The sequence below is a fragment of the Fodinicurvata sediminis DSM 21159 genome, assembly GCF_000420625.1.
GTDB lineage: Bacteria > Pseudomonadota > Alphaproteobacteria > Kiloniellales > DSM-21159 > Fodinicurvata > Fodinicurvata sediminis.
The window spans coordinates 57,672-115,143 of record NZ_ATVH01000011.1 but is presented as its reverse complement, the minus strand read 5'-3'; the positions used below and the strand labels follow the sequence as shown (position 1 = coordinate 115,143).

Sequence of the window (57,472 nt, the reverse complement as noted above, 5' to 3'; positions counted from 1 at the left end):
AAAGACCTTCTGCTGACCCTTTGGAATCCCTGCGCCATCAAGGAGGCGAGCCATTCGCTTGCTCGCTGTGGCCGCTGGATCCTTGATCTGCTTATGCAGATGTGGAAACAGCCAGTTCGACTTCTTCCGCCGCTTCACCATGTCGATGAATCCCGCATCAACGAGAGTCTGATGTATCGGGATCCGCCGCACGGATTGTGCCGTCTTGAGCTGCCGTTCTTCTTCGGAATCATGCACTGTAATCAGCGTCGACAGATACAGATAATAGCTGCCACCCTCTTCTGAGAGCTTGAGATCGCGCGGTTGGAGATATGCCAATTCTCCGATCCGAGCGCCAGTGAAGACACCTAAGATCATCATCCACATATCGTCCCGCCGCTTCGCGTGATCGACTGTGTATGACAGGATTTGCACGATCTCAGCCGGAGTCAGGGCCGAGCGTTTTGGCGACTGCCGAGCCGATTTTGGCGGCCTGACAGATAGTCCGTCGAACACTGGCGGCAAGCGATGTTGCGGCAGCATATACTTGAATGCCGTGATCACTGGATTCTTATACGAACGACCTATCGTAGAAGTGGAAATCGTCTGATACGGCCTCTTCATTGACGCATTCTTCTTCGATGTTTCCGCAATGCTCAAGCCGCGAAAAGAACGAATCTTCTGATAATTGGCCGGAAGATGCGCTAATGCTTTCACATATTCACGCAAATCCGCAACATAATAATCATCAAGGGGGCGGTCGCCGCAGATTTCTAGAAAAGCACTCAAAGCTTTTGGAGCGTCGTAGCGAATATACTTGCTGTTATTAAGCTGCACACGTTGATATGCATAATACTCTTCAAGCGCTTCAGAAAGGAGCGGCACAGACTCTTTCTCTTCCTGCCCTCTGCCGCCAGAAGGCGCAGGAATCTCGGCAATTTCATCTTTCATGCGGTCTACAAGACCTGCATGCATCGCCTTGATATTCTCCTGTGTTTCATATAGCGCCCGCTCCGCTGCGCCGGGCTGACGCAGATCACTGAGTTCTTGCTGAATATGAAACGGAATCCGATAAGGTCGGCGTCGGAGCATCTCGCTATAATGCTGATAGAAACGGTCTTCCGACTTTGCAGCGATCTCACCGCTCATTTCCATAACATCTTGATATTCCGGAGAATCTTTAGACACATCGACGCCGGAGCGCTCGAGAATTCCGCGCAGTTCTTTGCGTAAATATGACCGCATCTCAGCCCGAATCTCTTCACGTAGCTGCTCAACCTCGGTTTTATCCATGTCCCCTCTTCTACCCATCAGCTCATCACAAAGCTCGTCGAAAACGGCAGAAAGCCGTCTCGCAAGCTTTTTTGCATGCGACGCATTAACGGCGGGTAAAGCTAGCCGAAGCGGTGATTTGCCGAGAATTATTTGAAGAGGGAGCGGAATCCGACGCTGAAATAACCAGCTGCCGGATTCCGTCCGAGTTACGTGCATTTAGCCCTCTACGCTAAGGTGTACATTTAGGTGTACAGTAGCCGCTTGAGAGCTAAAAAGTGCAGTGATATCAAGCACTTATTGGAATGGTGTCCCCAACGGGACTCGAACCCGTGTCTTCAGCGTGAAAGGCTGATGTCCTAGACCGCTAGACGATGGGGACGCCGTGGACGGTTGGTGAGATAACTTTACAGGCAGGCAAAAGCAACCCCCTGCGGAGCGTTTTCATTATTTTTCACTCCTGCTCTTTTCCTTTTCCTGCTCCAGTTACTCATTTGTGCTGGGAGAATTGCACACGAGGACCGGACTCATCGGATTCATCCATGGAAAGCGGTGCCCCTTCGAGTTCACGCAGAATCTTCTGCCGAATCGCATCCCCGAATTCTTCGAATCCAGGAGACGAGATGAGGAAGGCGCCTGCCCCCCCAATGACGTGCTGCTGGTAATAGATATCAAGCGCTGGCTCCTCATTGAGGATCGCCAATCCATTTATCGTGATGCGCTGCTCAAGTAGGGAGGCGCGCCCACGCGCAACCGGTATCCCTTTATTGGACTCACCATCCCCTGAGACATCGATCACTTGTCGCCGGCCTGCATACGGCGCTGCCTTCACCATGGCATGTGCAAATGCAAACATGTTGCCGATGGCTGTGCTGCCCCGTCGAACGTAACGTGGAGTCTGGTCCAACTGGTCGGCAAAGGCCACGGAATCCTCAGCCCCAACGAGCAGCTGCCAGTCCTGGGCGATAACCTGTTCGTCCTCGCCGGCCCAGTGTACCATCGCAACAGCGACACCAAGATCACCGACCCCGCGAATCGCGTTCTGCACTTCCTTGCTGCGGAAGGCCTCGGCGTAACCCCGCATCTGCAAATCGAATTCCCTGGCATCGATACTGGACGAAGAATCCACGGCCAGCAGAAGCTGCAGGTCGACCTGTTGCGTCGCATTCAACTCCTCAGCTGCCATCAAGGGCGCGAGAAGCAGAAAAGCGAGAAGCCAGAAAAGGTGTGGCCATGTTTTCATGTCGTGGACTCGAAGGGTGACCCGAAACCTCGGGGAACAAATCCGCTAGAACGCAATCCGTGCTGCATCCTCAATATGCAGTTGCAGGGCCTCAGGCCCTGCCCAGCTGTCTCGACGCAGTTTACCCGCAAGATGAATCGGGAAGTCCTTCGCCGACTGCAACAGATCGCCAAGCGGACGCCCCACGGAACGGAAAGCAATTCCCTTCAACCTTTCCCCTGTTTCGGTACGGGCAAAAACACGCAGATGATCAACTCCGACAACATCTGAGCGTAAAATCTGCACATTTGGTACGGCAAATCTGGGTTCCGGATTTCCTGTGCCGTATGGAGCCAACCGCTCGAGGGATTGATAGAAAGCATAGTGCCCGGCCTGGTACTGCAAAGTGCCATCCAGGCGAAGCGTTGGCTGATATGCCAAACCTGAAAGAGTCTGGCTGACACGTTCGCTCATGAAATTCTGCAATGCTTGCAACTGATCTTGCGCAACCGTCAAGCCAGCCGCCATTGCATGACCGCCGCCATTGATCAGAAGCCCTTTCTGCCTGGCAGCCAACACCACGGACCCCAGATCGACGCCGGGAACCGAGCGCCCCGAGCCCTTGCCGACACCTTCATCATCGATCGATATGACGATGGAAGGACGATCAAACCGCTCTTTCAGCCGGCTGGCGACGATCCCGATAACGCCGGGATGCCAACCCTGCCCCACAGCGATCACTAGATCTCCAGGCCCGTCCTGCCCTTCCACCTGCTGAATTGCCTGTTCAAGAACTTCGGCCTCAATTTCGCGGCGTTCATTGTTGTACTCATCCAGGCGCTGTGCCAGCTCACGAGCCGTTCCTGTATCGAGAGACGTCAGAAGTTCAGTCCCCAACGCAGCCTCTCCAACGCGCCCCCCCGCATTGACGCGCGGCCCGAGGATGAATCCCAGATGATAGGCACTGGGCATTTCATCCACACGAGAGACATCCGAAAGCGCCTGCAGACCGTGATTTCTTCGTTGCGCCAGGACCTTGAGTCCCTGTGTGACGAAAGCCCTGTTCAGACCAATCAGAGGAACAACATCACAGACAGTCCCAAGAGCAACAAGATCCAGAAGTTGCATCAGATTTGGTTCACGAACCCCCTGGTCTGCATACCAGTTGCGCTCTCTCAAAGCCCTGTTCAGGGCAACCAGCAACAGAAAAGTCACCCCTACAGCTGCCAGATGCCCCAGTCCACTCTCGTCATCCAGGCGATTCGGATTCACCACGGCCTGAGCGGGGGGCAATCTGGTTTCAGCCACGTGATGATCAACAACGATCACATCGAGTCCCTGCTCCGACGCCGTCTGCAAGGCATCATGAGCCGATATACCGCAGTCAACCGTTACCAGAAGCTCTATGCCCTTGCTGGCCAAGGCATGCATGGCAGCCGGATTCGGACCATACCCCTCGCGAATCCGATCGGGAATATAAACCTCTAGAGGAACCCCAATGGCCTGGAGGAACAGCTTCAGCAAGGAGCTCGAAGTTGCGCCATCGACATCATAATCGCCGAAAACCGCAAGTGGACGTTGCTTCTCAATGGCCAAAGCGAGGACATCGACCGCCTTGTCCATATCCTTCAGGCAGAGTGGATCCGGAATCAATTCCTTGAGTGTGGGCGATAGAAAGCTTTCTGCCTGATCCATATCGACACCACGCGAGGAGAGTATCCGTCCGATGGTGTCAGGCAACCCCAGCCGCTGGCTTAAAGCCAATGACAGACGCTCGTCGCAGGTTCGTAGAAGCCAGCGCTTTCCGGTACAGGAACGCTCCACGCCCAGTAAGCATTCACTTTCCGTTTCCTGCAACGTCGCCTCGTTTAGTGTCAGAGTCCAGCCATTGTCTCGTACCAGGTCTTGCGGGTGAAATTGTGACGCGTTTCAACAAAACGGATGGTTCCACTCTTGGAACGCATGACCAAGGAGTGCGTAATCGCGCCACCGGGTTGGCGGCGCACACCGCGTAGCATGGACCCATCGGTAACACCTGTCGCCGCAAACATGACTTCCCCGCCAGCAAGATCATCAAGGTTGTACTTGCGATCCATGTCGGTAATGCCCCAGCGTTTTGCGCGCGCGCGCTCGTCGTCATTGCGGAACGTCAGGCGTCCCTGAAACTGTCCGCCGATACAACGCAGGGCCGCTGCGGCCAGAACCCCCTCCGGAGCACCTCCGCTGCCCATATAGGCATCCACACCGCTTTCGGCCTGGCTGGTGGCTATTACGCCGGAGACATCGCCATCTCCGATCAGCATGATTCGCGCCCCCGCTTCGCGGACTTTCGCAATCAGTTCGCTGTGGCGAGGCCGGTCAAGAATGCAAACCACAAGGTCGTCCACATCCATCTGCTTGGCCTTGGCCAGTTCCTTCAGGTTCTCGGCCGGCGTGGCATCCAGGTCCACCAGGTCCTCCGGCAGGCCTCCGCCAACGGCAATCTTGTCCATATAGACGTCCGGCGCATTCAGAAAGCCGCCCTCTTCCGCCATGGCAACAACCGTCAGGGCGTTGGGCCCTCCCTTGGCCGTTATTGTCGTGCCCTCGAGCGGATCCAAGGCAATATCGACTCGTGGCCCGCCTGCCCCCACCTTTTCACCAATATAGAGCATGGGAGCTTCGTCGCGTTCGCCCTCACCAATCACCACCGTTCCATCGATGGTCATGGAATTCAGACCGGCCCGCATGGCGTTCACCGCTTGCATGTCGGCTGCTTTTTCATCTCCACGCCCCATCAGCTTCGATGCGGCCAGAGCGGCCAACTCCGTGACCCGAACGACCTCGAGGGCGAGATTTCGGTCCATTACGCTCTTGCTATCCGTCTCAGACATTTTCCATTCCCCCGGGGCTCAACTATTCTCTGATGTCATCAGCTGTTTTCGATGCGGATGAAACGCGGTTCCTGAAGGCAGCTGTCCAACTCTTCAATGCGGCGCAAGGTACGCAGAACCTGTGCCTCCCCTGTCTCGTGCGTAACGATAACAAGGGGGACGGCCTCTCCGGGAGCACGCCCGCGCTGAAGGAGCGCCTCGACAGATATTTCCTCGTCACGCAGGGCCGTTGCAACATCCGCAATGACCCCCGGTTTATCGACCACCAGAAGGCGCAGGAAATAGGCGCCGAAATGCGCCTCACTCTCCAATGGTTCTGCCCGCTCCAGCCTGTCGGCCGCAACCGCGAAGGGCGGCAGTTTCAGCCCGCGTGCAATGTCCATCAGATCTGCCACAACGGCAGACGCGGTCGGGCTTTCGCCAGCTCCAGCTCCCTCGATCATGATTGGGCCGGAAAAATCGCCCTCTGCCAACACGGCATTGTAGACCCCGTCAACGCGTGACAGGGGATTGTCCAAGGGAACCATGCAGGGATGAACCCGCTGCTCGATCTGACCATTCTTGCGGCGCGCCATTCCCAGAAGCTTTATGCGATAACCAAGTTCTTCGGCATAGGCAATGTCCATGGAGGAAATGTTGCGGATACCCTCCATCAGGATCGAATCGAAATCCACCTCAGTGCCGAAAGCCAATGCCGTCAGCAAGGCCAGTTTGTGGGCCGCGTCAACACCGTCAATGTCAAAGCTAGGATCAGCCTCGGCATAGCCCAATTTCTGAGCCTCCGCGAGCACTTCCCCGAATTCGCGCCCCGTGTCGCGCATGGTGCTGAGAATGTAGTTGCAGGTTCCATTCAGGATACCGTGGATCCGCACGAACTGATTTGCGGCCAAGCCTTCCCGCAGGACCTTGATCGCGGGTATACCCCCGGCAACTGCTGCTTCATAAGAAAGCACCACGCCCTTGCTTTCAGCCAGCCGAGCCAACTCGGTTCCATGATGCGCCATCATGGCCTTGTTCGCCGTCACGACCGATTTTCCCTGGTCCAGTGCCGTTTTCACAAGATCGAGAGCCACGCCATCAGAACCGCCAATGAGTTCGACGATGATATCCAGTTCCGCATCGGCCGCCATGGCCAGCGAATCCTCGTACCAGCGCACGCCTTCAAGGTTCAGACCGCGCTCCTTACGCCGGTCACGTGCGGATACAGCCGAAACGACCAAGGGGCGGCCCGTGCGTTCCGCAAGAAGCGATCCGTTCTCTTCGATAAGCCGGACCACGCCGCTGCCGACAGTCCCCAAACCTGCAATACCGAGTTTCAGTGATGTTGTCACAATACCAACTTTCGCGCTCTAAATTCATAAATCGTCTGATACTGACGCAATGTACCAAGGGTGACTCCCGACCGTCGGCAGGGATCACATACAAGACACCGTTTACGCCAGAAGGAGATGGTCCGCCCTTTTCTCAATACAGAAGGAAAATCTCCACCCTTCTGTTGCCGGCTTCACCGGTCGGCATGAATTCCGCATAAACGCGCCCGCTCACACCCAGCGCCTCCATCCGTATACGCCCCTGTTCCAGGCCTGCCTGCCGCAAGGCATCAACCACAGCTTCAGCTCGCTGTCGGGACATGGCCTGGTTAACGCGTTCAAAACGCTCCTGATCCATGGTCGGAGTATGTGCCGAGGCATGGCCAACCACCTGGACACTTGCGCCCCGACGTTCTGCAACACGCGCAATCTCGGAAATGATTCCCCTGTCGCGACTGTCCAAGGCATTCGAACCATGCCGGAAGTAGATCACGCCGGCCAGTTCCCTATTCCCGGCAGAATAGGAAGGGTTGTAAGTCCCGCTGTCAGAGACAACATCCTGGTTGATCGTGATCTGGGCCAACTGCAGACCGGTGAACAAAGCCCCTTCATTTTCTGTCGCAATAGCCAGGTAGCTCTGCGCCGTTTCATCCAGCAGTGATGTACGGTCGTCACCATCAGTACGTTCACCGCTGGGGGCATCCAGTTCCTCGGCCGGCTCTTGCTGCTGTTGGGTGGTGCGACTGTGGTCGTCCTGCAGGCTGCGCCGCAGACGTTCACGCTCCTCCGCGGGTGTTGGCGAGGGACGTTGCATGGGAACTGTCGACAGGTTTGGCGTACTGCCGCCTTCAAGTTCCTGTTCATCGACTTGAACCCTTTCCGGCATGGGCTCTTCCCCGAAGAACTCGTTGTAAGTGGGTTCAAGACTGTTGCAGGCTACAAGAAGTGGCAGGCTTGCAAACAAGGGCAGCTTTTTGAAGAAAGTCCCGGCCAGGATAGTCGGCATCCTGACTGAAAGGCCCTGCGTCAGGGAATCTGCATTGTCTCGACGCATGTCAGCTCCTGTTCTTTGCGGGCGCCTGCAAAACCTTAGGAATTTGTTACCCTGATGAACAGGTAAGAGCAAGGTGAGTCGCAAAAATCATTCCTGGCCTTGGCGCCTACTCGTACACATTTATGGCTCAGGTAATCCGGTAACGATCAAGGAGGCCACAGCATGACCGAACAGACGGAGGATCAGGTCAAGCTACCCGATCCGATAGAGATGAACAAAAACATGGCAGAGATTGCCGAGCGCAGCAGCAAACTGGTGAACGATTTCCTGCAGCGTCAGGCTGAACAGACACCAAACTCTCAGATCGATCCGCTAAACATTGGCCAAGCCTTCTTCGACATGACAGCACGCATGATGTCGGATCCTGGCAAGCTTGCCGAAGCGCAGATGGAACTCTGGCAGCAGTATATGCAGCTTTGGCATGTCACGGCCCAGAGAATGATGGGTCAGGAAAGCGAGCCGATTGTGACCCCCGAGCGGGGAGACAGGCGTTTCAAGGATGAAGCATGGGAGGACAACCAGCTCTTCGATTTCATCAAGCAGTCCTATCTGCTCACCGCGCGCTGGATCCAGGATCAGGTCCGTGAGGTCGAGGGACTCGATGACAAGACAGTCCAGAAAGTCGATTTCTACACAAAGCAGTTTGTCGACGCCCTGGCTCCAAGCAACTTCCTGATGACAAATCCCCAGGTGCTGCGCGCCACACTGGAAAGCGGCGGCGAGAATCTTGTGAACGGACTGCAGAACCTGCTGGACGACCTGGAACGCGGCAAAGGCCAGCTGAAGATCAGCATGACCGACCACGATGCCTTCGAAGTGGGCGACAACATAGCCATCACGCCAGGGAAAGTCGTCTACCAGAACGAATTGATGCAGCTGATCCAATACGAGCCGACGACCGAGACTGTCCACAAGGTGCCGCTCCTGATCATCCCACCCTGGATCAACAAGTACTATATCCTAGACCTGCGCGAGAAGAATTCCTTCGTGAAGTGGGCCACGGAACAAGGTCTGACCGTATTCGTTATCTCATGGGTCAATCCTGACGAGAAGCTGGCGCAGAAGAGCTTCGAGGACTACATGAGCCAAGGCTTCTTCGAAGCGTATGATGCAGTTACCCAGGCAACTGGCGAACAGGATGTGAATGTCATCGGCTATTGCTTGGGAGGAACCATGCTCGCGTCCGCCCTTGCCTATCTTTATGCAAAGAAGCCTCAGGATCCCGGACCCGACCCAGCGCATATCAAGTCGGCTACTTTCTTCACGGCCATGACCGACTTTTCGGAAGCCGGTGAATTGGGTGTATTCATAGACGAAACCCAAATCAGTGCGCTGGAAGAGAAGATGGAAAAGCAGGGCTACCTGGAAGGCTCTGCCATGGCGACCACCTTCAACATGTTGCGCGCCAATGACCTGATATGGTCGTTCGTCGTGAACAACTACCTGCTTGGCAAGGATCCCTTCCCCTTCGACCTCTTGTACTGGAACAGCGACTCAACGCGCATGCCGGCAGCCATGCATTCCTTCTACCTGCGACGCATGTACCAGGAGAATAAGCTGATCGAGCCGGGGGGCATTACATTGAAGGGGGTACCCATCGACCTGCGCAAGATCGAGACACCCAGTTTCATGCTGTCTGCGAAAGAGGACCACATTGCCCCTTGGAAAGGCACCTATGCCCTGACCCAGTATGCCAAGGGATCGGTCAAATTCGTTCTGGCCGCTTCAGGACACATTGCTGGTGTCATAAATCCGCCGTCTTCCGGAAAGTACTGTTACTGGACCAACAGCCGCAATCCCAAGGACCCGGACACCTGGCTGAAGAATGCCGAGGAGCATCCGGGGTCCTGGTGGCCGGAATGGTACAGGTGGATAGCACGCAAGAGTGGCCCGAAGAAAACGCCTGCGCGGAAACCAGGCGACGGAAAGCTGAAGCCCATTGAGGAGGCACCAGGATCCTATGTTCGCGTCAAGGCACATTAACTGCTGGCCATACTGGCGTCCCCTGGGCACCAGTATGGCTTTTACTCTGGCCACTTTCCTGCCTTTCGTGGCCTTTGCAAATGACCCGATCGCTTTCGATGAAATGGTCCAAACGGGCGGATGGCTCTGCGAAGAAGCCCCGGCCGAGGAATGCATAGATCATGGCTGGAATTATGCGGACCGGAACGGTGATGATCAGCTGGACAGGATAGAACTGAAGGACCTGCGTTCTGACATGAATGCCTGGGCGGAATGGAAGGCGGATGGCTTGTCGGGGAAAGACAGGACAAAGTTGTCCATCGCGCGCTCCATTGCCAATTCCCTGGATCTGGATGACCTGATCCAGAGTTATGACGAGGATGACAGTGGCACGATCACGCGCAACGAACTTCTGGCTGACATACAGGTGGACCAGCGCCCATTGCCCGACATTCTGAAAGACAAGCAGGCAACGGACTGGCAAGCCATAGGAGAAAGGCTCGGACCCTTTGGCTCCCTTGTGGGCAGTCTGGGCGCACCGTGATGCCTGAACTTGCTTAGATAATGAACTGATCGCTCAGTGCTGTGGTCAGATCATCCGCAAAGGAATTGCCCTTGCGTATGATCGGGACTGTCGGCGGCAGGTACTTCAGACTTTCGTGATCTCGATCATACGAAGTGATCAAGGCCATTCCGGTGTTGCGAGTCTGCGGCATTGCCTTCAGGCCAGCGGCCAGGTCCACACCTGTAAGATCCGCCAGAACGGCCGAAAGGATCACGAGGTCGGGCTGGGTTCTGACGATCATCTCCAGGGCCTGGAAAGGTGTCGATACGGCTGTGACGCGATAACCGCATTCAGCAATTTCGCGCTCGATCATGCGCCGCACAACCCCGCGATCCATGACGAGCAGAACCTCGATCTCGCAAACGGCAATGTTTTCGGCATCAAAGCCACGCCGCGGTGGCAGGCGGCGAACAAGATGCGCCGCACTTTCCCCTCCAATGCCCTGGTTTTCCAAAAGTTCCGTGAGGACGTCCAGATAGATCTCGATATCGTTGAGATGCCGTTCGTAGGGCTCGTCCACGGCTTCCAGGTAATCTTCCAGACGATGCGCAGCAATGCTCAGCAGCGAAAGGTTCAGGCTACCCGCTCTGCCCTTCAGGTCGAGTGATAGACGGTGAGCACGTTCAAGAACGGATCGCAGAGATCCCTCACCGCCATTCACCTTGCCAATTTCGCGGACGATGGCCGTGATTTCGTCCAGCCCGTCCGCCAGAAACTCACTCTTGTGAGCAGCCAATCCATCGGCTGCGATCGTTCTTGCCGTACGTTCCTTGACCTCTGTCATACCTGACACCCGGTTGGATCTTCCTATTCGACCGATTATAGGGCGTCAGGTCTTTGCAATCGGTTAACGAGTGCATGAAATCAGGTGCGATAACTCGCGGCAAGTTTGGCGTACTGATCGGCCGAATAGCCGAAATACTCCAGTTCCTCCTTACGCAATTGGCGCTGGAGTTTGGCAGGTGTCCCAGCCCACAACTCGTTGGCCGGAACGCGCTTGCCTGGCGTCACGACGGCACCGGCGGCAACCATGGCGTGGCTTTCCACCACGGCATCATCCATGACAACTGAACGCATGCCAATGAAGCAGTCACTCTCCAGCTTGCAGGCATGGATCAGGGCCATGTGGCCAATGGTGATATTGTCCCCGATATGCGTTGGCATGCCGCCGCCGGTTTGCCGGTAATCGCCATCCGGATCATGGTTGCAGTGAACGATCGTGCCGTCCTGCACGTTCGTATTGCGCCCCACACGAATGGCATTGACGTCACCCCGCAGGACGCAGCCATACCAAATGGACGAACCAGGACCGATTTCGACATCTCCAATGATAACCGCGGTCTCTGCAACGAAAGCATCGGGGTCTATACGGGGACTCATGCCCCTATAAGGGATGATGGTTGCCATTGATCACTCCATCCTTTTCACAAGCAATAAAATCAGGTCAGGGGAACAGTGGCTGCTGCTCCAGGCCCATGCTCTCCGGCAAACCAAACATCAGGTTCATGTTCTGGATCGCCTGCCCGCTGGAACCCTTCACCAGATTGTCGATCGTGGCAATGACAATGGCACGTCCCGGAATGCGGTCGGCAAATACACCGATCAAGCAGAAGTTCGATCCCCGCACATGGCGCGTTGCTGGCACGGCGCCTTCCGGAAGGACACGAACGAAGGGTTCGTCACGATACTGTTCGTCCAGCGCGGCCCGTAGGTCGGAAACCTTTATCCCCTCTTCCAGCTTCACATAACAGGTGACCAGTTCCCCCCGGTTCATCGGAACCAGATGTGGCGTGAAGTTCACGTTCACGGCAGTTCCGAATGCCGCCCCCACCTCCTGTTCGATTTCGGGAGAATGGCGATGCCTGGAGACGCTGTAGGGATGCAATCCCTCCGCCACTTCACAAAACAGGGTGGCTTCCTTGACCGCGCGACCGGCCCCGGTCGCTCCGGACTTGGCATCGACGATCAGGTCTTCGGAACGTATTGCACGCCTTTGCGCCAAAGGCACAAGGGCCAGCAGCACGGCCGTCGGGTAGCAACCGGGGCACGCGACCAGCCGGGCACGATGGATGTCTTCCCGGTTCAACTCACTCAAGCCATAGACGGCAGAATCCTGGAGATGCGGTGCACGGTGTTCGTGTCCATACCATTCGGCATAGGTCTCGGGATTTCTCAGACGGAAATCGGCGGACAGGTCGACGACCTTCACCTTATCAGGAAGCGTGGCAATGATGTCCTGTGTCGTGCCATGCGGCAAGCCGCAGAAGACCACGTCCAGGTTGCTCCAGTCGGCATCCTCCCACTTGACCAGGTCTGGTAGGTCCAGGCCTCCAAGGTGGGGGTAGACTTCGGCCATGGGCTTCCCGGCGTGGGAATTGGCGGTCATCAGGTCAATGGAGACGCCCGTATGCGTAGACAGCAGGCGAACCAGATCGGCACCTGTGTACCCACTGGCGCCCAGGATGCCGGCACGAACAATATCCCTCATGATATTATGGTCCTGCTCTTATCTGTGAATGAAAAAGAGCGGCCACTTGGGGCCGCCCTTTCGTGTTCCGCTTGTTTCCGGCAACAGCCGGAACGGGACGGCCTCAGCGCTTGGAGAACTGGAAGCTGCGGCGTGCCTTGGCACGGCCGTACTTTTTGCGCTCGACCTCACGACTGTCACGGGTCAGGAAGCCACCCTGCTTCAGTATGCCACGCAGCCCGGGTTCGTAGTAGGTCAGGGCCCGGGAAATACCGTGGCGCACAGCACCTGCTTGACCGGAAAGGCCACCACCAACAACTGTGCAGACCACATCGAACTGCCCCAAGCGATCCGTCACCTGGAAAGGCTGATTCAGGAGCATGCGCAGGACCGGACGTGCGAAATAAGTTTCCACGGGGCGCTTGTTGACCGTGATCTTGCCGGTGCCCGGCTTGATCCATACACGGGCAATCGCATTCTTGCGTCGGCCAGTAGCATAGGAACGGCCCTGAGCATCAATCTTCGGCTCGGCCTGAACCTCTTCCACGGCTGCAGGAGCGCCTTCGCTCAATTGATCCAGTGAGGTCAAGGTCTGGGTTTCTTCAGCCATGGGATCAGACCCTCTTGTTCTTGGAATTCATCGCCGCAATGTCGAGCACTTCTGGCTGCTGGGCCTCGTGGGGATGCTCGGTTCCGGCATAGACACGCAGCTTGCGAAGCTGCTCGCGACCGAGCGGTCCACTTGGAACCATGCGCTCAACCGCCTTGTAGATCACGCGCTCCGGAAAGCGCCCTTCCAGGGTCTCTCCCATGGTGCGATCCTTAATCCCGCCCGGATGGCCGGTATGCCAATAGAAGCGGCGGTCGCTGTATTTCCTGCCGGTAAGTTTTACCTTCTCGGCATTGATGACGATAACATGGTCGCCGGTGTCGACGTGTGGTGTGTAGATCGCCTTGTGCTTGCCGCGAAGAATATTGGCCACACGGCTTGCAAGCCGCCCCAGGACAATGTCTTCAGCGTCGATCACAAACCACTTCTTTTCGACCTCGGCCGGTTTGGCAGAGTAGGTCTTCATGGCAGCCTTCGTTGATGGACTGGATGGATAATCATGCAACAGGCCGCGCCTGTCTTGCGAATGCGGCTTCTAAGTGCACTTCCGGGCTTTGTCAATTCCAAAAACGCCACAAAAACATGAAGGTTACAATAGTGGTATTATAATACCTCAAAACTTGACCCACCAACCTCTGCTGGGTTGCGGCAGTGGCCGGTGGGTCAAGCAAAAGTGTCCAGGAGCTATTCGGCTGCCTGGTTGCGTGCCGCATTCAGCATATCAACCAGTTGACGCCCGAGAGGCTCGGCAGACGGCGGGTTCTGACCCGTCAGGAGATTGCCATCCTTCACCACAATCGGCTTGAAATCGTCTGCGCCCCTGAAATTGGCCCCCTGTTCACGCAACCGGCTTTCCAGAAGGAAGGGCACAACCTCGTCCAGTTCAACGGCACGTTCTTCTGAGTCAGTGAAGCAGTTTACTTCACGCCCCTTTACCAAGGCCGCACCATCCGAAAGCCTAGCTGCCAACAGGCCGGCCGCACCATGGCATATAGAGGCGATCACACGCCCCTGCTCGAAACCTTCTGCCAGAAGGTGCCCCAAGGTCTTGTTATCGGGTAGATCCCACATCGTTCCATGACCACCGGGCAGGTAGATGGCCGCATAATCGTATGCCTTCACACTCCCGATGGCCTTGGTGTCATCAATCTTCTTCATGGCTTCCTGGTCATCCAGAAAGCGTTCGACAGAGGCGGCATTCTGCCCCCTCTCCTTCTGGCTACCTGGATCAATCGGAGCCTTGCCAGCCTGAATCGATGCGATCTCGACCTGGTAACCCGCATCCTGCAGCAGGTAGTAGGGCGTCGAGAGTTCCTCGAAATGAAAGCCGGTGGGCTTGCCTGTACCCCCCAGCTTGTCATTCGATGTGACGACAAAAAGTACCTTCGTGCTTTCACTCATCTTGCGCTCCATTCTCGTTCCATGGATCTGACCGTCAGGGCCGATCTTGACTGCTGTTTTCTTCATGAACAGAGATGGGTCTTAACAGCGAAGGGACCAACAGCTGCAGACAGGAAGGCATAAAAGCATCACAAGCAGATGCCGGACGAGCTTGAGCGCAGGACAGCCAAAATTGGCGGCATTCACCGCTGGGGCGGAATCGAGTAGGTGGCCGTGCAGTGCGCGACGATCTCATCCTGACCAAGCGCCTCACTGGTCAGGATCACTTCGCCATAAGCAAGGCGTTTGCCGCACTTCAACAGCCGGCAGTCGGCAAGGATATCCCCGACCTCGGGTTTACGCAGAAAATTGATGTTGAGGTTCGTCGTCACGGCCAATTCCACTCGCCCGATCGCGCCAAGCACAGCAATATACATGGCATAATCGGCCAGAGTCATCATGGAAGGCCCACTGATCGTTCCTCCAGGCCTCAGAAGATCCTCGGATCCGGGAAGGCGCAAACGCGCATGGCCTTCCCCCACTTCCTCGACTTTCAGGCCCAGTTGGGTAACCCAGCTTAAACCAGCAGAGATCTCGTCGACCTCTTCCAGAGTAATCTTGCTCTGACTCATGGATGCTCCTGACCTGTGTGGATTGAAAACAAGCATTACAGCTTGCACCGACTCCTCAAAACAAAGCAGATTTGAGAAGGATCTTCAAAAGCCACTTAGAGCATGATCTTTTTGGGAGGGGTTCCTGGGTAAGCGGCTTTATTTTCGCCATCTGGCCATCATGAGCGCATTGGTGTTGGCATCCTGCGCCGGACCACAACGTGAGCCAGCGCGCGACATGCCACCTGTAAGCACCGAACGCTTCAACGGTGTGACCATTGCGGAACTTGCACAGAACGATCAGGTTTGCAGGGCAGCCTTTTCCCTCAGCCACCTTGAGGGAAAGCTGTTGGATCACAGCCCGCTTGAAGGTGGTTGCGGCATTTCCAATGGCGTCCAAGTCGAACGCACTTCAGTCAGCCTGAATCGGAAATTCCAGTCCAGCTGCAAGCTGGCAGCCACATTCTCTGTTTTCGAGGAAAAGGTCCTTCAACCGGCTGCCGAGCGGCATTTCGGGCAAACGGTGGCAGGGATCAGCCATTGGGGAACCTATGCCTGCCGCAACCGCAACAATCGTCAAGCGGGCTCACGCAGCGAACATGCCCAGGCCAATGCCATAGACATAGCAGGCTTCAAGCTACAGGACGGTCAATCGATTACTGTCCGGGATGACTGGAATGCAGGCGGCAGCAAGGAGGCCTTCCTTCGCGAAGTCCACCAGGGTGCATGTCAATTGTTCCAGGGCGTCATCGGTCCTGACGGGGACCGCCATCATCACGATCACTTCCACTTTGACATGGGCCGCTGGAGATTCTGTCGATAGGAGGTCGACCAGGTTTTATGGTCTCGTCACTCCCTCAGCCAATCGGCGATAGCCTGAATCTGCGCTGCCTGCATGAGAGACGGCGCATGGCCACACTGCGGAATGGTCATCGAGGTCACACTTGGTCCTCTTGTTTGCATCTTGGTGAGCGTGTCCGGTGTCAACAGGGTGGATTCAGCCCCTCGCAGGACAAATGTTGGACAGGCAATACGCTCCCATAGATCCCAGAGATCGATGTCCTGCGCGACCGATTGCGCGAAAGGCTCAGCGATGGCGGGATCGTAGTGCAGATAGAACTGTCCGTCTGAACCTTGCCGGGTCGAGACTTCTGCAAGATGTCGCCACTGTTCATCACTCAGGGTTCCAAAGCCAGCATGCACCCGGCGCAAATGCTGTTCGACAGACACCAGGTCCGGCCATGGACCGACATGTCCCAGATACTCTGCGATGCCCCCCAGTGCTTGTGAGGAGATGAATGGACCGATGTCGTTGAGGACCAGGCGGCGGATGGGCGTACCTGGCTGCGCGGCAAGCAGCATGCCCAGCAAGCCCCCCATGGAAGTGCCAATCCAGTCGACTTCTGAATGGTCCAGGCGCGCCAGAAGGGCCACCATATCTGAAAGGTATTGCGCCATATCGTAGTTGGAGGGGTCGGATAGCCAATCACTTCTGCCCCGACCAACCACATCCGGACAGACAGTGGACCAGCCCTCCTTAAGGAAGGCATCGGCGAGCAAGTCGAAATCCCGCCCCGTTCGTGTCAACCCATGGGCGCAAACAACCATGCGCCCGTTGGTCGTGGACTGCCTTTGATAATAGGCCATGCGATGAAAACCCTGGGAGGATAGGCCTTGTACCCAGCGCGTGATACATTTACTTTCATTTACCATTCAGTATTTTACCGCGCCTTCCTAAGAAGTGACTTCACGTCTGAAGCTAGAGCAATTCGCCCGTCCTTCATGTAGGCTTCATGGTTCTTGTCCAGTTCCTCCGGGCGGTATCCATAGTTGACCATAATACCCAAGGATTGCTTCAAACCGCGGGCAGAGCTGTCCCCCAACCAATTGATCCGCTCCAACCGGGCACCATTCCGCAGGTGGAAGCGCGCCACAGGATCAATCGGCTGTCCATCCTCTCTCTTTTCCTGGAAATAGCAGGCAGCCAGAGTCAGCAATGGCTCCTTAAAACGTTCCGAGTCTTCTGACTCCAATAAGACTTCAGGCTTGCGGACCAGTTCTTGCAATGCCGTAGCCGCGGTTTTTCTGTTGCCGCTTTCGCGCAGTGCCTTGCGGTGATCGGCAGACAGGAATGACTCAAGTCGCTCATCCGTCAGGGCATTGACCCAGCGCAAAAAGCCCGGAACCGGAGACAGGGTAGCATAACGACGCACTTGGGGGATTTCGGTTTTGAGTCTCTGGACAACCAATTTGATCAGGTATTCACCGAAAGCAATACCCTGTAACCCTTTCTGTGTATTGGAGATTGAATAGAAGATTGCCGTATCTGCCTTGGCCGTATCGAAGGCTGGCGCCGACTCATCAAGTAAATGCTGGATGCTGCCGGCAAAGCCATCTCCCAGAGCAACCTCTACAAATGCCAAGGGCTCTTCCGGCATTCTCGGATGGAAAAGGGCATAGCATCGCCTATCCGAATCCAGTCGGTTGCGCAGGTCATCCCATGAACGAATCTCGTGCACCGCTTCGTAGGCAATCAACTTTTCAAGCAGGGCTGCACTGGATTTCCAGGTAATGCGTTCCAGGTCCAGAAAACCCGGATCGAACCAGGATGACAACAGGTCTTTCAAATGCGCACTCAACGCCTCTGTCGCTGGATCCTGCTCGTTCAGGTTCAGCAAGTCCGCTCTGAGATCAACCAGAAACTTGACGCCGTTTGGAAGGCTGCTGAAGAGTTTGAGAATTCTTATGCTATCGGGTGTAAGAGCACTTATCAGTTCGCGCTCGGCTGCATAGTGATTCTTGCTGCCTTCAGGGTTGGCTTGAAGTTTTTCTAGCGCTCCCTGAACCGCATCCTGATTGGGGCCAAAATCCTGGGCCAATGTTTTCAGAAAGGTTCCACGACCATCCGCACCCTGATGAAGATACAGACGCCCCAACTCAGCGGCTTGGGCACGCGCCGAAACCTCACCGCCCCGCGCCTCGAGACATGCCATGAAGTGCTTCTTGAGTAGGTTGAGATCGGACTTTCCACCCTTCGCAAGATCAAGGCTCACCCCCTTGGTTCCGGAAAAGGCGATCTCTTTCCAGTTGCGCGACAGACGCTCCCAGGCCCGCTCGAAAAACGACGTGCTGTTTCCGGGTCTGGCCATAAGCTCAACTCCCTATTGCATGTCAGACATTGCCCCAACAGACTGATATGTAATCCGTCAAAACAGGCTGCTAAAGCCCTGTCTTGACTGTATAGCAAACAACTTCGTCCTGTGCGCCAGCCATGGGACCTGACGGGGAGGAATATCCATGAAATGGTCACGCAGCGTTTCGGTTGTGGGCTGCCATGCAGAGGGCGAAGTCGGCCGTGTCATTACCGGCGGAGTACTGCCCCCGCCAGGCAACACACTCTTTGAGCAGAAAACCTACCTCGAAGAGCAGGGTGACGAACTCAGACGCTTTTTAATCCAGGAGCCGCGCGGTGGCGTATTCGTTCACTGCAACTTGCTGGTTCCTCCACGCAGTCCCGGAACGCAGGCTGGATTCATCATCATGGAGCCAACGGACTATCCCCCCATGTCGGGGTCGAATTCCATCTGCGTTGCAACGGTCTTGCTGGAAACAGGCATGGTGGCGATGAAGGAACCCGTGACACACCTGAAGCTTGACACGCCCGGTGGCATTATCGCGGTCGAGGCGGAATGCACGGATGGGAAATGCAAAAGCGTACAAACCACCAACATTCCCAGCTTTGTGGTCAAGCTCGATGCCAGTTGTGAAGTACCGGGCTTGGGATCGATCAAGCTCGATATTGCCTATGGTGGTGCCTTCTTTGCTATTGTAGATGCTGCCAGCCTGGGTCTGGAACTCACCCGCGAGAATGCCAGGAAACTGGTCGAGGTTGGCGAGGCCATAAAAGCGGCAGCAATCGCTCAACACCCGGTAATTCACCCGGACAATCCCTCAATACGAAACATCAGTTTCGTTCAGTTCACGGACCCCCTAACTCGCAATGCCGATGGAACCTGCGAAGGCCGAAATACGGTGGTCATTTCACCGGGTAAGCTGGACCGCTCGCCCTGCGGCACTGGAACGTCTGCGTGGCTGGCCGCACTTTCGGCGCGCGGGGAAATTCGCGCGGGCGAGAGTTTCATATCGCGTTCCATCCTGGATACAAGGTTCCTCTGCCGTATTGAGGCCATCAGCAAGCTTGAAGATGGGACGGTTTGCGTTGTGCCGAGCCTGAAAGGACGTGCCTGGATAACGGGCCTGCATCACTATGGTCTCGACCCGGATGATCCCTTTCCTGAAGGCTATGCGTTAACAGACACCTGGTATCGAACACCCTGATCCCAAATCCTGGACCCTCTTCATGATTCGATTGCTTCGCTGGCTGCTGTATCTCATTTGCGGATTGGCGACGGCCGTCGTGCTGGTGGTAACTCTGAGCGCTGCCTGGATGTACGCCTCACTCCCGAACACAAAGGGGGATGTGGAAACAGCTGGACTTTCCGCCCCGGTGGATATCCTGCGCGATTCGAATGGGTTGGTCACAATCCAGGCTCAAAACCTGGAAGATGGCGCCTACGGTCTGGGTTATGTCCATGCTCAGGAACGCCTCACCCAGATGGAACTGATGAGGCGGATCGGCAGAGGTCAACTGTCCGAGGTCATTGGCAAGGCCGGAGTGGCAAGTGATCGCCTGATGCGCACACTCGGTTTCGGCCGTCAGTCCGACAGGGCAATCACGTACCTGGAGCAGGATACCCTTTCACTGCTGCAGGCTTATGCCGATGGCGTAAACGCCTTTCTCCAGCAGGGCTCGTCCCCTCTTCCACTGGAAATGGCATTGCTGGGTATCGAACCAGAGCCCTGGGAACCATCGGATTCGGTTCTCTGGGGAAAGATGATGGCAATCCAGCTTTCCGGGAACTGGCGCCAGGAATTGCGCAATGCGCGGCTTGATTCAGTGCTTACGCCCGACCAGATGCGCACACTCTTCCCGGACCTGCCATCCGACAGTCCCTCGACACTTGATACCGTAAATCGCACGCAGAAAAACCCTCTCGCCCTGCTTCTCGAAGCGCTTCCGGAAGAAATCCAGGCCTATAGAGGCGCCAGCAATGTATGGGCCCTTTCCGGTGAACGGACAGACACAGGCTATCCTTTCCTGGCAAATGATCCGCATCTCAGTTTGCAGGCGCCTGGAACCTGGTTTCTGGCCCGGATTGAAACTCAAGATGAAACCTTGGCCGGAGCTACGGCGCCGGGCGTTCCGCTGGTCGTGATTGGGCACAATGGGCAGGCCGCCTGGGGCATTACCACGACACACAGCGACACCCAGGACCTGATTCTGGAAACACTGGATACAGAAGATCAGGACAGCTACCAAACCCCGAATGGTTCGCGCTCGTTCGATATGCGGCAGGAAACCCTTCCCGTGCGCTTCGGCGAGGATATTGAACTGCAAATACGTGAGGGCCGCTTTGGCCCGGTGGTTTCCGATGTCTCCACCGGAACGACAATCCCCGGCGTTGATCAGGAAACCGTGGCGACCCTGGCCTGGCCCGTATTGCGCGCGAAAGATACGACCGCCGATTCGCTCGTGCGTCTCAACCGTGCGACATCCTGGTCTGATTTCGAAGCGGCCATGCGCCGCTTCGTGGGCCCACAGCAGAACATCTTCTATGCCGACCGTTCGGGAACTATCGGCTTCTACACACCCGGACTCGTACCCATCCGGAATGATTATGACGGCAGCCGCCCCGTACATGGGAAAGATCGTGAGGAGATCTGGACAGACTTTATCCCCTTCGAAGAACTCCCCCACGCGCGCGATCCGCGTTCCGGACAACTGCTCAACGCAAACAACCGGATTGCCGGACCCGATTATTCCCATCATCTGGGCACGGAGTGGCCCGAACCCTATCGAGCCATGCGAATTTCCGACGAGCTCTCTCGCCAATCTCAACACGGCCTTCAGGGGATGGCCGAACTCCAGAACGACAGTCACTCACTGATGGCCCTGGAGCTCATCCCGCTGATGCTGGACTTCGAGAGCGACAACGTGCTCCAGGAAAGCGCCAAGGAGCTGCTGTCCTCTTGGAACGGCAAGATGTCCAGGGATGCCTCGGCCCCCCTGGTGTTCCAGGCTTGGCTGAAGACTTTGCAGGAGCGCTTGTTCGAGGATTCTCTATCTCCGCATTTCCAGGAAATGCGCGGCTGGAATCCACGTGCGGTCAAGACCGTCCTCAAGGAGGAGCGCGATTGGTGTCGTTCTCTGGAGACTTCCTGCAAGACAATCCTGCAAGAAAGTCTGGCAACTGCATTGGCGCTTCTGAAAATCGACAAACCTGGCGATTTCAAGGAAAAAACCTGGGGAAATTACCACCGCACGCAGATGGATCATCCACTCTATGGACGTCTGCCCCTCCTGGGCCGATTATTCAGTATCAATCTGGCCACGGATGGGGGTGATTTCACCGTCAACCGGGGAACACCCAGTACGCGTGAGAACAGCTTGTTCCGACACGTCCATGGGCCGGGTTTAAGAACCGTCCTTGTTCTGGAAGACTTGGACAATTCCCTCTTCATGATCGCCACAGGCCAGAGCGGAAATCCCTTGTCCGTTCTGTTCAGCAACTTTGCCGAGCCTTGGCGTGACGGGCAGTATGTCAAACTTGCCGCACCAGAGTTAGATCAAGCCGACGTGTTGCGGCTTACTCCCCAACCGACTGAATGAACGCTCCCAAAGGAAGAACATGACATGGCCCTCACCCTCCAGGAGATAGAAAAGGCTGCCGAGGGCATTTCCGGGGAAATCGTCCGCACTCCGGTGGTGCCGGCTGCGCGCTTGAGTGAAACACTCGGTTGCGACCTGCATCTGAAATTGGAGAACCTGCAGTACACGGGCTCTTTCAAGGATCGAGGCGCCTGCTGGAAACTATTGAATCTCGCCCCCGAACAAAGCCGCTACGGCGTCATTGCCATGTCGGCCGGAAATCATGCCCAGGGTGTTGCCTACCATGCCAAGAGACTTGGGATACCAGCGACCATCGTGATGCCCGAATTCGCTCCCTTTTCGAAGGTCGAACGCACGCGCTCCTATGGCGCCAAGGTTGTTCAGACAGGAGAAACCATCGACGCTTCAGCCCAGGCGGCCCGCGATATTGCAGAAGCCGAGAACCTGGCGCTTGTCCATCCCTACGACGACCCCTTTATTATCGCCGGCCAGGGCACCATTGGCCTGGAGCTGATGACTGACTTGAGGGATGCCGACTGTGTAGTGGTTCCTATTGGCGGCGGTGGCCTCATTTCCGGAATTGCCTCGGCGATCAAGGCGATAAACCCCACTGTCGAGATTGTCGGAGTCGAAACCGAGCTATTCCCCTCCATGTATCAGGCGCTGCATGACATGCCGCCTTCTTCAGGCGGAACAACCCTGGCAGATGGTATAGCGGTCAAGTCCCCCGGCAAACTGACACGCAGCATTATCAAGGAATTGGTCTCCGATATCCTTCTGGTGGATGAAGCCTCCCTGGAAACCGCAGTCCATTACCTTGTCGAACGCCAGAAAATTGTTGCTGAAGGCGCGGGCGCGGCTGGAGTTGCCGCTCTTTTTGCCCATCCCGAGCGCTTCAGGGGACGCAGAGTCACTTCGATAATCTGTGGGGGCAATATCGATGTCCGCCTGCTTTCCGGCGTTCTGGCAAGAGGGCTCATCCGTGATGGGCGCGTCGTGCGACTGCGCATTGAAATCATTGACCAGCCCCGTCAACTGGCCCGCTTGTCCGAGGTCATAGGGGGTGCCGGGGGCAATATCATTGAGGTCTACCATCAACGGCTTTTCGCCGATGTGCCCGCCAAGCGCGCAGATGTCGATGTGGTCGTGGAAACCCGCAACATCGAACATGTGCAGGAAATCATTTCCGCGTTGCATAAGGCCGGCTTCGAGAGTCGCGCTCTTTCGACACGCTCAGTCGACGGAGGCTTCTAGTGTCACGGATCGTGTCCTTTATTGGACCTTTGGTGAAACCTCATTGAAACCCCATATGTAAGGAATCAATTCAATCTTAGTTGGCCAAGGAGAAAGCTCATGAGCCTGGACAAGAACAAGGACAAGAAGCCTAAGGAACCAGCGAACGAGAACGAGGACCCGAAGGAAGAAGAGGAAGAACTGGACGAAGCCCTCGACGAAAGCTTCCCAGCCAGTGACCCGATCTCTCCCACACGTCCCGACAAAAGCTGAAAGCCAACTGCTTCACAGCAGCTGTGCATTGGCTTTCAGATCATGTTTCAGGAGGATGTTCGTGATGACAAAGCCAAGCTTGAAAGTATGTGCGGCTGCTTTCCTGGCCATTACAATGGCTGCCACGACCGCCGCAGCCCAAGGCAATAGTCAGGGCAAGGGGCCGCCAGCAGGCAAAGGGCCCGGTGTCAAACATGAACGTCCAACGCATGATGGCCGCGGTACAGGGGACAGGCTTCTCGATGCGGCCTTCGCAGCAGTCGAGATCGCCTTGATCCAGGAGTATTTCGGCACCCGGAACTACCAGACCTCGTCACTTCCTCCAGGCATTGCCAAGAACCTGGCGCGTGGCAAGCCACTTCCACCTGGAATAGCGAAACAGGCGCTGCCTACCGATCTGCAAGGCCGCCTTCCAGGACGCCACGGCTATAACCGTCTCATCGTTGGCAACGATGTGCTTCTGGTGGAAGCCGCAACGGGAGTCATTGTCGATATTCTGAGAAATGCTCTGTAACCTGCTGCTCACAAAGGTGAGTCGGACCGGGGAAGCAGTCTGGCGCCCTGCGCAAGCAGCCTTTCGCAGACAAGTCGCATCTCCTCATCGCTTTGACTGAGAGAGGCGCAGAGATTTGCCGCGAGTGGAATGGATGGGCTTGTATCAAGAAGCAGGTCAAGGGCTGCCCTGCCATCATTCAGGATATCCTGCACTACAACCGGACTGAATGCGCCGACAGACTCGAAAAGCGGAAAGCCCAGAATATTGTACTGAGCCGACAAGAACTTGGGGCCGAGGATCTGTGGCGGCACTCCTCCATCGACACGATCCATGATCAACAGACAGGCATGGATGTAGAAATCAAGAAACGGGTTGTCGCTCTGGAAGAGACAAACAGCATTATGTACGTTTCTGTAGGCTTTCAGGCCACCTGATGTATTCTTCTGTATCCAGACCTCACGTCCGAATGCATACCCGGGACTTCCTTGGGGGATTTCCAATCGCAACGCTTGCGGTTCAAACACCAGGGTGTCGGCATCCAGCCAGATGACCTGATCAACCCCCTCTTCCAGAATCTCCCGCGCCACAAGCAGGCGCCCCAGGTCAGCAACAATCTGGTTTCGGCCCTCTGACTTCTCGGCCACCAGGCGCGGCACGCGCTCAAGCAGCTCATCGCCAAGGAACCGGTATTCATGCCCCTGGCGGCTGGCCCAGGACTGAACGGTCTCAAGACACAGTTCAATCCAATCCGGTCGCCCCTCATCTCGAAAAGATTGAAAGACCACCGTCTTCATCTGCATCCATCCGTTTTCCAGACAATCAGGCCAGCCGGAATGGACCTTTAGAAATTGGTGACCCCGGCAGGATTTGAACCTGCGACCTAGTGCTTAGAAGGCACTTGCTCTATCCAGCTGAGCTACGGGGTCTTCAATAGCCACTCCGGCAAGTCAGTGCGTCCAGCGCAGCAGGCGAGAGTACTTGAAGTTGTCCGCATAGGCCTTGGGATGAATCTCGCGTTCATGCTGATGGTCGACGGTATACATGTAGCCCTTTTTGCGGGCGTACTCTTCGGCCTCTTCTCGCGTATCAAACCAAATGCGCAGTTGCTGGCGCGTGTCACGCGATGAACTCCATCCCATGAGCGGTTCGATGGAAGAGGACTCCTGTGGTTCGAATTCCAGAACCCAGCGCTTGGTCAACGCACGACCTGACTGCATTGCCGTTTTTGGCATCTGATAGATACGCACCTGCATCGCTATCCCTCGTCTGTCCTGCTTCCGCCCAAGCCACCTGAACTGGCTTCCCGCGGTGTATAACCTGGTCGGGGCGGCAGGATTTGAACCTGCGACCCTCTGCTCCCAAAGCAGATGCGCTACCAGACTGCGCTACGCCCCGATCTGATGATCCGCAAATTATGCGTTCGCAAGGTGACTGGCAAGCACGAGACTCATGTTTTGCTGAATGCAGCAGCCTTTTCCACAGGGACGTTTTGGGATACACCCCCAAGGCAATCGGAGCTTCAGGACAATCATGAACGATCAAGCCACCCAGCAAACCACAGGTAAGCCCCTGCCTCCCGAGGTTGATCGCAGGCGAACCTTCGCGATCATTTCGCACCCTGACGCAGGAAAAACCACGCTGACCGAGAAGCTGCTGCTATTCGGAGGCGCGATCCAGCTGGCCGGTGCGGTCAAGGCTAAAGGCGCTCAAAGACGTGGTGCACATTCCGACTGGATGAAGGTCGAACGCGAACGCGGCATTTCCGTGGGCACCTCCGTGATGACCTATGATTATGGGGACAATACCTTCAACCTGCTGGATACGCCCGGCCACGAAGACTTCTCTGAAGACACCTACCGCACACTGACGGCCGTTGATTCCGCCGTCATGGTGCTGGACGCCGCCAAGGGTATCGAAGCCCAGACCTTGAAACTCTTCGAAGTTTGCCGCCTGAGAAACGTTCCGATCATCACCTTCATAAACAAGCTGGACCGAGAAAGCCGCGACCCCTTCGAACTGCTCGAGGAAATCGAGGAGAAACTGGCCCTCTCGGTGACACCGGCAAGCTGGCCAATCGGCATGGGCCGTCGTTTCAAGGGATGCTATGACCTGTTCAAGGATCAGTTGATCCTGATCGATCGGAGCAAAGGAGAGAAACCGGACGAAGGCGAATCCTGCAAAGGCGTGGACGACCCGAAACTGGATGAACTGCTGCCCGCAGATACCCTGGCCGAATTCCGTGAGGGCGTGGAAATGGCCCGCGGGCTTTGCCCGGAATTCGATCTCCAGGAATACCTGGGCGGACATCAGACACCCGTGTATTTTGGCAGTGCCATCAACAATTTCGGTGTCCGGGAGCTGCTTGAAGGCGTAGGACGCCTGGCCCCACCCCCGCGTCCTCAGGTTGCCTCCGAACGTATGGTTTTGCCTTCCGATCCAAAGGTTTCCGGCTTTGTCTTCAAGATTCAGGCCAATATGGATCCGAAGCATCGCGATCGTATTGCCTTCGTTCGCCTTGCCTCCGGTCACTTCAAGCGCGGCCTCAAGATGAAGCAGGTGCGTACGGGAAAAACCCTCAATATCCATAATCCCTTGCTGTTTCTCGCCCAGGACCGGGAACTGGCGGAAGAGGCCTGGGCGGGAGATGTTATCGGCATCCCCAATCATGGAAACTTGCATCTGGGCGAAAGCCTGACCGAAGGCGAGGAATTGCACTTCAAGGGCCTGCCGGCCTTCGCGCCCGAGCTCCTGCAGAAGGTCCGGCCAAAGGATCCCCTGAAGGCCAAGCACCTGGGCCGCGCCCTTCAGCAACTTGCTGAGGAAGGTGCCGCACGTGTCTTCAAGCCCATGATGGGGGCCGACTGGATCGTGGGTGTGGTCGGTGCGCTGCAGTTCGATGTCATGGCAGACCGTATCCGGACGGAATACGACATCCCGGTTGTCTTTGAGCCCACGATCTATTTCACGGCCCGTTGGCTCGAGGCTGATGATTCCGCTGACTTGAAGGGATTCGTTGATTCCAATCGTGTGAATATTGCCGAGGATCACGAAGGCGAACTGGTCTTCATGGCACGCAATGCCTGGCACCTTCAGGATGCGCAGGACAGCAATCCTGCCTTGAGTTTCCTTGCAACCCGCGACGGAGCAGTCTGATTGGGCAGGCGAACGAAAGTTCAGGGAGAAAAACTTGTCCACGGAACACATTCAGGTTACGTCCGAACTGTTCGCCTATATGAGAAATGTCTCTCTGAGGGAAACCGAGATCAGGCGTGCTCTTCGCGAGGAAACGGCAGAATTGCCAGATTCACAGATGCAGATCATGCCGGAACAGGGCCAGTTCATGGCTTTGTTGTTGCAGCTCATGAAGGCGAAACGTGGCCTGGAGGTGGGAACCTTCACGGGCTACAGCGCTCTTTGTTTCGCCGAAATCCTGCCTGATGACGGATCGATCGTCTGCTGCGATATCAGCGCGGAGTACACGGCCATTGCTCAGCGCTACTGGGAAGAATCCGGCTTGCGTCACAAGATGGACTTACGCCTTGCTCCCGCACTGGAAACCCTGGACCAGCTGCTCCTGGATGGCCAGGAAGCTTCCTATGACTTCTGTTTCCTGGACGCCGACAAGGAAAATTATCAGCAGTATTACGAGAAATCGCTGTCCTTGCTTCGCACCGGCGGTCTGTTGATGGCAGACAATGTGCTCTGGAGTGGCCGTGTCGCGAAATCATCAGATGATGAAAGTGCGGCAACCCGCGCGCTCAAGAGTTTCAATGAAAAGCTGGCAGCTGACCAGAGGATCAATCTGTCCATGCTGCCTCTGGCAGATGGCTTGACGCTGGCAATAAAAAAATAGACAGCCTTGGCGCCTATTCAAAAGCCGGGTGGTTCACCCTGTCGCCTTCGGAAATGCCCAGCCGGTCACTCATGCCTGCATTGATTTCCAGGACAGCTCTGGCCCGCCCTCCAGAAGGAATCGACTGGGTTGAGTGCGGAACGGTGCGTTCGGCAATGCGGATGATGTTCCCGTCTTCATTGATGAAAAGCATGTCCAGGGGAATGAAGGTGTTTTTCATCCACATGGATATGTGCTGAGCACGCGGATAGATGAACAACATACCGGCGTCTTCATCCATGGAACGTCTGTACATCAATCCCTGCGCACGTTCGGAGGCCGTTCTGGCCAGCTCGACTTGAAATGTGTGCTTTTCCCCTTCCGCTGTCTCTATGAGCAGTTCCTGTGTTTCCTGCTCCTGCGATATGGCCGGGTAGCCTCCCGAGAAGCAGATAAAAACTATAAGGAATAATGTATAATATACTATTTTCATTCAATAGTCCTACGACAGTACAGTCTGCGCTGCAGACCTGATTTCGGCACGAACCGCACCATAGCGTGGTCTATCGGCAAGTCTATCAATCCAGTGTTCAGGGGGATTCCTGCCCCAGCTATGGCGCCATGTCAGACTCGACAGAATAGCGCGTGCCTGCGCTGGCAGGTAATCTGGAACATCAAGCCCGTTCAAAGTAGCCCATACACCGCTCCAGGCACGCGCCACGCACCAGGGATTATACCCACCACCGCCCAGCACCAGCAGCTTACGTGTTACCAACTTCATATTCGCAACAGTATTCCAGAGGGAAAGATTGGAGAGACTGAGGCGACTGAGAGGATCTTCATGCAGGGCATCGGCGCCGCACTGAAGCACAATGACTTCGGGCGCCACACGCTCGATCAAGGGCAGCACGGCAGCTTCCATCAGAAAGGCGAATTCGCTGTCGTTGAAGCCCTCGGGCACGGGGATGTTCCGCGCATGCCCCGAGGCCCTGTCCACTAGACTTCCCGGTCCAGTGGCGGCATCGTTTCTGTTCATGGGCCACCTGTTGGCCTCGTGGATGGAAAGGGTGAAAACCCGTTCATCATCATGGAAGGCATCCTGCACCCCATCACCGTGATGCGCATCTATATCCAGGTAGAAAACCGATGCTGCCCCTCTATCAAGAAGGCTCAGTATTCCTAGCACAGGGTCATTGAAGTAACAGAAGCCGCTGGCATGGCCGCGACGGCCATGGTGCGTCCCGCCGGCCGGGCTATGGACTGGAATATCATTCAGGACCCAATCAGCTGCGGCAATCGATGCACCGCAAGCCGTTGCCGGTCGGCTGAAGATCTCAGGAAATACCGGGTTTCCATTCATGCCCAGCGCATAGCGTTGCTTGACCTCATCACTACAATGTTGGGTCTGCTCGGCCTGCTTGACCGCTGCAATATAGTCCGGTTGATGGAAGCGGGCGAGCTGTGCAGGCGTGGCCCGCGGGCTGTCGACATAAACTTCATCCGGCAACCAGCCCAAGGCCCTGCAGAGATCCATGCAAGTGGATACGCGCGGTATGGCCAGCGGATGCAGGCGGCCATAGCTGGAGTTTCGGTAAATCTCGCTGCCGATGAACCGGGGCGCGGTCTTATCCTTCATCATCGTTCCATTAAACCTTGCCCCTTCACGATATAACGAACCACTTGGCATGTCCCTGGACTGCGGGCATAGTGCCAATCATATCACCGGGGGAGCCGCCAAGGCTGAGAGGCACCACTAAAGTGCGACCCCAGAACCTGATCCGGTTCATGCCGGCGTAGGAAGCGTGTCTCTTCATGTCCGCATCTGCCATATCACTCAAGGGAATCAGCTTGTCCTACAAGGGGCAGCCGCTGTTCCAGGAATTCAATCTTGAACTTCCAGCCGGATTGACAAGCTGTTTGCTCGGGCCCTCCGGTGTCGGGAAAAGCAGCTTGCTGCGCGTCATAGCAGGGCTGGAACGTGGTGCAAGTGGATGCGTATCCAGTGAGGATCAGACCTTCCTTGTTGGACAACTTGCCTATATGGCCCAGCAGGACCTGTTGCTGCCCTGGCTGAAGCTTGTAGACAATGTCGTACTGCCCGACCGCCTGGCAGGGCGTCCTGTCGACATGGAGCGTGCCAGGCACCTCTTGCAGCTTGTTGGCCTGAATGGGCACGAAGCAAAACTTCCCGCAACTCTGTCCGGTGGCATGCGCCAAAGGGCTGCACTTGCACGCACCCTATATCAGGATCGACAGATAATCCTGATGGACGAGCCGTTTTCCGCCGTCGACTCCATAACGCGGCTTGAGCTTCAGGAGCTGACCGCCGAACTGCTTCGCGACAGGACGGTCCTTCTGGTGACACACGATCCACTGGAAGCCTTGCGACTGGGTCATCGCCTGATCGTGCTTGCCGGCCAGCCTGTTCACATAGCCGAGCAGATAGAACTCACCCAGCGGCCCCCTCGGGATATCGACAGTCCGGAGATAACAAGCCTACAGACGCAGTTGATCAATAGCCTGCGCGGAGCACGCCAGCATTTGGCCGCAGAGAGCAACTGATTTCATGTCTGGTGTGAAACAGATTGGTGCAAGGTTGCGGCCATTGGGGATTTTCATTGGCATCCTCGTGTTATGGCAGGCCCTGGTCTGGGTTACAGGTGCTCCGGCCTATATTCTACCCGCACCCAGTCAGGTTGGAGCTGTACTGTTCAAGCGTTGGGACAGCCTGGCCTTCCATGCGGGCATAACCCTTGCCGAGATACTGCTGGGGTTTTTCATAGGAAGCCTGTTCGGGATCATTTCCGCACTGATGATCGCAACCTTTAGAACTCTGCGATTCTGGCTGCTTCCTGTTCTGGTCGTGAGCCAGGCCATACCCGTGTTCGCTCTGGCGCCTGTTCTGGTTCTATGGCTTGGTTATGGAATGGCCAGCAAGATTGCCATGGCCAGCCTGATTATCTTCTTCCCCGTGACAACATCCTTCCATGATGGACTGCGACGCACGGAAACCGGTTGGCTGGACCTTGCTCGAACCTGTGGCGCATCGAAATGGGCTACATTCCGACATGTCCGAATACTGGCCGCCTTGCCGGCCCTGGCATCCGGACTGCGCGTTGCAGCCGCTGTTGCGCCGATAGGCGCCATTATAGGGGAATGGGTCGGCTCCAGCGCCGGATTGGGACATCTGATGCTGAATGCCAATGCGCGCATGCAGATCGATGTCATGTTTGCCGCACTCGTCGTCTTGGCCGTTCTGGCACTATTGCTCTACTTTCTGACCGACAGGTTCTGTCACTTGCTGTTGCCCTGGTCGCCCGAAGAAAGTGACATCGCTCGATAGCCCCTGAAGCGAAGCTTGGCGGCAAAAAACGTATCGCAATGTACGGGTTTTCTTGATTCCGCCGCGCGTGTCACTAATCTGGCGCGGCACTTCATGGCGGCCAAGCCGTCCGGACAGAACGCTTTGTGCTTAGCAGGGGAAGCATGAATCTCGCACTGATTGTCCTATTGCCATTCATCGGCGCCTTGTTCCCGGCTTTCCTGATACGCGCAGGCCGAAATGCTTGTGCCTATGGAACCGGGGCCTTCACGCTCGTGGCTTTTGTCCTGCTTCTGGTCCAGGCGCCTGCTGTCTTTTCTGGGCAGGTCATACAGGCCCGGTTCGAGTGGCTCCCCCAGCTTGGCCTGAACGTGAACTTTTTCCTTGATGGCCTGGGATTCCTGTTCGCACTTCTGATCCTGGGAATCGGACTGCTCATCATACTCTATGCGCGCTTCTACCTGAGTCATAAGGACCCCATGGGGCGCTTCTATGTTTACCTGATGCTTTTCCAGGGGGCGATGGTCGGGATCGTGCTCTCCGACAACATCCTCTTGCTCCTGATCTTCTGGGAACTGACCAGTCTGAGCTCGTTTCTTCTTATCGGCTACTGGCGACATCTGCCCGAAGCGCGCCAGGGCGCCCGCATGGCACTGGCGGTAACCGGTGGTGGCGGTCTGGCCCTGATAGGCGGCATGATTCTGCTGGGGCAGATTGCAGGTTCCTATGACTTGAGTGAGATATTGCAGGCTGGTGACCAGATCCGCAGTTCCAGCCTCTATCTTCCGGCCCTGTTGCTCATCCTGACCGGCGCATTTGCCAAGTCTGCACAGTTCCCCCTGCACTTCTGGTTGCCGCATGCCATGGCGGCGCCAACACCTGTCAGCGCCTACCTGCACTCCGCAACCATGGTCAAGGCCGGTGTCTTCCTGCTGGCCCGCATCTGGCCGGCGCTTTCAGGCACACCCGAGTGGTTCTACATCGTGACCAGTTTCGGCCTTGTCACGATGATCGTTTCCGCCTGGATCGCAATCTTCAAGGATGACCTGAAGGGACTTCTGGCCTTCTCGACCGTCAGTCACCTTGGCCTGATCACCATGCTGTTTGGGTTCGGAACACCCCTGGCAGCGATGGCGGGCGTCTTCCATATCATCAATCATGCCACCTTCAAGGCGGCCCTCTTCATGAGCGCCGGCATCGTCGATCATGAAGCCCATACGCGTGACATGCGGCGTTTGGGTGGTTTGCTTACCCTGATGCCGATAACGGCAACCCTGGCGCTGGTTGCTGCCGCTTCAATGGCGGGTATCCCCCTGTTGAACGGCTTCATTTCGAAGGAGATGATGCTCGAAGAGGCGGTTCACACCTCTTACTTGGGCCAGGATTGGGTGCTTCCGGTCTTCGCGACGCTCGGTGCACTCTTCTCTGTCGCCTATGCCGCACGTTTCGCCTTTCACACATTTCTCGGCCCTGTCCGGAACGATTACCCGCACAAGCCTCATGATCCACCTTTCGGCATGTGGCTTCCCGTATCCATACTGGTTTCACTGGTTGTTCTGATCGGCCTTCTGCCGGGATTAATTGCCGAACCGCTGGTCAAGGTCACCACCGGTGCGGTGACCGGAGGAAATACACCAGACTATCATCTGGCAATCTGGCACGGTTTCACACCTGCCCTGTTCATGAGCATGATTGCATTGGCGGGCGGCCTGACCCTTATGGCCCTCTACTTTCCCGCCAAATCCTTCCGCGAGAGCTTCCCTCGACCTGAAGCCAAGGTGATATTTGAGGCCATAATCGAGGCCATAGCCAATGTCAGCAGGCAGATCACGGAGCTTGCTCATAACGGTTCGTTGCAGCGCTACCTGGCCGTCATGGTTTCAGCCATCATAGCCGTCGGTTTCGCTGGCTATCTTGGAAGCACACCCCTGGCCGCCGGCGAGCGATCCATGGTACCGATCAATTGGCCCGGGCTTGTGGCCTGGGTGCTGCTGGTCATGTCCCTCGGCGCCACATTGATGTTCCACCATAACCGACTGTTTGCCCTGATCCTTATCGGTGTTGTCGGTATGGTGGTTTCGCTTACCTTCTTCTACTTCTCGGCGCCTGACCTGGCCTTGACGCAGATATCCGTCGAGGTCGTAACCGTGGTCCTGATGCTGCTGGCCCTGAATTTCCTGCCCAAGGAGACACCACGCGAAAGCTCAAGCTTGCGGAAACTCAGGGATCTGGTTCTTTCCGGACTGGCCGGCCTGGGGGTTGCAGGGCTGGTCTATGCCGTGACCACCCGTGGCTTTGAAAGCATCTCGGACTACCATCTGGCAGAATCCAAGCCGGGTGGTGGTGGCACCAATGTCGTAAATGTCATCCTGGTGGATTTCAGAGGCTTCGACACCTTCGGAGAGATCATCGTTCTGGGCATTGCAGCCCTGGCCATCTATGCACTTCTAGACAGTGCCCTCCATGGTGCTGCTCAGCGGCGCCTGTCCAAGTGGGTCCCCGAGGGTATGCGCGCCATGGACCCCCACCCCTTTATCCTGGTGATTGCAACACGTGTCCTTCTGCCACTCGCGCTGATGGTCGGCGTGTATATCTTCCTGCGTGGCCACAACCAGCCGGGCGGTGGGTTCATTGCCGGTCTTGTTGTTTCCATCGCACTTCTCATGCAATACATGGCCAGTGGATTTTCCTGGGCACAACACAAGCTGAAGCTGGACTATCACGGCCTGATCGGAGCAGGTGTCCTGGCTGCGGGCTTGACCGGAGTTGGGGCCTGGTTTGCCGGACGCCCCTTCCTGACCAGTGACTATACTTACGTACATTTGCCGGTCATCGGTGAGTTCGAATTGGCGACCGCCCTGGGCTTCGACGTTGGAGTCTTCCTGACCGTTGTCGGCGCCGTCATGGTGGCTCTGGCCAATCTGTCGCGTATTGGCAAGCGTGCGGATGCGGCCTACGAGGCTCAGGAACAGACAACCGATGGAAAGGAGGCCTGATTCATGGAATTGCTCGTGTCTTCTGGGATCGGGCTGATTGCCGCCTGCGGCGTCTACCTTCTATTACGTGGACGGACCTTTCCGGTCATCCTTGGCCTGACACTGCTGTCCCATGCCGTGAATCTCGTGCTGTTCTCGATGGGGCGCCTGAACGTTGGCCTGCCCCCAATCATATCCAAGGATGCATCAGGCTACGCCGACCCACTGCCCCAGGCGCTCGTCCTGACGGCGATCGTTATCGCATTCGGCATGACAGCGCTTGCCGTGGTGCTGGCATTGCGCGGATATCTGGAGACAGGTGAAGACAGCATCAACGCAACCAGGTCAGAAACCGCGGAGCAGCGGGACCCCTCATGACACACTGGACCATTCTCCCCATTGTGGTGCCGGCACTGACTGCGGCACTGATTGTCTTGCTGGCACGTCAGGACCTGGTCCTGCAACGCTTCCTGTCCATCGTGTCTGCCCTTGCGGTTTTTGTGATTGCCGTGGGGCTGGTTGTTCATGCCACGGGCAATCCACCCTACAGCTACGAACTTGGTAACTGGCCGGCTCCTTTCGGTATTGTCCTTGTCCTGGACCGGCTGTCAGCCGCCATGGTCCTGGTGACCATGCTGCTGGTCCTGGCTGTCCTGATCTACAGCCTTGCCGGCTGGGATAAGCGAGGCAGGCACTTTCATGCCCTCTTCCAATTCCAGATCATGGGCATCAACGGAGCCTTTCTTACAGGCGATCTTTTCAATCTCTTCGTCTTCTTCGAGGTGCTACTCATTGCCTCCTACGGCTTGATGCTTCACGGCAGCGGCGCCACTCGCCTCAAGGCCGGCATGCAGTATGTCGTCGTCAACCTGATGGGCTCCTCGCTGTTTCTCGTGGCGATGGCCCTGCTGTACGGCGTAACGGGAACGCTGAACATGGCGGATTTGGCACTGCGTGTGGGCCAGGTCGATAGTGGTGACCTGGCGCTTGTCCAGGTTGGCGCGCTCCTGCTCCTCATGGTTTTCGCCATCAAGGCAGCCCTTGTGCCACTGCATTTCTGGCTGCCTGCGACGTACGCAGCCGCAGCTGCGCCCGTTGCAGCACTGTTTGCGATCATGACCAAGGTGGGCGGCTACTCGATCCTGAGAGTCTACACACTCATCTTTGGCGAGCGCGCAGGCGACATCTCCTGGATTGCCCAGGACTGGATCATGCCGGCCGCCCTCGTGACCCTTGTCGTGGGGATGCTGGGTGTCATGGCCGGCCGTTCCCTGCGCGATCTGATATGCTTTTCTGTCATCGGCTCAATGGGCACCCTGATGGTGGCCTTTGCCCTTTTCAACGAAACGGCCGTTTCGGCAGGCCTTTATTACATGGTGCACAGCACCTTCATCGCCGGCGCCCTCTTCCTCATAGCCGAACTGGTCATCAATGGCCGCAGCGATGGCCAGGATACACTGGCTTTCGGCTTGCCGTTGCGCCGGGAGGCCCTGTTGTCGGGGCTGTTCTTCCTGGCGGCAATCGGCATGGTCGGCATGCCGCCACTCAGTGGGTTTGTCGGCAAGCTGCTGATACTCAATGGTGCCACAGGCACGCCCTATGTCGCCTGGATCTGGGGCGTGATCCTCTCGACCAGCCTTTTCAACATCATAGGCTTTTCGCGCGCTGGAAGCATTCTGTTCTGGAAAAGCCAGGCAGAGGCAGTTGCCCAGTCATCTGGACCATCCGCCCCCATGGAAAGCGTAAGCCGAAAGGAACAGGGGCAAGGTCCCGATAGCGGACTTGGTATTGCGTCTGCAGCTTTCCTTTTGAGTCTGATTGGACTGCTGACAGCTTTTTCAGGCCCCGTCAGCCAGTATTTCGATACAACGGCTGCACAGCTTCTGGATGGTCGCCCCTATATAGAAGCCGTCCTGGGAAGTGATGTACCTACCGAGTCGGGACTTGGCAGTTCGCCCGAGGCTGCCGGCACGGAAGATGGCCTTGGCGAGGAAGGAGACATGCAATGATTCGCAAAGTCTTCCCTCATCCCATCATGACCGCGGTATTGACCCTGGTCTGGATGATGTTGATGAACGCCTTCACACCGGCCACCCTCGTTCTGGGACTAATACTGGGGATCATCATTCCCATCATGACCAGCAGTTTCTGGCCCGACAGGCCTACTATCCGGAATCCCTTGAAGGTTGCCGAATACATAATTGTTGTTCTTTACGATATTGTCGTCGCGAATGTGCAGGTTGCGTACCTGATCCTCTTTCGCCGCAATCGTGATTTGCGTTCACGCTTCTTCACGGTTCCCCTGGAAATACGTACACCGGAAGCTATCGCCATCCTTGCTGGCACGATTACCATGACGCCTGGAACTGTCAGCAGCGACATCTCGACAGATGGCAAGAGCCTTCTCGTCCATGGACTGGATGTTGCCGACGAACAGGAAACTGTAACCGGAATCAAGTCCCGCTATGAAAAACGGCTGAAGGACATTTTCGAATGATCGCGTATGCCACTTACTTCGGTTTCATAAGCATAGGCTTGGCCGTGCTGATGAATCTTCATCGCCTGATCGTCGGACCGGATTCCATCAACAGAATCCTGGCGTTGGATACCTTGACCATCAACACGATTGCCCTGTTCATCCTTTTCGGCATCTGGCAGGGATCGAGCACCAATTTCGAAGCTGCGCTGTTGTTTGCCATGGTCGGCTTCATTACCACGGTCGCCTTCTGCAAGTACCTCCTGCGTGGCGATATCATCGAATAGAAAAATGGGCGTGGCAATGGGCTTCCTGATTGAACTTCTGATATCCGCTATGATCGTGGTAGGCGGTGTCTTTGCGCTGGTTGGTTCGTTCGGCCTCAGCAAGCTTCCGGATCTGATGGCCCGCCTGCATGCGCCAACCAAGGCGACCACACTGGGCATCGGGGGCATGTTGATTGCTTCCATCCTCTATTTCGCTTTTGTTGAGCGAACACTTTCCGTTCACGAGTTGCTTATCACGATATTTCTCTTTCTTGTCGCACCGGTAACAGCCTATCTTGTCGCCAAGACCCATCTTCACAGAATCAGGGCGCGGCAGGATACGGACCAGTTCCAGTTGCCACCTCCTGCCGGTGCGGGCAAAGCTGGGTGGGCCACCTTTGAGAAAAGTGACAAGCACAGCCGGACCGAGATTCGATAAGCCGGTTCGGTTCGCTTGACGAATCACAAGAACAATACTAGAACATTGAGGAAGTTTACGATTCGTTCTTCTTGAAGCCATTGAAGCCGGAGGCCGCGATGCTCACCAAAAAGCAGCATGAACTCTTGCTTTTCCTGCATCGCCATCTGAATGAGCATGGCGTCTCCCCGTCCTTCGATGAAATGAAGGAAGCTCTTGGCTTGAAGTCCAAGTCGGGGATACATCGCCTCATCAGCGGCTTGGAAGAGCGCAATTTCATCCGACGCCTGCCTCATCGGGCACGGGCAATCGAAATACTGCGCCTGCCTGGTGAATTGAATGCAGCAAACGGGGGCTTTTCACCAAGTGTGATCGAAGGTGGGCGGCCGAACGCAAATGCCCCGGCCGAAGCTGCAGTCGATCCCGTCCTTGCTGCTGGATCGGAGGCTAGCGAGGCCGAAATTGCCTCTTTGCCGCTCTACGGCAAGATTGCAGCCGGCACGCCCATAGAAGCTTTGCGAGACCCCGACAGCTACACCGAGGTTCCCCAGACACTCCTGGGCCATGGTCAATACTATGCGCTTCAGGTTGAAGGCGATTCCATGATGGACGCCGGAATTCTAGATGGTGACACCGTTATAATTGAGGTTACGGATCAGGCAGCAAATGGTGAAATCGTTGTTGCCTTGGTGGATCGAGAGGAGGTCACCTTGAAGCGATTGCGTCAGCGCCAGGGAGCTATCGCCTTGGAACCTGCCAACGCGCAATATGAAACACGCCTCTTTCCACCTGACCGTGTCCAGATTCAGGGGCGCTTGGCCGGCTTGATCCGAAAATACTGATTATTCCGGGCGCTCTCCATAGGCCGTCCACGGCCTGTCGCCTTGCCACTGTCGGACTGTCAACTGATCTATTCCGTAATCACGCAGCCAAAATGCATGTCCTCCGTTTCGCCAAACATCGAGGCGGGTGATCAATAGTGACCGCTCTATTTGCTGCTGGCACATCACAGTCGGATTCTTGCTCGTAATAACCAGATCAGCAGACATGCAGTCTTCTGCCATGGCTTGAGCTTCCAGTGGGAAGGCAACCCTTTTGCCCTTCCTGTCGTACAGACATCCAATGTCATCGCAGGCCAACCATTCAGCAGTGCGCGTGCCTGCTTCAGGCCAGGCCAGAGGGTTGTGTTGAGCACGTCTTTCAAGCCATTGATCTGAAGAAAAGCGCGCCTTGCGACGATTGGACAAGGCCAAGAGACCCCCGGGGTCGGCTACAGCCATGACTTCCATGCTTTCCGAAATCATGATGTCTGGCGGATCATGGAATAGCGGCGTCGCCAAGCCAGCCAGAAAAACCGGAAATCCTGCGAAGCGCCAGTTTCTGCCCCAAAGGCACAGCCACAGGCCACCACCCACGCAGAGAGCAAGCCCCCAGCTTGGCATTTGCGGAACGAGCAGACGGGCCCCTGGAAGCGAGGAGATATACTCAGCCACATGTAGAACCAACTCCACCCCCTTGCCCATCAAGGGCAATACCTCGAAAGCCAAACCAAAGGGATAGGCAAGCAGAACCAGAAGCGCAGCCGGCATAATCCAGAAAGCCGTAAGCGGCACAGCCAGCAAATTTGCGAGCAGGCCATAGCTGGTCAAGGCATTGAAGTGATAGAGCGCGAAGGGTGCTGTGGCGATGGTTGCAATAACCGTCGTGATGGCGACACCTGAAAGATAATTCAGGGCGGTCGTGATGCGTCCTCGGCTCGTCTGGCCGTGATCCGAAAAAACCCGATGCTCTCGCAGGATCTCATAGCCCGCGACAAGCCCCGTCACCGCTGCAAAGGACATCTGAAAGCTTGCCCCGAGCAGGCTTTCAGGAGACAAGAACAACACAAGAAAGGCGGCCATGGCAACCAGCCTGAGAGTCAAAGCTGTCCGATCCAGCAATACAGCAACAAGGACAAGGGCCGTCATGATGAATGCGCGCTGGGTGGGAATGGTCGCACCGGCCAGAAAAAGATAACAGAAGGCGACCACAAGAGCTGATGCGGCAGCGATCTTCTTGGCAGGCAGGCGGAGCGCAATGGTTGGCCATAGACAAAGGAAGGCACGCAAGCCGAAGAATGCCGTCCCTGCAATCAGGCCAAGATGCAGACCAGAGATAGCCAACAGATGTGCAAGCCCTGAATGGCGCATTGCCTGATTTGTCTCCTCCGATATGGCACCCCGCAGTCCAGTCAAAAGCGCAGCCGTCACGGCCCCCGTCTGTCCAGGTAAACGCCGAATGGAAATGCCGGCTAGCCGGCGGCGATTTTCACTCCACCACTGAGCCCAGGCTTCGATAGGAGCTCTCCAGCTGTCCTGGCCTTTTTCCCCGACACGCTGCCCAATCGGATCAGGAGCTCCAAAAGTGAACCCAACCGCACCAATTCTCTGGAAATACGCCACGCGCGAGAAATCATAGTCGCCGGGAACGGCAGGTGGTGGTGGCGGAGCTAGAGACGCCAGGGCTTCAATCCTTTGTCCGGATTTTAACTCTGGCATTTCGCCGCGACTGACCACGCGCAAGTAATGGGGGTAGTCTTTGTCTTCGAGCCCTTCGATCCTCTCAGGATGCAATAGCAGTCGAACTCCACCTGTAACAGGTTCGGACGAGATCACTTCTGCAACCAGATCAACCGCGTTCAGTTCATCCTGTAGAACGGGAGCGGCAACCTGATAGGTACGAAGTTGCGCAAGATGGAATCCAGCTAAGGTGGTCAGGACAATGAACAATGGATAGATCACGCTCCATTGTCGATACCAGGCCACGAACAGGGGGATGAAAACCGCTGGAACTGTGGCCAGGAAAATCTGTGTGGGAGGCTCAATTGGGAGGGAATAGTACCCTGCAACGCCACAGCCTAGTCCAACAATGCACCATAACCCCCAGCGGTCACGCTCAGCCACCAAATGAACGCCTAACAGCACTGCCTCCCGACTCAAGGGAATGTATGAACAAGAGAAAAGTTTTTATTAAATTCCAGTCAATGGCAACTATAATATGTATTTCCATCTCTGCACCACCGACATAACACCGGCTATGCTGCCGCGTGCGTCATCAGGAGAGATGTGCTAGACAGCGCCAACGCAACAACTTCAGCAGCTTTGCCTTGCACTGAGAAAAGGATCTCGGATAAACGCATGACAGTGGTGACACGCTTTGCCCCCTCGCCCACCGGCTTCCTGCATATTGGTGGAGCGCGCACGGCCTTGTTCAACTGGCTTTACGCACGACACCACGGTGGTGTCTTTCGACTGCGTATAGAGGACACGGACCGCAAGAGATCGACCGACGAGGCAATCCAGGCCATCGTGCAAGGCCTCGAATGGCTGGGGCTGGATTGGGACGAAGAAACCGTTTTCCAATCAACGCGCGCAGAACGCCATGCCGAAATTGCCCGTGCACTGCTTGAGGCTGGACAAGCCTACTACTGTTACGCCTCTCAAGAAGAACTGGACGAGATGCGGCAGACGGCGAAGAAAGAGGGCCGTCCCATGCGCTATGATGGGCGCTGGCGCGATCGGGACCCTTCAGAAGCACCGGAAGGCGTGGATCCGGTTATTCGTTTGAAAGCCCCTCAAGAAGGGGAAACCTTGATCAAGGACGAAGTCCAGGGATCCGTTCGGGTTGCCAACGAACAGCTGGACGACATGGTTCTGCTGCGTGCAAATGGATCGCCCACCTACATGCTCTCCGTGGTTGTCGATGACCATGACATGGGCATCACGCATGTCATAAGGGGAGACGATCATCTCACCAACGCCTTTCGGCAAACCCTCCTCTATGAAGCAATTGGATGGGAAGCTCCGAGCTTTGCGCATATCCCCCTGATACACGGCCCAGACGGGGCAAAGATGTCGAAACGACACGGTGCCCTTGGCGTGGAGACGTACAGGGAAATGGGATTCTTGCCCGAAGCGCTTCGAAACTACCTACTTCGCCTAGGATGGGGACATGGTGATGACGAAGTGATTTCCACGGATCAAGCCATCGCGTGGTTCGACCTGGATGGAGTTGGACGTTCCGCCGCACGCTTTGACTTTGCAAAGCTCAGCAATCTCAATGGTCATTATCTCAGAGAGGCGGAGGATCAGCGTCTGGTCGATATTCTCTGCACGGATTTCTATGGCGAGGTTACAACTGCTGGCCGTAAGCGTTTGCTGGCTGGAATGGCCGGTTTGAAGCCACGGGCCAAGACTATGAAAGAGCTTGCCGACCTGGGGCAGTTTTATGTCTCGGATCGTCCCCTGGTTTTCGAAGAAAAGGCCCAGAAACTGATTGCCAAAGGGGGCAAGGACCTGCTCGCAGACATCAAGGAAATACTGGAGAAAGTCGAAAACTGGAGCGAAAACGAACTGGAGAACAGTATCAGAACGCTATCTGAACAGCGTGAACTCAAGCTGGGTGCTGTTGCACAGCCATTGCGTGCAGCACTTACCGGTTCCAGTATTTCGCCCGGCATCTTCGAAGTCGCCGCGATTCTAGGCCGCGAGGAAACCCTGGGCCGGCTGAACGATGCGCGCGAACAGGTGGAAACTTTTAGCATTTCTGCCAATTGATCGGTGCCTGATAGGCGCTTATGCTGCGCCGCAAAAGTTCGGGTGGAAATGAATAGACCACAGCCTTTTACAAGGATAGCAAGATGACCAACGCGAACAGTGATAAAAGCCAGAATTCGGTCACCCTGACCGACAACGAATCAGGTCAGCAGTGGGAACTGCCGGTCATCGATGGCACTGTCGGCCCGCGTGTCATAGACATACGCAAGCTGTACGGGGAAACGGGGATGTTCACATACGATCCCGGCTTCACCTCGACAGCCTCCTGTGATTCCGAGATCACCTATATCGACGGCGACAAAGGTATCCTTATGCATCGCGGCTACCGGATCGAGGATCTGGCCGAGCACTGCGATTTCATGGATGTCTGTCACCTGCTCCTGAACGGCGACCTGCCCAATGCCGAACAGAAGACGAAGTTCGAGCATGACATCACCTATCACACCATGCTCCACGAGCAGATGATCTATTTTTTCCGGGGTTTCCGCCGTGACTCGCATCCCATGGCGGTCATGGTGGGTGTGGTTGGCGCCCTTTCAGCCTTCTATCACGATTCAACAGACATCACGGACCCTCACCAGCGCATGGTCGCATCGCATCGCATGATCGCGAAGATGCCGACCATTGCCGCCATGGCTTACAAGTATTCCGTGGGGCAGCCTTTCGTTTATCCGCGCAATGACTTGAGCTACGCGGAAAACTTCCTGAACATGACCTTTTCCGTTCCGGCAGAGGAATACAAGATCAGTCCCACACTGGCACGTGCCATGGACCGCATCTTCATCCTGCATGCGGATCATGAACAGAATGCCTCGACCTCTACGGTAAGGCTCGCCGGATCTTCAGGCGCCAATCCTTTTGCCTGCATTGCATCCGGCATCGCATCTCTGTGGGGGCCCGCCCATGGGGGCGCCAACGAAGCGGTCCTTCGCATGCTGCAGGAGATCGGCTCAAAGGACCGTATTCCGGAGTTTATCGAACGCGCCAAGGACAAGAACGATCCGTTCCGTCTCATGGGCTTCGGTCACCGCGTATACAAGAATTATGATCCACGCGCCAAGGTCATGCAGAAAAGCTGCCATGAGGTCTTGGATGAACTCGGCATCCGCAAGCAGGAACCGTTGCTCGATCTGGCAATGGAACTTGAGCGCATCGCCCTGGAGGATGATTTCTTTGTCGAGAAGAAGCTCTTCCCGAATGTGGACTTCTATTCAGGCATTATTCTCAAAGCCATGGGCTTTCCCACTTCCATGTTCACCGCTCTCTTTGCAGTGGCCCGTACAGTGGGCTGGATTGCCCAGTGGAACGAAATGGTCGAAGATCCCAATCACCGCATCAGCCGGCCACGCCAGCTCTATCAGGGCAACACAGGGCGTGAACTTCCGGAGTCCTTCAAGAGCTGACCCCTGTCGGTCTGCCATTGAGCCGAAAAGTGAAAAGGGCGCCAGATGGCGCCCTTTTCCGTTTGGACTTCGGTCCATATGAAGAACCCAGGAAGACCTGCTATTCGTCCTCACGTATCATGGCGCTGAAACCGGCCTCGGCTGCAATCTGGTCGTCCACGCGAACCACGCCTTCAAATTTCCAGACCGGTCCTCGGTTGCGAACCTTGCTCACATGAATGTGCAGTTGATCTCCCGGAACGACCGGCCGTCTGAAGCGCGCTTGTTCCACTGACATGAAGTAGACCAGTTTACCGGCCGCTGCCCCTTCAAGCGTCTCAACGACAAGGACAGCTGCCGTTTGCGCCATCGCTTCTATGATCAGCACACCCGGCATGACGGGTTGTCGGGGAAAGTGTCCTTGGAAGAAACCCTCGTTTATGGTGACGTTCTTCAGGCCGAGAGCATCCTTGTCCCGTTCCAGTTCCAGGATACGGTCCACCAGCAACATGGGATAGCGGTGCGGTATCATCCGCATCACTTCCATCACGTCAAAACGGAGTTCAGGCTTTTCCTTGGAGGTTTCAGAGCCAGATTTCCTTGAGGCCGTCATGCCAGAAAATCCCATAACTTGAAATTGTATAGAGGACAACCCGTTACTTTAACGGGTGCCTGTTTGGTGGTGTGCGTTTGTTACTCTGAATCACTCTCTTCCAAGGACAACGAGACGCTTGGAAGTTCCTCATTCAAGCGCGTCGTGACTTCTTCGGTAATCTCGAAATCATCGCCAACAAGCAGAAGCGTGGACTTGGGAATAACCATGTTTGCACCACGCTCTCCAGCAATATCATCCGAAATTCTAACGATGGTGAACTCGACTTCAGCCACGGCTTCCGAATAAGCTTCTTCCAGTCGACCCATTTCCGTGTTCGCCGAGGATTGGAACTGGCTGAACTTCTGCTCCAACTGCCCGCGCTTTTCCTCGAAAGCATCCTGGGACAATACCGTGCGTTGCCGCGACAGGGCTTCATCTTCCTCGCGCAAGGACTGTTCCTGTTGCTGAAGCTCCTGCTCCATTTCCGAGCGCAACCCTTCGGCTTCTTCACGCAAGCCCTTCATGGCCTCAGCTTCGCGCATGACCTGCTGCAGGTCGACAACAAGGATCTTTGGCGTTGGCATTTCATCCTGTGCCGTGGCCTGTGGCGCCATGCCCAAGCTTGCCATGACTGTCATGGCGGATGCGACAAATCCGGCGATGAAAGCGTTTCGAAAGGTCATATCAGAACTGTGTCCCAAAACTGAAGTTGAATATCTGGGTCTTGTCGTAACTTTCCTTTTGGATGGGGAAACCAAGGTCTAGATTGATCATGCCAAGCGGTGAATCCCATGACACACCCGGGCCAACGGAAACACGGATTGACCTGTTGTCTCCGATGACATCCGTGTCATCGTCCACACCCCAGACAGTGCCGAAGTCGGAAAACAGACGACCCCGCACGTCAAACTCATCTGGAAGCCCCAACGGAAAGATAAACTCGACAGTTCCCTTGGCGAAGTTGTTGCCCCCAAGTGGATCCCGACTGCTGTCATCCCTTGGACCGATGCCACCATAATCAAAGCCCCTGAACTCATCGGCACCAAGCTGAAAGCGGTCACTGATGCGCGTATCCTGGCCCAGGCCATGCATCGTGCCACCACGTGCTCCCAAGGACAGCGTCCATTCATCCCCCAGCGGGAAGTAGTAGCGGCCGCCTACACTGCCTCTGAGGAAACGTACATTCCCTCCAAGGCCTGTGAACTGGGTTGTCAGATCGGCAATGAAACCTTCTGTCGGATTGCGTGTGCTGTTGCGCTTATCCCAAATCAGGGATTGGCTGATGCTGGAACGCCAGGAGGCTCCTTCCTCGCGTTTGGCCTGAATGGGGGCATCGTCATCCACATCATCGATCTCACGACGCTCAAGCGTATAGCGCCAGACATTCCGGGTGTGCTCGGTCAGATCATAGCCGGCACGCAAGCTTCCGCCTCTACGCTCTTCCGTGAAAGAGAACTCGCTGCGATCGCGTGTAATCCGGAAAATATCAAAACCCGCGGATATGGGCCGATCCATGAAGTAGGGTTCCGTGAAACCCAGATTGAATTCGGACCCCGTACCGCCAAGGCTGACGGACGCACGCAGATCCTGACCCTGTCCAAGAAGATTGCGCTCGCGCAACTGGATACTCCCCAAGGGCCCAACGGCCGTCGAAAAACCAGCACCAAATGTCAGATCACCTGTGGGCTGCTCTTCAACACTGGTCTTGATTATGACCCGGTCTTCGGCGGAACCGTCTTCCGTATCCATTTCAACAGTTCGGAAGAATCCCAGATCCTCGATGCGCTGTCTGGACCTCCGCACGCGGGCCCGATTGAAGGCATCGCCTTCCGCCAGACGGAACTCGCGCCGTATGACTTCATCAACTGTGCGTACATTGCCTTCAATATCGATGCGCTCGACGAAGATCCGCGGCCCCTCGCCAATTTCATAAACAATATTGACGACCTCGTTCTCCCTGTCGGTATTGGCGCGTGGCTGAACGTCCACAAAGGCATAGCCCATTTCGCCAATACGATCGGTCAACTCCTGGACATCATCTTCTACGGTCGTGGCATCATACCAATCCCCTTCCCGCGCATCGAGCAGGCCTTCCACTGCATCCGGTTCCAGGTCCCGCAGATTGCTCTCGAGCGAGATCTCGCCGAAACGGAAACGTGGCCCCTCCTCGATCGTGAAGGTTATGATGAAGCCTGAGCGGTCGGGATTGAGTTCGGCATTGGTGGAAAGCACCTGGAAGTCGGCATAGCCTTCCTCAAGATAAAAGCGTCGCAAGAGCTCTCGATCAAAGGCAAGTCGGTCCGGATCATAAACGTCTGAACTGGACAGGAAACGATACCAGGCCGATTCCCGTGTCGAGATTTCCCCCCGCAGAGTGGAACCGGAAAAGGCATCATTGCCCACAAAGTTGATGGATTCCACACCCGTCAGGGGACCTTCATCGATCTCGTAGACGAGATCGACCCTGTTCTGATCCAATTCGATGATCTTGGGTTCGACGGTGGCCGCAAACCGCCCCTGGCTGCGATAGATGTCCTGAATGCGCTCCACATCGTTTTGAACCTTGGTTTGCGTGTAGACCACGCGGGGGCGCAATTGAACTTCCCTTTGCAGTTCCTCGTCATCAATACGCTGGTTTCCTTCGAACGCCAGTCGATTGATCATGGGATTCTCTGAAACCGTAACGATCAGAGCGCTGCCATCCCGACGCAGGGTCACGTCTTCGAACAACCCGGAATCATAGAGGTTCTTCAGTGACTGGTCGAGAGTCAGCGGCTCAAACTCATCGCCCGGCTCAACCTGCATGTAACTCTGTACGGACGCAGGATCGACACGTTGCGTTCCTTCAATGCGAATCTCCTCAATGATCCCGCCTTCATTGATGGATTGTGCCTCTGTACTGTTCGGCATACCGGTCAGGGCCATGGCAAAGACCAGCATCCCCCCGAAGAATAGAGTTCTGAGCCCCACGAAAACCTCCCTAGCCGAATTCGGCAGCCTGATCTGCATGCTGTCGCCTGTCCCCTGCTGCGTCACGAGCCTGCAAGAAAATCGAATACACGCAATCTTACCAGATCGTTCCAAGTCACGAATACAAAGAGTGTCAGTACTAGCCCCAGGCCGATTCTGAAACCGATTTCCTGTGCCCTCTCGCCCAGGGGACGCCCGCGCACAGCTTCAAACGCATAAAACAGCAAGTGCCCCCCATCCAGCATGGGTACAGGAAAGAGATTGATTAGGCCAAGGTTTATTGAAAGCACTGCCATGAACCAAAGGACAGACACCATACCCGTGTCCGCCACATACCCAGACATCTCGGCAATTCGTACCGGGCCGCCCAGTTCATCGGTACTGCGAGATCCCGTTATGATTTGTCCGAGCGCCTTCATGGTTGCCCCGACAAGGCTTACAGTTTCCTCTGCTGCCATCCAGGTGGATTGCAGCGGGCCATAGCGCACAAACTCGGTTCCACTGGCCGTGATACCAAGTCGGGCAACCTCCTGGACATTGCCAAAGCCATCCTCGGCTTCAACAATTTCAGGCGTCACCGTAAGGATCAGGCTCTGACCATTACGGGCAACTTCCATATCCAGGGGGGCAGAGAGATTCAATTGCACTGCACGCTGAATCTGCTCGAAACGATCCACTTCGGAGCCATTGATGGCCACTATGCGATCACCGCCCTGAAGACCGGCCTCTTCTGCAGCGCTCTCGGGCAGAACCTGTCCGATCACGGGCGGTGTGGTCGGCTGTCCGAACGTAAAGAAAAAACCCGCCAGTACGACCAGAGCAAACAGGAAATTCGCCAAGGGGCCGGCCGAAACAATCCAAGTGCGTTGCATCAGTGATTTGTGATGAAAGGAGACAGCCTTCTCCTCGGCCGTCAGCGGGCGCTCACGCCCTCCGGCCCAGCCTCCCGTTTCTTCACCGGTTGCAACACCCTGATCCTGGGCTGAATTCTGCTGCTCTGCGCTCTCGGGAGAACCGCTGGGGGCTGGACGGCTGGTCACGTCAGCATCGCCAAACATCTTGACGTAACCACCAAGCGGAATTGCGCTGAACTTCCAGCGTGTGCCACGACGGTCATTCCAGCCGAACAATTCCGGCCCGAAGCCAATGGAAAAGGCATCGATACGCACGCCGCACCACCTAGCCACAAGATAGTGGCCCAGTTCATGCACAAAGACTAGAACGGTCAGAATGATCAGGAACGGGATTACGAAATCACCGATGCCGGTTAGGAACTGCATAAAAGACTTCAACTCCTTGGAGCAAGGCGACTGCCGACAAGGATGGGCAGCAGAGGCTGTCTCCTTTTACACTACCTGAAGACCCTTGGGAAAGCGCCGACAGAGGGACCTCGCATTATCTTGCGCTGACCCCCTGTTCCAGAGAAAGCTCGGTCCTTGCTCTCGCCCTGGCTTCCTGATCGATTTCAAGGACAGACTCGAAACTGGAAGGTTCTTCGGGAAGGTAGCCATCAAGCACCCGGGCCACCAACTGCGCAATGCCCGTAAACCGCAAGCGACGTTTCAGAAAGGCCTCGACCGCAACCTCGTTGGCTGCATTGAATACAATGGATGCGCCTTGCCCATGACGCAGACTGTCACGCGCCAAGCGCAAGGCTGGGAAACGCGTTTCGTCCGGCAGATCGAACGTCAGCTGCGACATTTCCGTCAGACTGAGGGGGCAAACATCAGAACGCATGCGACCGGGCCAGGCCAAGGCATGTGCAATGGGAGTTCGCATGTCCGGATTTCCCATCTGGGCTAACAGGGAACCATCAGTGTAACGCACCAGCCCATGCACGATCGACTGCGGGTGTATGACCACTGAGACTCTGGAGTCCGGCAGCTCAAACAGATGAACGGCCTCGATCATTTCCAAGCCCTTGTTCATCATTGTCGCGGAATCGATCGAGATCTTGTCTCCCATTGACCAGTTTGGATGAGCCAATGCTTGCTCTGGCTGTGCCACGTCCATCTCGGCACGACTCCAGGTCCGAAAGGGTCCTCCGGATGCTGTAAGGACGATTTCCTCGATTTCCGCTATCTGGTCAGCGGCAAAAACCTGGAAGATCGCATTGTGCTCGGAATCGACGGGCAAGAGGGTGGCATCCGACGTACGTGCGGCCTCGACAAGAAGTTTACCGGCACAAACCAGGGACTCCTTGTTGGCAAGTGCAACGATTCTGCCTCGGCGCACCGCTTCCAGCGTTGCCGGAAGCCCGGCGGCACCGACGATGGCAGCCATCACCCAATCACTGTCGCGTGCAGCAGCTTCCACCAGAGCCTCTGGCCCCGCGGCAACCTCGGTTCCCGTACCTGCCAAAGCCTCCTTCAGGTCCCCGTAGAGTCCGGGATCCCCTATTGCTGCAAAAGCAGCTGAAGTTGCTCTCGCCTGATGAGCAAGCTGGCCAACCGAACGATTGGCGCTCAAGGCTTCCACATGGAACCTGCCAGGGTGCTGGGAAAGCAATTCAAGTGTATTCCTTCCAACCGACCCGGTTGAGCCGAGTATGGAAATACGCCTTGGTTCGCTTGCTCGGGTCATCCGTTCATCCATCCTTCGAACACCGGCCACTGGAGCAGCATCAACAAGAAGGGAGAGGCTGTCACCAGTCCGTCAACACGATCCAGTATGCCTCCATGTCCAGGCAATAATCGCCCGCTATCCTTCGCATGGAAGTGTCTCTTGACCAAGGATTCGAGCAGGTCCCCAGCTTGGGCCACACATGCAAGAACCATGGCCACAGGGAACAGAATCAAAGGTCTTTCGTAAGAAAAGAGCATGGCTGCGATCATGCCAACAAAACCTGCAAACACGGCCCCACCCAGCAAACCCGCCCAAGTCTTGTTGGGACTGACCCTGGGACAGAGTCGAGGACCGCCAATGGTTTTGCCCGAAACCATTGCTGCCGTGTCCGTCGACCAGACAACCAGCAACAGCCATATCGCCAGCAGACCTCCGTGGTATGTGTCTGAAGCAATAAACTGGAAAGCCAGGATCGGCAGGACAGTATAGAACAGCCCAAGCACCAACCATGCGCCCGTGCCTGGTCTGGTCTGGCCCATTCGACCAAGGGCCCATCCTGTCGTCACTCCAATGGCAGTTGCCAAGCAGGCCACCAAGGGGGGAGCATATACCCATGCCAAGAAACAAAGCCCTGCCGCTAAACTGAATGAAACATGCAACACAGTCGCCTCAGGCTTTGACAACACCAGGTGAGACCATTCCCAGGCCATGAGAAGCACCACGAGCAGCAGCAGCATGTCGCTGTAAGGAGATCCAAGCAGGAAAATACCTACAACAAGTGGAATTAGCACCAGTGCTGCCAAGACACGCCGAGCCATATTGGCCATGGCAGAGGATCCTCTAGCCCGTGGAGACAAGGGCACCGTATCGGCGCTCGCGCATCTGGTACTCATTCAGGGCAGCAAGAAATGCTTCACGGTCAAAATCGGGCCACAAGCAGTCCGAGAACACCATCTCGGCATATGCCAATTGCCAGAGAAGGAAATTGCTGATTCGCTTCTCCCCACCCGTACGGATCAAGAGATCAGGATCGGGAAACGCGCTGGTTTCCAGGAAGCGTTCCATGAGGGTTTCATTGATTTCCCCAGGGTCCATCTCCCCTTCCTGCACCTTCTGCGCCAAGCGACGTGCTGCCGTCGCGATCTCGACCCGACCGCCATAACTGATGGCAATGACAACGTTCAGCCCTTTATGATGCGCTGTCTCGGATTCGATGCGCTCTATCTGCCGCAATGTCGTGTCGGGCAGGCGCTCACGCTGGCCAATGACGCGCAAGCGTATATCCAGTTCTTCCAGTTCTTGCCTGTGCTCACCGCTGAGATAGCGGTGCAGCAAACCCATAAGTTCGGCAACCTCAGTTCCGGGTCGGCGCCAGTTCTCGGATGAGAAGGCAAACAGTGTCAGATAGGACAGGCCGAATTCACTTGCAGCACGCACGATTCTTCTGGCCGCTTCCGCACCCTGCAGGTGCCCCAGCTTACGGGGACGCCCGCGTTGGGTGGCCCAACGCCCGTTCCCATCCATGATGATGGCAACATGCCGAGGGTAGTTTTCATGAAGCGGGTACGGCCGCGCCGTCATGGAATCACACCTGCATGATTTCTGTTTCTTTGGCCGCCAGGGCCTCATCAATGCTCTTGACGTGTTCGTCCGTCAGTTTCTGGATTTCATCGGAACGGCGACGCTGTTCATCTTCCGAAATGTCGCTATCCTTTTCCAGTTTCTTCAGAGCTTCCATGCCATCACGCCGAATGTTGCGCACAGCTATACGCGCCTGTTCGGCATACTTGGCTGCGATTTTGACCAGTTCACTGCGGCGCTCTTCGGAAAGCGGCGGTATGGGAACGCGCACCACACTGCCATCGGAGGCTGGGTTCAAGCCCAGCCCGGAATCACGAATGGCCTTCTCGACCGAGCCGATCATCTTCCTGTCCCATACCTGAACCGTCAGCATGCGAGGTTCTGGTACATTGACGGTTCCAACCTGGGTGAGTGGCATCTGCGTGCCATAGGCTTCTACCATTACCGGGTCCAACAGGCTGGTCGAGGCGCGGCCGGTACGCAGCCCACCGAATTCGCGTTTCAGAGCCTCAAGCGCCCCATCCATACGGCGTCGCAGCTCTTTGATATTGGAATCATCAGCCATTCTCTAGTTTTCCCCATCGCTTACGATTGTGTAGAGACCTTTGCCACAGAGAACTTCGGCAAAGGCTCCCGGCTTGGCTATACTGAATACAATCACCGGAATACGGTTTTCTCGTGCAAGTGATATGGCGGAATGGTCCATAACGCCAAGGTCTCTTGAAAGCACTTCAAGATACCCGAGCTGGTCATAGCGCTTCGCATCCGGCATCTGGACCGGATCGGCCTCATAAACGCCATCAACCTTGGTCCCCTTGAAAAGGGCGCTGCAGTTCATTTCGGAAGCACGCAGGGCCGCCGCAGTATCCGTGGTAAAGAAGGGATTGCCGGTTCCCGCTGCAAATATGACCACGCGGCCCTTTTCCATATGCCGGATTGCACGGCGCCTAATATAGGGCTCGGAAACTGAGGACATCGGGATTGCCGATTGCACCCGTGTCGGAACTCCCAGTGTTTCGATGGCATTCTGCATGGCCAGGGAATTGATGACCGTGGCCAGCATTCCCATGTAATCAGCTGTTGAGCGATCCATACCCTGGGCAGCACCACTCAATCCCCGAAAGATGTTCCCACCTCCAATCACAAGACAGAGCTCAACGCCCATCTCGTGAACTGTTTTCACCTCTTCAGCAATACGCTGAACCGTTGCGGAATCCAATCCATACTCCCGCTCGCCCATAAGGGCTTCGCCGGAGATCTTGAGCAAAACCCTGCGGTATTCAGGTTTGCCAGAAGTCATCGGGGGCTCACTCCCTGCAGCTCCATACAAAATCGGGCGACCCTGGGCCGCCCGATTTTCAGTTTCCTTAGTTGCCAGCCGCCGCTGCAACCTCGGAGGCAAAGTCGCTTTCCTGCTTTTCCTTGCCTTCCCCGAGTTGATAACGCACGAAACCAGTCAGTTTCACTGGCGCACCCACGTCTTTCGCGGCTTGCTCAAGTACATCACTGACCTTGGTCTCGCCATCTATGACAAAGGTCTGTTCAAGCAGAACGGATTCCTCATAGAACTTGCGCAGGCGCCCTTCCACCATCTTGTTGATGATATCCTCTGGCTTTCCGCTGGCACGCGCCTGATCCGCCAGGACTTCCCGTTCACGGTCCAAAACAGCCGTATCTACCCCATCACGGTCGAGAGCCATTGGATTGGCCGCGGCAACGTGCATGGCGATCTGCTTGCCCAATGCAGACAACTTCTCGGCGTCTCCATCGGATTCAAGAGCAACGATTACACCGATACGCCCCAAACCTTCGACCACCTGGCTATGAATGTAGCCGGAAACCACTCCCTTATCGACGGAAAGAACCTCAGAGCGGCGAAGGCTCATGTTCTCACCGATCGTAGCAATCAACTGGGTCAGTTCATCGGCCACATTACGTCCGGTGCCCGGATAATCAGCGGCTGCCAGGTTATCAATGTCACCCCCTTTTTCCAGGGCGATGCCGACAACCTTGCTGACGTAGGCTTGGAACTGCTCGTTGCGGGAAACGAAATCCGTCTCCGCATTCACCTCCAGGATGGCTCCACGCTGGCCTTCCGTCGCAATAGCGACCAGACCCTCTGCCGCCGTGCGGTCCGCCTTCTTGGCAGCTGCAGACAAGCCCTTCTTACGAAGCCAGTCCAGCGCTTCCTCCAGGTTACCTTCAGTTTCCTTCAGTGCCTTCTTACAGTCCATCATGCCGGCACCGGTCTTTTCGCGTAGCTCCTTAACGAGCGACGCAGTAATCTCAGCCATCTCTCAATCCCTCAAATCGAATTCTGTCGTGACAACACAGGGCTGCCGACTCATGAACCGGTATGTTTCTCGGCTTCAGCTAAATCCTCGCCCTCGGGCGCCACATTGCTTTCTGCCGCTGACGTCTCAGGGGTCGGCTGCTCTGCCTCAGCGCTTTCTTCAGGCAAATTCTCAGTCACCTCTTCGGCTGCACCGACATCTTCCCCCCGACGGGCCATGCTTTGCTGCAAGCCATCAAGGATGCTGTCAGCAGCCAGATCGCAATAGAGACTGATGGCACGAACAGCATCATCGTTGCCTGGCACAGGATAGCCCACGCCTTTTGGACTGCTGTTGGAATCCAATACGGCAATGACAGGAATCTCGAGCTTGCGTGCCTCCTGAAGTGCCAGGTGCTCCTTGTTCGTGTCGATCACGAAGAGCGCATCGGGCAAACCACCCATTTCCTTGATCCCACCAAGAGCGCGTTCAAGCTTGTCACGCTCGCGAGTCAGGTTCAGGTTTTCCTTCTTCGTCATCCCCGTCTGCTCTTGGGAGAGAATCTCTTCAAGCTCCTTGAGGCGACGAATTGAGTGAGACACTGTCTTCCAGTTTGTGAGCATTCCGCCCAGCCAGCGTTCGTTGACATAATACTGCCCACAGCGCTTGGCTGCGTCAGCAACGATCTCGCTGGCCTGGCGCTTGGTCCCCACAAAGAGGATACGTCCGCCACCGGCAGCCACTTCGCGCATGAACACCAGGGCCTGATGCAGCAATGGTACCGTCTGTTCGAGGTCAATGATGTGAATGCCGTTCCGCTCACCGAACAGGAACGGGGCCATGTTCGGGTTCCAGCGGCGCGTCGTGTGGCCAAAGTGCACGCCCGCTTCCAGAAGCTGACGCATGGAATAACTAGGTACTGCCATTTTCATTTCTCCGGTTGTGCCGCCGCAGGCCAGTGATCCGGGTCAAACAGATCCCGAACACCGGAGCGATGCCCATGCACTGGGCCTGATCGCATGAAGCCTGCGTGAGATTTTCAGACGATGCGGTTGATAGCGCCGAAACCGGTAAAAAGCAAGAGCCGGGAATGGCTTCTAGCTTGCGATTGAAAGCGATCAGAGATCCTCGACAACGACGCCAGGTATCGACTTTATGGCTTGTCGTCCGCCCGCTGACAGGGAAAAACCCCCAGGCAGATCCAATTCCACTTCACGGCCATCGGAAAGTGTCAGCACCAGGGTAACCTGGCTGCGGCCCCGTGTTTCCCGATCCAGCAGGTTCCGCAGATCCTGTAAGGGCGCCTCACCCTCCAGATAGACCTTCAATCCAGCCGCCGTCTTGGCAAGGGATTCCTCCAAGTCTTCGAAATCCTGCGCAGTCAGCCGAAGGTCATCGCCTTCGGCCTGCCGCTCGACGGACACCGTAACAAGCAGCGGACGCCCGCTTTCAAGCAACTCCCGGCAACGCCCCAGCAATTCTGAGAAAACAGTGACTTCGAAAACACCGCTGGCATCGGACATCTGAACGAAGGCGAAACGACTACCCTTCTTCGAGGTGCGCTCCTGCTTCGCCACGATGATACCAGCAAGTGCCTGACGGCTCTGCCCGCCGGCGATCGCCCGCGGCAATTCCGCAAAAGAAACGACGCGACGGCGCTGCAAGAGATTTTCATAGGAATCCAGGGGATGCGCAGAGAGATAGAAGCCAATGGCTTCAAATTCGTGCTTGAGTCTCTCCATGGCCGGCCAGTCGCTCACCGGCGAAAGTCGTATATCTTCATTGGCCTGGTCGCCATTTCCACCTAGAAGGCTGAATTGGCCTGCATCGCGCTCCGTGGCGGCACTGGCCGCCTGCCGCACCAATGTTTCGGCTGCGAGGAATACCTGTTGGCGATTGCTGTTCAGGCTGTCAAAGGCACCAGCGCAGGCCAGATTCTCAATGGCGCGCTTGTTGATCTGTCTTGCATCAAGACGCTGCGCGAGGTCCGAGAGAGAGCGGTAAGGGCCGTTGGCCTCGCGCTCCTGAACCAGCGCCTCCATGGCAGTGGAGCCAACATTCTTGATCGCACCCAGGGCGTAGCGGATTCCCTTCCCCTGCCCGTCCGGAAGCAATTCGACGGAAAACTCCGCATGCGAGCGGTTGATGTCGGGGGTCAGCAATGGAACCCCCATGCGCACCAATTCCTGCCTGAAGACGTTCAACTTGTCGGTATTGCCCAACTCGAATGTCATGGACGCCGCCATAAACTCGACTGGATAGTTGGCTTTCAGATAAGCCGTCTGGTAGGCCACAAGCGCATAGGCTGCAGCGTGGCTCTTGTTGAAGCCATATCCGGCAAACTTGTTCACCAACTCGAAAATGGAACGCGCTTTCTGTTCCTCCACGCCCTTGGCGACAGCGCCCTCCACGAAGATTTCACGCTGGGCGTCCATCTCGGACTTGATCTTCTTGCCCATGGCACGGCGCAGCATGTCAGCGGCGCCCAGGGAATAGCCGGCCAGCTCCTGCGCGATCTGCATGACCTGTTCCTGATAGATCATGATCCCGAAGGTCTCGCGCAGGATGGGCTCAAGCGTGGGATAGAGGTAATCCGGCTCTTCCTCGCCTTTCTTGCGGCGAATGTAGGAGGGAATGTTCTCCATCGGCCCTGGGCGATAAAGCGCAACCATGGCGATCACGTCTTCAAAACGGTCGGGCTTCAGACGACGCAGGGCATCCCGCATGCCGGAGGATTCCAACTGGAAGACACCAACAGTCTCTCCCCGGCTCATCAGTTCATAGGCACCCACATCATCAAGCGGCATACCCTCAAGATCGAATTCGGGCTGCTGCAGTTGAATCAGGTCTCTTGCCCTGGCCAGGACAGACAGGGTTTTGAGTCCAAGAAAATCGAACTTCACCAGGCCTGCCAGCTCCACATACTTCATGTTGAACTGAGTTACCGGCATGTCCGAGCGAGGATCGCGATACAGAGGTATCAATTCATCCAGAGGCCGGTCGCCAATGACGACACCTGCAGCATGGGTTGAGGCGTGGCGATAGAGACCTTCCAGCTTCAGCGCGATATCAATCATCCGCCGTATCTGCTCTTCGCTCTCCATCGCTTCCTGCAGACGCGGCTCACCATCTATGGCTTCCTGCAGGGTTACGGGATTGGCCGGATTATTGGGCACCATCTTGCAGAGACGGTCCACAAGTCCATAAGGCAACTGCAGAACACGGCCTACATCGCGCAAGACAGCCCGTGCCTGCAGTTTTCCGAAAGTGATGATCTGAGCCACCATGTCACTTCCGTATTGCTGCTGGACATAGCTTATGACCTCATCCCGGCGCTCCTGACAGAAGTCCACATCGAAGTCCGGCATCGAGATGCGTTCCGGGTTCAGGAAACGCTCGAAGAGCAATCCCCAACGCAAGGGATCCAGATCGGTAATCGTCAGGGCCCAGGCCACCACGGAACCGGCACCTGACCCACGTCCAGGGCCCACGGGAATGCCCTGGCTCTTGGCCCATTTGATGAAATCCGCCACGATCAGGAAATAGCCGGGAAACCCCATCTGCTCGATGATGCCCAGTTCGTATTCCAGCCGGTTACGATAGGGTTCCGCCTTTTCACCTCGTTCAGATTCCTCTTCATCCGGCAGGAAAACGTGCTCTTCCAGACGACGCTCCAGGCCGTCTCGCGACTGCACCTTCAGTTCTTCGGTTTCGCTGCGGTCAGCCTCACTGGGAAAGGCGGGAAGAATGGGGTCCACCTTTTCCGGGAAATAGGAACAGCGACGCGCAATCACGATGGTGTTGTCGACGGCTTCCGGCAGATCGCTAAAAAGTGCGCGCATCTCCTCGGCTGACTTGAAGTAGTGCTCTGGCGTCAATTGCCGCCGATTGCTCTCCACCACATAAGTGCTTTCAGCAATGCAGATCAGGGCATCATGGGCTTCATGCTGGTCCCGTGTGGGAAAGAAGGCATCATTGGTGGCGACGAGCGGAATCTCGTGCCGGTATGCCAATTCAACCAACTGCTGTTCGACCTGATCCTCTTCGGACAAGCCATGACGCTGCAATTCAATGTACAGACGATCCGAGAAGGTTTCCTGCAGCTGCAAAAGTAAATTTTCAGCCTGCTCGCCCCTGTTTGCCAGAAGACTGTCCGCGATCGGTCCATCAATACCGCCTGTCAGA

Annotated in this window: 53 protein-coding genes, 3 tRNA genes, 1 pseudogene and 1 riboswitch (2 of these 58 only partly in view); of the genes and pseudogenes, 21 read left to right on the top strand and 36 right to left on the bottom strand. The window is 56.1% G+C overall.

Annotated elements, in window-relative coordinates:
• From G502_RS0101785 to G502_RS0101755, 8 genes and pseudogenes are all read right to left on the bottom strand, one after another.
• Positions 1-1,272: the 5' portion of a site-specific integrase gene (locus G502_RS0101785; RefSeq protein ID WP_022726945.1), read on the bottom strand. The gene continues 207 nt to the left of window position 1, outside the view; only the first 1,272 of its 1,479 coding nucleotides appear in the window; its start codon is at positions 1,270-1,272; its stop codon lies off the left edge, out of view.
• A 30-nt stretch (positions 1,273-1,302) separates the two neighbouring features.
• Positions 1,303-1,470 (bottom strand): annotated as a pseudogene (locus tag G502_RS22945) (DUF6538 domain-containing protein); the annotation flags it as partial.
• Between the two features lie 87 nt (positions 1,471-1,557).
• Positions 1,558-1,633: transfer RNA gene (locus G502_RS0101780), tRNA-Glu, on the bottom strand.
• A 108-nt stretch (positions 1,634-1,741) separates the two neighbouring features.
• Positions 1,742-2,494, bottom strand: coding sequence for a DUF1194 domain-containing protein (locus G502_RS0101775; protein ID WP_022726944.1), 753 nt, complete (start codon positions 2,492-2,494; stop codon positions 1,742-1,744).
• 45 nt (positions 2,495-2,539) lie between these two features.
• Positions 2,540-4,330 (bottom strand): single-stranded-DNA-specific exonuclease RecJ, encoded by a 1,791-nt coding sequence (gene recJ / locus G502_RS0101770; protein ID WP_022726943.1) that lies wholly within the window; start codon positions 4,328-4,330, stop codon positions 2,540-2,542.
• A 17-nt stretch (positions 4,331-4,347) separates the two neighbouring features.
• A complete protein-coding gene (gene glpX / locus G502_RS0101765) occupies positions 4,348-5,319 on the bottom strand; it encodes a class II fructose-bisphosphatase (protein WP_022726942.1) in 972 nt (323 codons plus the stop codon).
• Between the two features lie 65 nt (positions 5,320-5,384).
• Positions 5,385-6,677, bottom strand: coding sequence for a homoserine dehydrogenase (locus G502_RS0101760; RefSeq protein WP_022726941.1), 1,293 nt, complete (start codon positions 6,675-6,677; stop codon positions 5,385-5,387).
• Between the two features lie 133 nt (positions 6,678-6,810).
• On the bottom strand, positions 6,811-7,710 hold the full coding sequence (locus G502_RS0101755) for an OmpA family protein (protein WP_022726940.1): 900 nt from the start codon (positions 7,708-7,710) through the stop codon (positions 6,811-6,813).
• Positions 7,711-7,872: 162 nt separating this feature from the next.
• Between G502_RS0101755 and G502_RS0101750 the strand changes: the two genes are divergently transcribed.
• Positions 7,873-9,693, top strand: coding sequence for a PHA/PHB synthase family protein (locus tag G502_RS0101750; RefSeq protein WP_022726939.1), 1,821 nt, complete (start codon positions 7,873-7,875; stop codon positions 9,691-9,693).
• 34 nt (positions 9,694-9,727) lie between these two features.
• On the top strand, positions 9,728-10,216 hold the full coding sequence (locus G502_RS0101745; RefSeq protein ID WP_022726938.1) for a hypothetical protein: 489 nt from the start codon (positions 9,728-9,730) through the stop codon (positions 10,214-10,216).
• 13 nt (positions 10,217-10,229) lie between these two features.
• Here the strand turns inward: G502_RS0101745 and G502_RS0101740 are convergent, their stop codons facing one another.
• The 7 genes from G502_RS0101740 to G502_RS0101710 all read right to left on the bottom strand — a co-directional run bounded on the left by G502_RS0101740 (position 10,230) and on the right by G502_RS0101710 (position 15,326).
• Positions 10,230-11,021 (bottom strand): Hpt domain-containing protein, encoded by a 792-nt coding sequence (locus G502_RS0101740; RefSeq protein ID WP_022726937.1) that lies wholly within the window; start codon positions 11,019-11,021, stop codon positions 10,230-10,232.
• An 80-nt stretch (positions 11,022-11,101) separates the two neighbouring features.
• The gene (locus tag G502_RS0101735) at positions 11,102-11,617 is read right to left on the bottom strand and encodes a gamma carbonic anhydrase family protein (protein ID WP_245560693.1); all 516 of its coding nucleotides are present in this window, start codon (positions 11,615-11,617) and stop codon (positions 11,102-11,104) included.
• A gap of 64 nt (positions 11,618-11,681) precedes the next feature.
• Positions 11,682-12,725: an N-acetyl-gamma-glutamyl-phosphate reductase gene (gene argC / locus G502_RS0101730; protein WP_022726935.1), complete on the bottom strand. Its 1,044-nt coding sequence runs from the start codon at positions 12,723-12,725 to the stop codon at positions 11,682-11,684.
• 103 nt (positions 12,726-12,828) lie between these two features.
• Positions 12,829-13,314 carry a 30S ribosomal protein S9 gene (gene rpsI, locus G502_RS0101725; protein ID WP_022726934.1) on the bottom strand — a complete coding sequence of 162 codons (486 nt, stop codon included), beginning with the start codon at positions 13,312-13,314 and terminating at the stop codon, positions 12,829-12,831.
• A 4-nt stretch (positions 13,315-13,318) separates the two neighbouring features.
• On the bottom strand, positions 13,319-13,780 hold the full coding sequence (gene rplM, locus G502_RS0101720; RefSeq protein WP_022726933.1) for a 50S ribosomal protein L13: 462 nt from the start codon (positions 13,778-13,780) through the stop codon (positions 13,319-13,321).
• A 218-nt stretch (positions 13,781-13,998) separates the two neighbouring features.
• Entirely contained in the window at positions 13,999-14,715 is a 717-nt protein-coding gene (locus G502_RS0101715; protein ID WP_026988951.1) for a type 1 glutamine amidotransferase domain-containing protein, read from the bottom strand.
• A 182-nt stretch (positions 14,716-14,897) separates the two neighbouring features.
• Positions 14,898-15,326 carry a PaaI family thioesterase gene (locus tag G502_RS0101710; RefSeq protein ID WP_022726931.1) on the bottom strand — a complete coding sequence of 143 codons (429 nt, stop codon included), beginning with the start codon at positions 15,324-15,326 and terminating at the stop codon, positions 14,898-14,900.
• Positions 15,327-15,543: 217 nt separating this feature from the next.
• Here G502_RS0101710 and G502_RS18190 point away from each other — a divergent pair, with 217 nt between their 5' ends.
• A complete protein-coding gene (locus G502_RS18190) occupies positions 15,544-16,128 on the top strand; it encodes an extensin-like domain-containing protein (RefSeq protein ID WP_022726930.1) in 585 nt (194 codons plus the stop codon).
• Positions 16,129-16,154: 26 nt separating this feature from the next.
• On the opposite strand, the gene G502_RS0101700 is transcribed toward G502_RS18190, so the two are convergent.
• Both G502_RS0101700 and G502_RS0101695 read right to left on the bottom strand, forming a co-directional pair.
• On the bottom strand, positions 16,155-16,952 hold the full coding sequence (locus G502_RS0101700) for an alpha/beta fold hydrolase (protein WP_040487472.1): 798 nt from the start codon (positions 16,950-16,952) through the stop codon (positions 16,155-16,157).
• 74 nt (positions 16,953-17,026) lie between these two features.
• Positions 17,027-18,454, bottom strand: coding sequence for a malonyl-CoA decarboxylase (locus tag G502_RS0101695; RefSeq protein WP_022726928.1), 1,428 nt, complete (start codon positions 18,452-18,454; stop codon positions 17,027-17,029).
• Between the two features lie 148 nt (positions 18,455-18,602).
• Between G502_RS0101695 and G502_RS0101690 the strand changes: the two genes are divergently transcribed.
• From G502_RS0101690 to G502_RS21235, 5 genes are all read left to right on the top strand, one after another.
• Positions 18,603-19,643, top strand: coding sequence for a proline racemase family protein (locus G502_RS0101690; RefSeq protein WP_022726927.1), 1,041 nt, complete (start codon positions 18,603-18,605; stop codon positions 19,641-19,643).
• Positions 19,644-19,665: 22 nt separating this feature from the next.
• On the top strand, positions 19,666-22,035 hold the full coding sequence (locus G502_RS18185) for a penicillin acylase family protein (RefSeq protein ID WP_081649635.1): 2,370 nt from the start codon (positions 19,666-19,668) through the stop codon (positions 22,033-22,035).
• Between the two features lie 24 nt (positions 22,036-22,059).
• On the top strand, positions 22,060-23,289 hold the full coding sequence (locus tag G502_RS0101680; RefSeq protein WP_022726925.1) for a threonine ammonia-lyase: 1,230 nt from the start codon (positions 22,060-22,062) through the stop codon (positions 23,287-23,289).
• A 99-nt stretch (positions 23,290-23,388) separates the two neighbouring features.
• Positions 23,389-23,541: a hypothetical protein gene (locus G502_RS22425; protein ID WP_022726924.1), complete on the top strand. Its 153-nt coding sequence runs from the start codon at positions 23,389-23,391 to the stop codon at positions 23,539-23,541.
• A gap of 64 nt (positions 23,542-23,605) precedes the next feature.
• Complete coding sequence (locus G502_RS21235; RefSeq protein WP_155957770.1) at positions 23,606-24,055, top strand: anti-virulence regulator CigR family protein; 450 nt, start codon at positions 23,606-23,608, stop codon at positions 24,053-24,055.
• A gap of 8 nt (positions 24,056-24,063) precedes the next feature.
• Here G502_RS21235 and G502_RS18175 read toward each other — a convergent pair whose 3' ends face one another.
• The 4 genes from G502_RS18175 to G502_RS0101645 all read right to left on the bottom strand — a co-directional run bounded on the left by G502_RS18175 (position 24,064) and on the right by G502_RS0101645 (position 25,432).
• Positions 24,064-24,837, bottom strand: coding sequence for a hypothetical protein (locus tag G502_RS18175; protein WP_022726922.1), 774 nt, complete (start codon positions 24,835-24,837; stop codon positions 24,064-24,066).
• Between the two features lie 49 nt (positions 24,838-24,886).
• Positions 24,887-24,963: transfer RNA gene (locus G502_RS0101655), tRNA-Arg, on the bottom strand.
• Positions 24,964-24,984: 21 nt separating this feature from the next.
• Positions 24,985-25,290 (bottom strand): ETC complex I subunit, encoded by a 306-nt coding sequence (locus tag G502_RS0101650; protein ID WP_022726921.1) that lies wholly within the window; start codon positions 25,288-25,290, stop codon positions 24,985-24,987.
• A gap of 65 nt (positions 25,291-25,355) precedes the next feature.
• Positions 25,356-25,432, bottom strand: a tRNA-Pro gene (locus G502_RS0101645).
• Positions 25,433-25,567: 135 nt separating this feature from the next.
• Here G502_RS0101645 and G502_RS0101640 point away from each other — a divergent pair.
• Both G502_RS0101640 and G502_RS0101635 read left to right on the top strand, forming a co-directional pair.
• On the top strand, positions 25,568-27,190 hold the full coding sequence (locus tag G502_RS0101640) for a peptide chain release factor 3 (RefSeq protein WP_022726920.1): 1,623 nt from the start codon (positions 25,568-25,570) through the stop codon (positions 27,188-27,190).
• A 34-nt stretch (positions 27,191-27,224) separates the two neighbouring features.
• Positions 27,225-27,890 carry an O-methyltransferase gene (locus G502_RS0101635; RefSeq protein WP_022726919.1) on the top strand — a complete coding sequence of 222 codons (666 nt, stop codon included), beginning with the start codon at positions 27,225-27,227 and terminating at the stop codon, positions 27,888-27,890.
• Between the two features lie 13 nt (positions 27,891-27,903).
• Here G502_RS0101635 and G502_RS22765 read toward each other — a convergent pair whose 3' ends face one another.
• Both G502_RS22765 and G502_RS0101625 read right to left on the bottom strand, forming a co-directional pair.
• Positions 27,904-28,362: a DUF192 domain-containing protein gene (locus tag G502_RS22765; RefSeq protein ID WP_022726918.1), complete on the bottom strand. Its 459-nt coding sequence runs from the start codon at positions 28,360-28,362 to the stop codon at positions 27,904-27,906.
• A 9-nt stretch (positions 28,363-28,371) separates the two neighbouring features.
• Positions 28,372-29,508: an acetoin utilization protein AcuC gene (locus G502_RS0101625; protein ID WP_022726917.1), complete on the bottom strand. Its 1,137-nt coding sequence runs from the start codon at positions 29,506-29,508 to the stop codon at positions 28,372-28,374.
• Positions 29,509-29,583: 75 nt separating this feature from the next.
• A riboswitch (TPP riboswitch) is annotated at positions 29,584-29,687 on the top strand.
• On the opposite strand from G502_RS0101625, the gene G502_RS18170 reads away from it, so the two are divergent.
• The 9 genes from G502_RS18170 (at position 29,682) to lexA (ending at position 38,168) form a co-directional block, all read left to right on the top strand.
• Positions 29,682-30,431, top strand: coding sequence for an ABC transporter ATP-binding protein (locus tag G502_RS18170; protein ID WP_022726915.1), 750 nt, complete (start codon positions 29,682-29,684; stop codon positions 30,429-30,431). (Overlaps the previous riboswitch by 6 nt.)
• A gap of 4 nt (positions 30,432-30,435) precedes the next feature.
• Positions 30,436-31,212, top strand: a complete 777-nt coding sequence (locus tag G502_RS0101615; RefSeq protein WP_022726914.1) for an ABC transporter permease — start codon at positions 30,436-30,438, stop codon at positions 31,210-31,212.
• Positions 31,213-31,355: 143 nt separating this feature from the next.
• Positions 31,356-34,187, top strand: coding sequence for a monovalent cation/H+ antiporter subunit A (locus G502_RS18165; protein WP_022726913.1), 2,832 nt, complete (start codon positions 31,356-31,358; stop codon positions 34,185-34,187).
• Between the two features lie 3 nt (positions 34,188-34,190).
• Positions 34,191-34,544 (top strand): Na+/H+ antiporter subunit C, encoded by a 354-nt coding sequence (locus G502_RS0101605; RefSeq protein WP_022726912.1) that lies wholly within the window; start codon positions 34,191-34,193, stop codon positions 34,542-34,544.
• Positions 34,541-36,175, top strand: coding sequence for a monovalent cation/H+ antiporter subunit D (locus G502_RS18160; RefSeq protein WP_022726911.1), 1,635 nt, complete (start codon positions 34,541-34,543; stop codon positions 36,173-36,175). The genes G502_RS0101605 and G502_RS18160 overlap by 4 nt, the downstream gene beginning before the upstream one ends.
• The gene (locus tag G502_RS0101595) at positions 36,172-36,663 is read left to right on the top strand and encodes a Na+/H+ antiporter subunit E (protein WP_022726910.1); all 492 of its coding nucleotides are present in this window, start codon (positions 36,172-36,174) and stop codon (positions 36,661-36,663) included. The genes G502_RS18160 and G502_RS0101595 overlap by 4 nt, the downstream gene beginning before the upstream one ends.
• Entirely contained in the window at positions 36,660-36,929 is a 270-nt protein-coding gene (locus G502_RS0101590; RefSeq protein ID WP_022726909.1) for a K+/H+ antiporter subunit F, read from the top strand. Before G502_RS0101595 ends, G502_RS0101590 begins: the two co-directional genes overlap by 4 nt.
• Positions 36,930-36,945: 16 nt before the next feature.
• The gene (locus G502_RS0101585) at positions 36,946-37,347 is read left to right on the top strand and encodes a Na+/H+ antiporter subunit G (protein WP_022726908.1); all 402 of its coding nucleotides are present in this window, start codon (positions 36,946-36,948) and stop codon (positions 37,345-37,347) included.
• A 98-nt stretch (positions 37,348-37,445) separates the two neighbouring features.
• Positions 37,446-38,168, top strand: a complete 723-nt coding sequence (gene lexA, locus G502_RS0101580) for a transcriptional repressor LexA (RefSeq protein WP_022726907.1) — start codon at positions 37,446-37,448, stop codon at positions 38,166-38,168.
• On the opposite strand, the gene G502_RS18155 is transcribed toward lexA, so the two are convergent.
• Positions 38,169-40,268 (bottom strand): ComEC/Rec2 family competence protein, encoded by a 2,100-nt coding sequence (locus G502_RS18155; RefSeq protein ID WP_162140932.1) that lies wholly within the window; start codon positions 40,266-40,268, stop codon positions 38,169-38,171.
• Positions 40,269-40,502: 234 nt separating this feature from the next.
• Here G502_RS18155 and gltX point away from each other — a divergent pair, with 234 nt between their 5' ends.
• Both gltX and gltA read left to right on the top strand, forming a co-directional pair.
• Positions 40,503-41,921, top strand: coding sequence for a glutamate--tRNA ligase (gene gltX, locus G502_RS0101570; protein WP_022726905.1), 1,419 nt, complete (start codon positions 40,503-40,505; stop codon positions 41,919-41,921).
• A gap of 83 nt (positions 41,922-42,004) precedes the next feature.
• A complete protein-coding gene (gene gltA, locus G502_RS0101565) occupies positions 42,005-43,324 on the top strand; it encodes a citrate synthase (RefSeq protein WP_022726904.1) in 1,320 nt (439 codons plus the stop codon).
• A gap of 100 nt (positions 43,325-43,424) precedes the next feature.
• On the opposite strand, the gene fabZ is transcribed toward gltA, so the two are convergent.
• From fabZ to dnaE, 12 genes are all read right to left on the bottom strand, one after another.
• A complete protein-coding gene (fabZ, locus tag G502_RS0101560; protein ID WP_026988945.1) occupies positions 43,425-43,916 on the bottom strand; it encodes a 3-hydroxyacyl-ACP dehydratase FabZ in 492 nt (163 codons plus the stop codon).
• Between the two features lie 80 nt (positions 43,917-43,996).
• Positions 43,997-44,581, bottom strand: coding sequence for an OmpH/Skp family outer membrane protein (locus G502_RS0101555; protein WP_040487470.1), 585 nt, complete (start codon positions 44,579-44,581; stop codon positions 43,997-43,999).
• 1 nt (position 44,582) lies between these two features.
• The gene (gene bamA, locus G502_RS0101550; protein ID WP_211217785.1) at positions 44,583-46,907 is read right to left on the bottom strand and encodes an outer membrane protein assembly factor BamA; all 2,325 of its coding nucleotides are present in this window, start codon (positions 46,905-46,907) and stop codon (positions 44,583-44,585) included.
• A gap of 23 nt (positions 46,908-46,930) precedes the next feature.
• Positions 46,931-48,148, bottom strand: a complete 1,218-nt coding sequence (rseP, locus tag G502_RS0101545) for an RIP metalloprotease RseP (protein WP_022726900.1) — start codon at positions 48,146-48,148, stop codon at positions 46,931-46,933.
• A 115-nt stretch (positions 48,149-48,263) separates the two neighbouring features.
• Positions 48,264-49,463, bottom strand: a complete 1,200-nt coding sequence (gene dxr / locus G502_RS0101540; protein WP_211217784.1) for a 1-deoxy-D-xylulose-5-phosphate reductoisomerase — start codon at positions 49,461-49,463, stop codon at positions 48,264-48,266.
• Positions 49,448-50,260, bottom strand: a complete 813-nt coding sequence (locus G502_RS18150; RefSeq protein ID WP_022726898.1) for a phosphatidate cytidylyltransferase — start codon at positions 50,258-50,260, stop codon at positions 49,448-49,450. Before G502_RS18150 ends, dxr begins: the two co-directional genes overlap by 16 nt.
• Positions 50,261-50,273: 13 nt before the next feature.
• Positions 50,274-51,014, bottom strand: coding sequence for an undecaprenyl pyrophosphate synthase (gene uppS, locus G502_RS0101530; protein ID WP_022726897.1), 741 nt, complete (start codon positions 51,012-51,014; stop codon positions 50,274-50,276).
• A gap of 4 nt (positions 51,015-51,018) precedes the next feature.
• A complete protein-coding gene (gene frr, locus G502_RS0101525) occupies positions 51,019-51,579 on the bottom strand; it encodes a ribosome recycling factor (protein WP_022726896.1) in 561 nt (186 codons plus the stop codon).
• Positions 51,580-51,582: 3 nt separating this feature from the next.
• The gene (gene pyrH, locus G502_RS0101520) at positions 51,583-52,314 is read right to left on the bottom strand and encodes a UMP kinase (RefSeq protein WP_022726895.1); all 732 of its coding nucleotides are present in this window, start codon (positions 52,312-52,314) and stop codon (positions 51,583-51,585) included.
• A gap of 67 nt (positions 52,315-52,381) precedes the next feature.
• Positions 52,382-53,308: a translation elongation factor Ts gene (tsf, locus tag G502_RS0101515; RefSeq protein WP_022726894.1), complete on the bottom strand. Its 927-nt coding sequence runs from the start codon at positions 53,306-53,308 to the stop codon at positions 52,382-52,384.
• Between the two features lie 50 nt (positions 53,309-53,358).
• Complete coding sequence (gene rpsB / locus G502_RS18145; protein ID WP_022726893.1) at positions 53,359-54,213, bottom strand: 30S ribosomal protein S2; 855 nt, start codon at positions 54,211-54,213, stop codon at positions 53,359-53,361.
• Between the two features lie 192 nt (positions 54,214-54,405).
• Positions 54,406-57,472: the 3' portion of a DNA polymerase III subunit alpha gene (dnaE, locus tag G502_RS0101505; protein ID WP_022726892.1), read on the bottom strand. Its footprint extends 407 nt past the window's final position; the window shows 3,067 of its 3,474 coding nt (coding positions 408-3,474); its start codon lies off the right edge, out of view; the stop codon is at positions 54,406-54,408.

Bases quoted from the DNA above. Each gene is read 5' to 3' on its own strand.
- gltX (WP_022726905.1), top strand. From the start codon at position 40,503: ATGACAGTGGTGACACGCTTTGCCCCCTCGCCCACCGGCTTCCTGCAT.
- G502_RS0101585 (WP_022726908.1), top strand. From the start codon at position 36,946: ATGGGCTTCCTGATTGAACTTCTGATATCCGCTATGATCGTGGTAGGC.
- argC (WP_022726935.1), bottom strand. From the start codon at position 12,725: ATGAGGGATATTGTTCGTGCCGGCATCCTGGGCGCCAGTGGGTACACA.
- lexA (WP_022726907.1), top strand. From the start codon at position 37,446: ATGCTCACCAAAAAGCAGCATGAACTCTTGCTTTTCCTGCATCGCCAT.
- G502_RS0101775 (WP_022726944.1), bottom strand. From the start codon at position 2,494: ATGAAAACATGGCCACACCTTTTCTGGCTTCTCGCTTTTCTGCTTCTC.
- G502_RS0101740 (WP_022726937.1), bottom strand. From the start codon at position 11,021: ATGACAGAGGTCAAGGAACGTACGGCAAGAACGATCGCAGCCGATGGA.
- G502_RS18170 (WP_022726915.1), top strand. From the start codon at position 29,682: ATGTCCGCATCTGCCATATCACTCAAGGGAATCAGCTTGTCCTACAAG.
- glpX (WP_022726942.1), bottom strand. From the start codon at position 5,319: ATGGACCGAAATCTCGCCCTCGAGGTCGTTCGGGTCACGGAGTTGGCC.
- G502_RS0101715 (WP_026988951.1), bottom strand. From the start codon at position 14,715: ATGAGTGAAAGCACGAAGGTACTTTTTGTCGTCACATCGAATGACAAG.
- rpsB (WP_022726893.1), bottom strand. From the start codon at position 54,213: ATGGCAGTACCTAGTTATTCCATGCGTCAGCTTCTGGAAGCGGGCGTG.
- G502_RS0101700 (WP_040487472.1), bottom strand. From the start codon at position 16,952: ATGGCCTATTATCAAAGGCAGTCCACGACCAACGGGCGCATGGTTGTT.
- frr (WP_022726896.1), bottom strand. From the start codon at position 51,579: ATGGCTGATGATTCCAATATCAAAGAGCTGCGACGCCGTATGGATGGG.
- G502_RS18150 (WP_022726898.1), bottom strand. From the start codon at position 50,260: ATGGCCAATATGGCTCGGCGTGTCTTGGCAGCACTGGTGCTAATTCCA.
- rpsI (WP_022726934.1), bottom strand. From the start codon at position 13,314: ATGGCTGAAGAAACCCAGACCTTGACCTCACTGGATCAATTGAGCGAA.
- G502_RS0101555 (WP_040487470.1), bottom strand. From the start codon at position 44,581: ATGACCTTTCGAAACGCTTTCATCGCCGGATTTGTCGCATCCGCCATG.
- G502_RS0101750 (WP_022726939.1), top strand. From the start codon at position 7,873: ATGACCGAACAGACGGAGGATCAGGTCAAGCTACCCGATCCGATAGAG.
- G502_RS0101615 (WP_022726914.1), top strand. From the start codon at position 30,436: ATGTCTGGTGTGAAACAGATTGGTGCAAGGTTGCGGCCATTGGGGATT.
- G502_RS0101605 (WP_022726912.1), top strand. From the start codon at position 34,191: ATGGAATTGCTCGTGTCTTCTGGGATCGGGCTGATTGCCGCCTGCGGC.
- G502_RS21235 (WP_155957770.1), top strand. From the start codon at position 23,606: ATGACAAAGCCAAGCTTGAAAGTATGTGCGGCTGCTTTCCTGGCCATT.
- G502_RS0101590 (WP_022726909.1), top strand. From the start codon at position 36,660: ATGATCGCGTATGCCACTTACTTCGGTTTCATAAGCATAGGCTTGGCC.
- G502_RS0101690 (WP_022726927.1), top strand. From the start codon at position 18,603: ATGAAATGGTCACGCAGCGTTTCGGTTGTGGGCTGCCATGCAGAGGGC.
- dxr (WP_211217784.1), bottom strand. From the start codon at position 49,463: ATGGATGAACGGATGACCCGAGCAAGCGAACCAAGGCGTATTTCCATA.
- pyrH (WP_022726895.1), bottom strand. From the start codon at position 52,314: ATGACTTCTGGCAAACCTGAATACCGCAGGGTTTTGCTCAAGATCTCC.
- G502_RS0101735 (WP_245560693.1), bottom strand. From the start codon at position 11,617: ATGAGTCCCCGTATAGACCCCGATGCTTTCGTTGCAGAGACCGCGGTT.
- G502_RS18165 (WP_022726913.1), top strand. From the start codon at position 31,356: ATGAATCTCGCACTGATTGTCCTATTGCCATTCATCGGCGCCTTGTTC.
- G502_RS18185 (WP_081649635.1), top strand. From the start codon at position 19,666: ATGATTCGATTGCTTCGCTGGCTGCTGTATCTCATTTGCGGATTGGCG.
- G502_RS18175 (WP_022726922.1), bottom strand. From the start codon at position 24,837: ATGCAGATGAAGACGGTGGTCTTTCAATCTTTTCGAGATGAGGGGCGA.
- G502_RS0101595 (WP_022726910.1), top strand. From the start codon at position 36,172: ATGATTCGCAAAGTCTTCCCTCATCCCATCATGACCGCGGTATTGACC.
- G502_RS18190 (WP_022726930.1), top strand. From the start codon at position 15,544: ATGCCACCTGTAAGCACCGAACGCTTCAACGGTGTGACCATTGCGGAA.
- rseP (WP_022726900.1), bottom strand. From the start codon at position 48,148: ATGCAGTTCCTAACCGGCATCGGTGATTTCGTAATCCCGTTCCTGATC.
- uppS (WP_022726897.1), bottom strand. From the start codon at position 51,014: ATGACGGCGCGGCCGTACCCGCTTCATGAAAACTACCCTCGGCATGTT.
- G502_RS0101745 (WP_022726938.1), top strand. From the start codon at position 9,728: ATGGCTTTTACTCTGGCCACTTTCCTGCCTTTCGTGGCCTTTGCAAAT.
- G502_RS18160 (WP_022726911.1), top strand. From the start codon at position 34,541: ATGACACACTGGACCATTCTCCCCATTGTGGTGCCGGCACTGACTGCG.
- G502_RS0101650 (WP_022726921.1), bottom strand. From the start codon at position 25,290: ATGCAGGTGCGTATCTATCAGATGCCAAAAACGGCAATGCAGTCAGGT.
- G502_RS22765 (WP_022726918.1), bottom strand. From the start codon at position 28,362: ATGAAAATAGTATATTATACATTATTCCTTATAGTTTTTATCTGCTTC.
- G502_RS0101625 (WP_022726917.1), bottom strand. From the start codon at position 29,508: ATGATGAAGGATAAGACCGCGCCCCGGTTCATCGGCAGCGAGATTTAC.
- G502_RS0101695 (WP_022726928.1), bottom strand. From the start codon at position 18,454: ATGGCCAGACCCGGAAACAGCACGTCGTTTTTCGAGCGGGCCTGGGAG.
- G502_RS0101710 (WP_022726931.1), bottom strand. From the start codon at position 15,326: ATGAGTCAGAGCAAGATTACTCTGGAAGAGGTCGACGAGATCTCTGCT.
- tsf (WP_022726894.1), bottom strand. From the start codon at position 53,308: ATGGCTGAGATTACTGCGTCGCTCGTTAAGGAGCTACGCGAAAAGACC.
- bamA (WP_211217785.1), bottom strand. From the start codon at position 46,907: ATGCAGATCAGGCTGCCGAATTCGGCTAGGGAGGTTTTCGTGGGGCTC.
- G502_RS0101640 (WP_022726920.1), top strand. From the start codon at position 25,568: ATGAACGATCAAGCCACCCAGCAAACCACAGGTAAGCCCCTGCCTCCC.
- G502_RS0101755 (WP_022726940.1), bottom strand. From the start codon at position 7,710: ATGCGTCGAGACAATGCAGATTCCCTGACGCAGGGCCTTTCAGTCAGG.
- rplM (WP_022726933.1), bottom strand. From the start codon at position 13,780: ATGAAGACCTACTCTGCCAAACCGGCCGAGGTCGAAAAGAAGTGGTTT.
- gltA (WP_022726904.1), top strand. From the start codon at position 42,005: ATGACCAACGCGAACAGTGATAAAAGCCAGAATTCGGTCACCCTGACC.
- G502_RS0101680 (WP_022726925.1), top strand. From the start codon at position 22,060: ATGGCCCTCACCCTCCAGGAGATAGAAAAGGCTGCCGAGGGCATTTCC.
- G502_RS22425 (WP_022726924.1), top strand. From the start codon at position 23,389: ATGAGCCTGGACAAGAACAAGGACAAGAAGCCTAAGGAACCAGCGAAC.
- fabZ (WP_026988945.1), bottom strand. From the start codon at position 43,916: ATGACGGCCTCAAGGAAATCTGGCTCTGAAACCTCCAAGGAAAAGCCT.